This is a genomic window from Amycolatopsis azurea DSM 43854 (assembly GCF_001995215.1).
Lineage (GTDB): Bacteria > Actinomycetota > Actinomycetes > Mycobacteriales > Pseudonocardiaceae > Amycolatopsis > Amycolatopsis azurea.
In genome coordinates this window covers 169,551-227,221 of the sequence record NZ_MUXN01000013.1, presented here as the reverse complement: position 1 = coordinate 227,221, position 57,671 = coordinate 169,551, and the positions used below count along the sequence as shown (strand labels likewise).

General features: G+C 69.2%; 41 protein-coding genes (2 of these 41 cut by a window edge). 19 read left to right on the top strand and 22 right to left on the bottom strand.

The features are described from left to right. Positions 1 to 566 carry the end of an ROK family transcriptional regulator gene (locus B0293_RS18370; protein WP_005154333.1) on the top strand. It extends 625 nt beyond the left edge of the window, so the window shows 566 of its 1,191 coding nt (coding positions 626–1,191); its start codon lies off the left edge, out of view; the stop codon is at positions 564 to 566. A 450-nt stretch (positions 567 to 1,016) separates the two neighbouring features. On the opposite strand, the gene B0293_RS18365 is transcribed toward B0293_RS18370, so the two are convergent. Together B0293_RS18365 and B0293_RS18360 are read right to left on the bottom strand one after the other, a co-directional pair. After that, positions 1,017 to 4,265 (bottom strand): beta strand repeat-containing protein, encoded by a 3,249-nt coding sequence (locus B0293_RS18365; protein ID WP_052014369.1) that lies wholly within the window; start codon positions 4,263 to 4,265, stop codon positions 1,017 to 1,019. Between the two features lie 193 nt (positions 4,266 to 4,458). After that, positions 4,459 to 5,469 (bottom strand): hypothetical protein, encoded by a 1,011-nt coding sequence (locus B0293_RS18360; RefSeq protein ID WP_005154336.1) that lies wholly within the window; start codon positions 5,467 to 5,469, stop codon positions 4,459 to 4,461. A gap of 279 nt (positions 5,470 to 5,748) precedes the next feature. On the opposite strand from B0293_RS18360, the gene B0293_RS18355 reads away from it, so the two are divergent. From B0293_RS18355 to B0293_RS18345, 3 genes are read left to right on the top strand one after another with little or no spacing between them, the layout of a single operon-like run. Further along, a complete protein-coding gene (locus B0293_RS18355; protein WP_005154337.1) occupies positions 5,749 to 6,951 on the top strand; it encodes an AI-2E family transporter in 1,203 nt (400 codons plus the stop codon). Next, positions 6,948 to 8,114 carry a MacS family sensor histidine kinase gene (gene macS / locus B0293_RS18350; protein ID WP_005154338.1) on the top strand — a complete coding sequence of 389 codons (1,167 nt, stop codon included), beginning with the start codon at positions 6,948 to 6,950 and terminating at the stop codon, positions 8,112 to 8,114. Before B0293_RS18355 ends, macS begins: the two co-directional genes overlap by 4 nt. Next, the gene (locus tag B0293_RS18345; RefSeq protein ID WP_005154340.1) at positions 8,111 to 8,770 is read left to right on the top strand and encodes a response regulator; all 660 of its coding nucleotides are present in this window, start codon (positions 8,111 to 8,113) and stop codon (positions 8,768 to 8,770) included. The genes macS and B0293_RS18345 overlap by 4 nt, the downstream gene beginning before the upstream one ends. A gap of 1 nt (position 8,771) precedes the next feature. On the opposite strand, the gene B0293_RS18340 is transcribed toward B0293_RS18345, so the two are convergent. After that, complete coding sequence (locus B0293_RS18340) at positions 8,772 to 9,671, bottom strand: hypothetical protein (RefSeq protein ID WP_245191902.1); 900 nt, start codon at positions 9,669 to 9,671, stop codon at positions 8,772 to 8,774. A gap of 216 nt (positions 9,672 to 9,887) precedes the next feature. Here B0293_RS18340 and B0293_RS18335 point away from each other — a divergent pair, with 216 nt between their 5' ends. Continuing rightward, the gene (locus tag B0293_RS18335; protein ID WP_039916590.1) at positions 9,888 to 10,550 is read left to right on the top strand and encodes a DUF1707 SHOCT-like domain-containing protein; all 663 of its coding nucleotides are present in this window, start codon (positions 9,888 to 9,890) and stop codon (positions 10,548 to 10,550) included. Here B0293_RS18335 and B0293_RS18330 read toward each other — a convergent pair. The 13 genes from B0293_RS18330 to B0293_RS18270 all read right to left on the bottom strand — a co-directional run bounded on the left by B0293_RS18330 (position 10,547) and on the right by B0293_RS18270 (position 27,090). Further along, the gene (locus B0293_RS18330; protein WP_005154345.1) at positions 10,547 to 11,965 is read right to left on the bottom strand and encodes an MFS transporter; all 1,419 of its coding nucleotides are present in this window, start codon (positions 11,963 to 11,965) and stop codon (positions 10,547 to 10,549) included. The two genes, B0293_RS18335 and B0293_RS18330, sit on opposite strands and share 4 nt — an antisense overlap. A gap of 67 nt (positions 11,966 to 12,032) precedes the next feature. Beyond that, on the bottom strand, positions 12,033 to 12,599 hold the full coding sequence (locus B0293_RS18325) for a cadmium resistance transporter (RefSeq protein WP_039916655.1): 567 nt from the start codon (positions 12,597 to 12,599) through the stop codon (positions 12,033 to 12,035). A 24-nt stretch (positions 12,600 to 12,623) separates the two neighbouring features. Then, positions 12,624 to 14,258: a phosphoenolpyruvate--protein phosphotransferase gene (gene ptsP, locus B0293_RS18320; RefSeq protein WP_005154360.1), complete on the bottom strand. Its 1,635-nt coding sequence runs from the start codon at positions 14,256 to 14,258 to the stop codon at positions 12,624 to 12,626. A gap of 68 nt (positions 14,259 to 14,326) precedes the next feature. After that, on the bottom strand, positions 14,327 to 15,187 hold the full coding sequence (locus B0293_RS18315; RefSeq protein ID WP_005154363.1) for a ribokinase: 861 nt from the start codon (positions 15,185 to 15,187) through the stop codon (positions 14,327 to 14,329). Positions 15,188 to 15,506: 319 nt separating this feature from the next. Then, the gene (locus tag B0293_RS18310; protein WP_143254592.1) at positions 15,507 to 16,655 is read right to left on the bottom strand and encodes a hypothetical protein; all 1,149 of its coding nucleotides are present in this window, start codon (positions 16,653 to 16,655) and stop codon (positions 15,507 to 15,509) included. Then, the gene (locus B0293_RS18305; RefSeq protein WP_005154372.1) at positions 16,652 to 18,949 is read right to left on the bottom strand and encodes a hypothetical protein; all 2,298 of its coding nucleotides are present in this window, start codon (positions 18,947 to 18,949) and stop codon (positions 16,652 to 16,654) included. Before B0293_RS18305 ends, B0293_RS18310 begins: the two co-directional genes overlap by 4 nt. An 8-nt stretch (positions 18,950 to 18,957) precedes the next feature. After that, a complete protein-coding gene (locus tag B0293_RS18300) occupies positions 18,958 to 21,759 on the bottom strand; it encodes a DUF6346 domain-containing protein (RefSeq protein WP_143254591.1) in 2,802 nt (933 codons plus the stop codon). Between the two features lie 5 nt (positions 21,760 to 21,764). After that, positions 21,765 to 22,208, bottom strand: a complete 444-nt coding sequence (locus B0293_RS18295; RefSeq protein ID WP_005154375.1) for a hypothetical protein — start codon at positions 22,206 to 22,208, stop codon at positions 21,765 to 21,767. A gap of 114 nt (positions 22,209 to 22,322) precedes the next feature. Further along, on the bottom strand, positions 22,323 to 23,921 hold the full coding sequence (locus tag B0293_RS18290; protein WP_005154376.1) for a DUF6346 domain-containing protein: 1,599 nt from the start codon (positions 23,919 to 23,921) through the stop codon (positions 22,323 to 22,325). Positions 23,922 to 23,927: 6 nt separating this feature from the next. Beyond that, a complete protein-coding gene (locus tag B0293_RS18285; protein WP_005154381.1) occupies positions 23,928 to 25,043 on the bottom strand; it encodes a DUF6346 domain-containing protein in 1,116 nt (371 codons plus the stop codon). 36 nt (positions 25,044 to 25,079) lie between these two features. Next, entirely contained in the window at positions 25,080 to 26,180 is a 1,101-nt protein-coding gene (locus tag B0293_RS18280) for a WXG100 family type VII secretion target (protein WP_005154383.1), read from the bottom strand. Beyond that, positions 26,173 to 26,514 (bottom strand): hypothetical protein, encoded by a 342-nt coding sequence (locus B0293_RS18275; RefSeq protein WP_005154385.1) that lies wholly within the window; start codon positions 26,512 to 26,514, stop codon positions 26,173 to 26,175. Before B0293_RS18275 ends, B0293_RS18280 begins: the two co-directional genes overlap by 8 nt. Positions 26,515 to 26,541: 27 nt before the next feature. Then, positions 26,542 to 27,090: a YbaB/EbfC family nucleoid-associated protein gene (locus B0293_RS18270; RefSeq protein ID WP_005154387.1), complete on the bottom strand. Its 549-nt coding sequence runs from the start codon at positions 27,088 to 27,090 to the stop codon at positions 26,542 to 26,544. 190 nt (positions 27,091 to 27,280) lie between these two features. Here B0293_RS18270 and B0293_RS18265 point away from each other — a divergent pair, with 190 nt between their 5' ends. Both B0293_RS18265 and B0293_RS18260 read left to right on the top strand, forming a co-directional pair. Continuing rightward, entirely contained in the window at positions 27,281 to 27,673 is a 393-nt protein-coding gene (locus B0293_RS18265) for a hypothetical protein (protein WP_052014363.1), read from the top strand. 17 nt (positions 27,674 to 27,690) lie between these two features. Then, on the top strand, positions 27,691 to 28,410 hold the full coding sequence (locus B0293_RS18260) for a TetR/AcrR family transcriptional regulator (RefSeq protein ID WP_005154393.1): 720 nt from the start codon (positions 27,691 to 27,693) through the stop codon (positions 28,408 to 28,410). On the opposite strand, the gene B0293_RS18255 is transcribed toward B0293_RS18260, so the two are convergent. The 3 genes from B0293_RS18255 to B0293_RS18245 form a co-directional block, all read right to left on the bottom strand. After that, positions 28,407 to 29,144: a 3-oxoacyl-ACP reductase family protein gene (locus B0293_RS18255; protein WP_005154405.1), complete on the bottom strand. Its 738-nt coding sequence runs from the start codon at positions 29,142 to 29,144 to the stop codon at positions 28,407 to 28,409. The genes B0293_RS18260 and B0293_RS18255 overlap by 4 nt on opposite strands. Before the next feature lie 89 nt (positions 29,145 to 29,233). After that, positions 29,234 to 32,080, bottom strand: coding sequence for a leucine--tRNA ligase (gene leuS, locus B0293_RS18250; protein WP_005154411.1), 2,847 nt, complete (start codon positions 32,078 to 32,080; stop codon positions 29,234 to 29,236). 170 nt (positions 32,081 to 32,250) lie between these two features. Continuing rightward, entirely contained in the window at positions 32,251 to 33,399 is a 1,149-nt protein-coding gene (locus tag B0293_RS18245) for an esterase-like activity of phytase family protein (RefSeq protein ID WP_039916600.1), read from the bottom strand. Between the two features lie 65 nt (positions 33,400 to 33,464). Here B0293_RS18245 and B0293_RS18240 point away from each other — a divergent pair, with 65 nt between their 5' ends. Beyond that, positions 33,465 to 33,887 carry an SdpI family protein gene (locus B0293_RS18240; RefSeq protein ID WP_005154416.1) on the top strand — a complete coding sequence of 141 codons (423 nt, stop codon included), beginning with the start codon at positions 33,465 to 33,467 and terminating at the stop codon, positions 33,885 to 33,887. Here B0293_RS18240 and B0293_RS18235 read toward each other — a convergent pair. Further along, complete coding sequence (locus B0293_RS18235) at positions 33,884 to 34,465, bottom strand: YqgE/AlgH family protein (protein ID WP_039916602.1); 582 nt, start codon at positions 34,463 to 34,465, stop codon at positions 33,884 to 33,886. The genes B0293_RS18240 and B0293_RS18235 overlap by 4 nt on opposite strands. A 209-nt stretch (positions 34,466 to 34,674) precedes the next feature. On the opposite strand from B0293_RS18235, the gene B0293_RS18230 reads away from it, so the two are divergent. The 10 genes from B0293_RS18230 to B0293_RS18185 all read left to right on the top strand — a co-directional run bounded on the left by B0293_RS18230 (position 34,675) and on the right by B0293_RS18185 (position 54,282). Beyond that, a complete protein-coding gene (locus B0293_RS18230) occupies positions 34,675 to 35,946 on the top strand; it encodes an MFS transporter (protein WP_005154419.1) in 1,272 nt (423 codons plus the stop codon). A 106-nt stretch (positions 35,947 to 36,052) separates the two neighbouring features. Next, positions 36,053 to 36,628 carry a YbaB/EbfC family nucleoid-associated protein gene (locus B0293_RS18225; RefSeq protein ID WP_005154420.1) on the top strand — a complete coding sequence of 192 codons (576 nt, stop codon included), beginning with the start codon at positions 36,053 to 36,055 and terminating at the stop codon, positions 36,626 to 36,628. Then, positions 36,628 to 36,957 carry a WXG100 family type VII secretion target gene (locus B0293_RS18220; protein ID WP_005154422.1) on the top strand — a complete coding sequence of 110 codons (330 nt, stop codon included), beginning with the start codon at positions 36,628 to 36,630 and terminating at the stop codon, positions 36,955 to 36,957. The genes B0293_RS18225 and B0293_RS18220 overlap by 1 nt, the downstream gene beginning before the upstream one ends. Before the next feature lie 10 nt (positions 36,958 to 36,967). Then, positions 36,968 to 44,512: a WXG100-like domain-containing protein gene (locus tag B0293_RS18215; protein WP_052014365.1), complete on the top strand. Its 7,545-nt coding sequence runs from the start codon at positions 36,968 to 36,970 to the stop codon at positions 44,510 to 44,512. After that, a complete protein-coding gene (locus tag B0293_RS18210) occupies positions 44,509 to 44,964 on the top strand; it encodes a hypothetical protein (protein WP_005154427.1) in 456 nt (151 codons plus the stop codon). Before B0293_RS18215 ends, B0293_RS18210 begins: the two co-directional genes overlap by 4 nt. Further along, on the top strand, positions 44,961 to 45,377 hold the full coding sequence (locus B0293_RS18205) for a hypothetical protein (RefSeq protein WP_005154429.1): 417 nt from the start codon (positions 44,961 to 44,963) through the stop codon (positions 45,375 to 45,377). Before B0293_RS18210 ends, B0293_RS18205 begins: the two co-directional genes overlap by 4 nt. A gap of 5 nt (positions 45,378 to 45,382) precedes the next feature. Beyond that, the gene (locus tag B0293_RS18200) at positions 45,383 to 46,852 is read left to right on the top strand and encodes a TNT domain-containing protein (protein WP_005154430.1); all 1,470 of its coding nucleotides are present in this window, start codon (positions 45,383 to 45,385) and stop codon (positions 46,850 to 46,852) included. Further along, a complete protein-coding gene (locus B0293_RS18195; RefSeq protein WP_005154432.1) occupies positions 46,853 to 49,111 on the top strand; it encodes an ADP-ribosylglycohydrolase family protein in 2,259 nt (752 codons plus the stop codon). A gap of 28 nt (positions 49,112 to 49,139) precedes the next feature. Next, positions 49,140 to 52,316 (top strand): ADP-ribosylglycohydrolase family protein, encoded by a 3,177-nt coding sequence (locus B0293_RS18190; protein WP_005154433.1) that lies wholly within the window; start codon positions 49,140 to 49,142, stop codon positions 52,314 to 52,316. Between the two features lie 40 nt (positions 52,317 to 52,356). Continuing rightward, entirely contained in the window at positions 52,357 to 54,282 is a 1,926-nt protein-coding gene (locus B0293_RS18185) for a TNT domain-containing protein (protein WP_005154434.1), read from the top strand. 17 nt (positions 54,283 to 54,299) lie between these two features. Here B0293_RS18185 and B0293_RS18180 read toward each other — a convergent pair whose 3' ends face one another. Both B0293_RS18180 and B0293_RS18175 read right to left on the bottom strand, forming a co-directional pair. Further along, positions 54,300 to 55,151 (bottom strand): class I SAM-dependent methyltransferase, encoded by an 852-nt coding sequence (locus tag B0293_RS18180; RefSeq protein WP_005154436.1) that lies wholly within the window; start codon positions 55,149 to 55,151, stop codon positions 54,300 to 54,302. A gap of 16 nt (positions 55,152 to 55,167) precedes the next feature. Beyond that, complete coding sequence (locus tag B0293_RS18175; RefSeq protein ID WP_005154454.1) at positions 55,168 to 56,475, bottom strand: sensor histidine kinase; 1,308 nt, start codon at positions 56,473 to 56,475, stop codon at positions 55,168 to 55,170. Positions 56,476 to 56,668: 193 nt separating this feature from the next. On the opposite strand from B0293_RS18175, the gene B0293_RS18170 reads away from it, so the two are divergent. Further along, positions 56,669 to 57,671, top strand: the 5' portion of a protein-coding gene (locus B0293_RS18170) for an AAA family ATPase (RefSeq protein WP_005154455.1). Its footprint extends 425 nt past the window's final position; the window shows 1,003 of its 1,428 coding nt (coding positions 1–1,003); its start codon is at positions 56,669 to 56,671; its stop codon lies beyond the right edge, outside the window.

Here is a 57,671-nt window from a genome sequence, read left to right as displayed (position 1 = left end):
GCGACCGAGACACCTTCGTCCTGCTGTGGCTCGGCTTCGGTGTCGGCGCGGCCGTCGTCCTCGACGGTTCGCTGCGACGGGGCGCGTCGGGCGGCGCGGGCGAGATCGGGTTCCTGCCGATGCTGGGACCGGGCCGGCTCCCGACTGCGACCGACTGCGACGGCGGCTTCCACACCTTGGCGGGCAGCGCCGCGATCTGCGAACTCGCCCGCGCGCACGGCGTTCCCGCATCGACGGCCGACAACGCGGAAGCGGCCGCGGCGGCCATCGGGTACGCGATCGACGCGGCCGCCGAAGAGTTCCTGGAGATCGTCGCGGAGCGGATCGCGATCGGCGCGGCCGCGGTCACCGCGGTGCTCGACCCGGGCTGTCTCGTGCTCGGCGGCGAGATCGGCCGTGCGGGCGGCGACGCGCTGGCGGCCAGGGTCAGCGGCAGGCTCGCGGAGATCTCGCCGCTGCGGACCGAGGTGCGGGCGGGGACCGTCGGCGGGAGCGGGGTGCTGGAAGGCGCGGTGCTGACCGCGATGGGCGCGGCCCAGGACGCGCTGTTCACCCCGGGAAGCTGAACTCTGTCGTGTGTGGCGATTCGGGTTCTAGCGGACTCGTATCTACCTACCCATTGGTGTGGCCGGCGGTCGTGTGTGGAGGATTTGGGACGTTGAACGTCCGGAATCTTCCCCCGTGACGTCGTCTGTCACCGGTCGTGACCGGCACGACCGCCACCCTCGCGCAGGTCAGGCGTGGGTAGGTAAATACCGGTCCGCCCTAACCCGAATCGCCACTCACGACCACTGTGCCAAGCCGGGGCTTTCGTGTGACTGAGTGGACGGCACGTGTGATCAGACGGACGACACGCGTGACTGAGTGGACGACACGCTTGGCTCTAAATCGAATCGCCACTCACGACCACCCGGACCGGCCCGTTCGCCGAGCCGGTGGACGCGACACAAAGCGGGCCCGGGAGTGACTCCCGGGCCCGCTTCGGTTCATTCAGTGGCGCTAGCCGACTGGCAGGTTCACATGGTGTGGAACTTCTTGCCGGTCAGGGTGCCGATGAAACGCTGGAACATGCTCAGCGGCGACGAGTCGACGTTCGCCAGAGCCGGGACCTGCGCGGTCGGCATCGCCGGGGTGTTGTTCACGACCGGCAGCGTGCCCGCGGTGGGCAGCTGCACCGGCAGCGAGCCGGCCGTCGGGAGCGCACCCGCGGTCGGCAGGGTGCCGGCCGTCGGGAGGGCCACCGGCAGGGCGCCGGCGGTCGGCAGGGCGCCGGCCGTCGGGAGCTGCACCGGCAGGGTGCCCGGGGTGGGCAGGCCGTTCAGCGCCGGAAGGGTCGGCAGCTGCGCGACCTTGGGGGCGTCCGCACGAGCGGCGTCACCGGGCAGGGCCGGGGCCTTCGGCAGGGCCGGGACACCGGGCAGCGCCGGGGTGCCGGGCAGCTCGGGCAGGTCCGCCTTCGGCATCTGCGTCGGGAGAGCCGTCAGCCCCTTCAGGGCGGACAGACCGGCCTGCAGGCCACCCAGCTGGGGACCGTCGGCGCGGGCGCCACCGATCGCCGGGGTGGACGGCATCGCACCGGCACCGTTCAGCGCGGGAGCGCCGAAGGGCAGCGTGGGCAGCGCGTCGATCGGCATCTCCGAGCCCACCGTGTCGGTGAAGGCGCGGGTGTACTCCTCGTCGTTGATCTCGGTGTCGTCGGTCGAGTTCTCGTCCGCGATGGCCAGCACCGGGATTTCGAGCTCGTTCAGCGGAACCGAGAACACCAGCGGGTGGTGGAGGTTGAAGCCCGACAGGGCCTCTCCACTGCCGTCGGTGATGCTGTCGCCGCCGGCCTGGCCGTCGATCATGCTGTCCGCGTCGGTCTCGGAGACGCCGCCGGCCGCCGCGATGGCGTCGCCGAACACCTCCGGAACGGCCGCGACCGGGATGTCGAGGATGTTGCCCGAGAGCGATCCTTCGGTGCCCGAGGTCTCGACGTCGCCACCCGAGGTGGCGTCGACGGTGTCGGAGCCGACGGCGTCGGCGATGCCGGCGGCCGCGACCGCGTCGTGCGTGACGGGCACGATCGGCAGCGCCTGCGCGCCGATGATGTTGCCCGAGACCGCGCCTTCGTCACCAGTGGTGGTGGCGTCGCCACCGGCCGACGACATGACGTCGTTCACGCTGGTGCCCTTGGCGATGCCCGCGGCAGCGGCGCCGAGGCCGGTCACCGGGACGGTGCCACCGACCGGGGTCTGGACGATGTTGCCCGCCAGGGCGCCTTCGTCACCGTTGGCGGTGGCGTCGCCACCGGCCGACGAGTCGGTCAGGTTCGAGCCCTCGCCCGACGCGATTCCGCCGAGCACCGCGGCGAAGTTGTGCGCCTGGACCGGCAGGGAGACCGGGCCGTAGACCAGGTTGCCCGAGCCGGCGCCGTTGTCACCGGTCGCGTGGACGTCGCCGCCCGCGTTCGAGGTGGTGTCGCCGTCCGCGCCGCCGTGGCCCTGACCGATGAACGCGCCACCGATCCCGAAGGCCTGCACCGGCAGCGAAACCGGCACGGTGCCCAGGTTGGAGCTGAGGAAGCCGTTGTCGTCGGCGGTGTTCCCGCCGCCGCCACCGGAGACGACCTTGGTCTCGTCGGCCGAGCCGGAGCCCTGGCCGATGAACGAGCCGCCCACGCCGAAGACCTCGGCCGGAACCGCGGCCGGGACCTGGACGATGTTGCCCGAGCCGGACGAGTCGTTGCCCGTGGTGCCGTCGTAGCCGCCGGCGGTCACGGTCTTGGTCTCGGTCGCCTCGGCGACGGCCTGGCCGATGTGCGAGCCACCGACGCCGTAGACCTCGGGGGCCAGCGCGGCCTGGGTGTTGACGACGTTGCCCGCGAGAGTGGAGTCGTCACCCGTGGTGTGGCTGCCGTTGCCGGCGTTCGCGTCGACGGTGTTCTCGCACGAGGTGGAGGACACGTTGCCGATGTAGGTGCCCGCGATGCAGGTCACCTCGACCGGGGCCGCCACGGCCGGGTCGACGATGTTGCCGCCGCCCGCGGAGCCTTCGCCCTCGGAGCTGACGAAGCCACCGGCGTCGACGACGCTGGAGTGGCTGGTGCCGCCGTCCTTGCCGGTGTTGGCCAGGCCGACCCAGCTGGCGGCCACGCCGCCGACGTTCGCGACGTCCGCGGTCTGCGGCACGATCGCGTTACCCGCGACGGCCGAGTCCTCGCCGGAGGTCTGCACGTAGCTGGGGACGTTGCTCCAGCCGGGCGTGGTGTCGCCGGCCTGCGCGTCCGCCGCGGAGCTGCTGTTCGAGTTCGCGAGCGAACCGTGCGCGGCGGCCGCGTTGTCGTTCACCTTCACCGGGAGGGCGATCGGCACCGCGCCGACGTTGCCGCCCAGCGCGCTGTCGTCACCGTCGGTCTCGACCCAGCCGCCGGAGGTGGCGTCGGTCTCGGCCTCGTAGCCGGAGCTGTTGGCGTTGCCGATGATCCAGGACGCGGCGTTGCCGGTGACCTGGACCGGGGTGGCGAACTGACCGGCCACCACGTTGCCGGACAGGGCGGAGCCCTCGCCGTCGGTGGTGACGTTGCCGGTCTCGGTGGTGCTCTGGCTGGCGGAACCGCCGACCACGCGGCCGGTGCCGCCGGCGAGCCCACCGGCGTTGCCGGCGATCTGCACGGGCAGCGCCCAGTCGAGGGACACGACGTTCCCGGCGAGGCTGGAGTCCTCACCGGTGGTCTCGACGTCCTGGTTGTGCGACCAGGTCTGGTCGTGGCTGCCGCCCTCGACCTCGGCGTCGCCGATCACGCCGATGGCGTTGTCGACGATCTGGATCGGGACGACGACGTCACCGACGACCTTGTTGCCCTTGAGGATGTCGTCCGTGGTGGTGAACCCACCACCGGTCAGCCCACCGCTGACCTGACGGGCCGAGTCCTTGGCGGCCAGCGGCGCGGGGACGGCGTTCTTGCCGGAGAGGCTGGGGAGCCCTCCGCCGATGCCGTCGGTGCTGCTGCCGGGCGAGGTGACGCCGTCGATCGCGTCGGAAGCCGGCTTGGTGACGGCCTTGGTGCTGACCTCACCCTTGTAGCCGGGGACGTCGAGCTGGCCGAGGGGCGTGCCGACGGCGTTGTTGTCGATCTCGATGGGAACGGTGACGTTCGCGTCGAGCGGGGAGGCAGGGGTGTCGGGGTTGACCTGTTCGTCAGCCGACGCGATGCCGGTGCCCAGCATCAACAACCCACCCGTGACCAACGCGGTCTGGAGTCCGCGCTTTGCCCAGGATTGCATGGGGTAGTTCTCCTTCATTTCGGGTTCCCTTTCGGGTTTGAGGAGGTGCCATCTCGCGGCACCAGAGGGGGGTGGAACTGGCTGCGGGCGCACAAAAGCGCACCGCCGTTTCGCGGGGGATCAGGAGCGGACGCGAAGCCAAGCCCGAATCGGGAGGCGTGAGGCGCGTCGGCTACCCCGCGGAGGGAAGTGTTCAGTCAGGAGTGACGCCGGGCTGGGAGCCCGGGGTGAGCGGCATGTACCGCGTGCCTGCCAGCGTGTAGCCGGTCAGGGAACGCTCGACGGCGGCGACGAGCCAGGCGGGAACGCCGTGGGTCAGGCCGTCGAGGTGACCACCGGGGGCGTTGCCGCCACCGGGGACAGTCGGGATGGACGGCGCGACGGGAAGCGGCGCCGGGGTGAGCGGACGCGGGAAGTCGCGGTGTCCGTCACGGGAAGGAGAGTCCTCGTCCTGGTCGAACGCGCCGTGCTGCTGCACGAGGGCGGGCATCGGGAGGACGGTCTCGGAAGAAGCGGGGAACTGCGTCGTGGCCAGCTGGGCGAAGTCGGTGACCTGGTCACCGGCGCCGATGGTGTCCAGCGGGGACTTCGGGTCGACCGGAGCGCCGCCGACCGGAAGCTCCGGCACGAGGTCGCCGTGGCCGTGCGGGTCGAGGAGGTCCCAGACGTTGCGGCCGAAGTCGGGCGACGGGGCGAAGGTCTCGTCCAGCACCTGGCGGGTGTCCTGCGGCTTGCGCACGATGTGCTCGACGGCGCCGAGGGTCCGCTTGACCGGGGTGACCACGGAGCTGTCCGCGAAGTCGGTGACCGCGTCGCTGACGCGGGTGGAGACCTCGTGCTCGTCGGCGCGGATCTCACCGCCGCAGTGGCGCTTCGCCGGGGACGACTGGGACCCGTCCGGCATCGACCACGTGGTGGCGTCCTGGTGGTGGTCGCCGCACACCGCGCCGGCGACGTCGCCGGTGAACTTCGAGGCGCCACGGGAAACGTCGGACAGACCGGCCGTGGTGGCGTCGGTGACCGGGGTGACGCTCGTGTCGGGAGCGGAGACCACCGGGGCGATGTCCGCGGCGGCGGAAGCGCCGGAAACGGCCCACGCGGCGGCGGATCCGGCGACGGCGCCGCCGAGAACGAACAGCGCACGCGAAGCGAGACGGCCGAAGCGCGCCGCGCCCCGCCCCTCGTTCTTCGCCGCGTTCGTCACTCGGTCTCCTGCCGTGTCGGTATGCCGTTCATCGGTTGCGGGACCGAGGTAAGCAAAGGGCGGAGGGCCAAAGCGAGCCAGGAGTGCCTTGATGGCACGATCGTGTGAAGAACACAGAGTGTGGCCCGAAATCACGATCAGTGATCAAGCCTGGCGAGGCCGGGTTACTCCGGAGTCGACCGGCAGGCAGTGTGTCAAGCGTCGCATCGGGCTAATTCGACGCGTACGCGTCGCCCGGAATGTTCAAGAAACACCGGCTCGGACCGATACGGTGAGCGCGTGAGCGAGCCCCAGCGGAAAAAGCCGGAATTCGACCAGTCGAACCCGTTCCTCTCGGAATCCACCGAAGACGTCACCACCCTCGTGCCCCGCGGCCTGCGGATCGGCGCGGCGCTGTCGTGGCGTTTCATCGTGGTGATCGCCGCGCTCTACGTGATCGTGTTCCTGATCGGCTATCTGTCGGTGGTCGTGATCCCGCTGTCGATCGCGCTGCTGCTCGCCGCGCTGCTCGCGCCCGCGGTGTCCAAGCTGACGATGCTGAAGTTCCCGCGCGGGCTGGCGGCCGGGATAGTGCTGATCGCCGGGCTCGCGGTCCTCGGCGGGCTGCTGACGTTCGTCGTCGCGCAGTTCTCCTCCGGCCTGCCGGAACTGCAGAAGCAGCTGACGGAGAGCCTCAACCAGATCAAGGTCTGGCTCATCGACGGGCCGCTGCACCTGCGTCAGGAGCAGATCCAGGAGTTCATCAACCAGGCGATCAGCTTCCTGCAGAACAACCAGGCGTCGATCACCACCACCGCGCTCACCACGGCGGGCACGGTCGGCGAGATCGTCACCGGCTTCATCCTGACGCTGTTCATCCTCATCTTCTTCCTCTCCGGCGGCGACCAGATCTGGACGTTCCTCTGCCGCGGCGTGCCGGGGCGGGTGCGCAACCGGATCGACGTCGCCGGGCGGCGCGGGTTCGCGTCGCTGGTCAGCTACGTGCGCGCGACGGCGGCGGTGGCCGTGGTCGACGCGGTCGGCATCGGCATCGGGCTGGCGATCGTCGGGGTGCCGCTGGTGATCCCGCTGGCGACGCTGGTCTTCCTCGGCGCCTTCATCCCGATCATCGGCGCCGTGATCGCGGGCGCGGTCGCGGTGCTGATCGCGCTGGTGACGAAGGGCGTCGTCGGCGCGCTGATCGTGCTGGCCATCGTCATCGGCGTCATGCAGCTGGAGAGCCACGTGCTCCAGCCGATCCTGCTGGGCCGCGCGGTCAAGCTGCACCCGCTCGCCGTGGTGCTCGCGATCACCGCCGGTCTCGTCGCGGCCGGGATCGCCGGCGCGCTGCTGTCGGTGCCGCTGCTCGCCGTGCTCAACGCGGGCATCCGGTCGCTGCTGCACGAACACGATCCCGACCCGGCGGACATCGACGTCCTGCGCGATCAGGCGGCGCAGCCGAACGATCGCGGTGAAGAGAAAGAGTCCGAAGCCAAGTCATGACGGACACCCCGCTCTGGCGAGCGGTCTCGGCGCTCGGCACGCGGGACCCCGCCACCCCGCTGTGGCGCGGGGTGATCGTGCTTCGCGTGACGACGCTGCTCTTCGCGCTGGGCTCGTTCGTCGTCCACTACGACGGCTACGCGAACAAGTGGCTCGCGTGGACATCGTTCGGCGTGATGACGGCGTGGACGGTGCTCAGCAGCTTGTTCTACGCGCGGCCGTCGACCCGCTGGCCCTGGCTGGTCGGCGTCGATCTCGCGCTGACCGTCGTCCTCATGTTCACGTCGGCGTGGATCCTGACCACCGCGCAGTTCGACGCCAACACCCCGCTCATCACGACGGTGTGGGCGGCGGTCCCGCCCGCGGCGGCCGGGACCCGGTTCGGCGCGGTCGGCGGGGTGCTCGCCGGGCTGGTGGTCTCGGTGGTCACCGGGCTGGTGCGCTGGCGGTTCGACGTCGACGTCGCGCGGGACGGCTTCCTGCTGACCGCGAGCGGGTTCGTGATCGGGCTGGCCGCGACCATGGCCCGCCGCTCCGCGGACGCGCTGACCAGGGCGTTGCGCATGGAGGCCGCGACGGCCGAGCGGGAGCGGCTCGCCCGCTCGATCCACGACAGCGTCCTCCAGGTGCTCGCGCGGGTGCGCAAACGCGGCGCCGAATTCGGCGGGGAGGCCGCCGAGCTGGCGAAACTGGCCGGTGAGCAAGAGATCGCGCTGCGGGCGCTGGTCACCACCGAGCCGACGCATCCGAGCGAGAACGGGACCACCGACCTGCGGGCCGCGCTGCAGCTGCTCGCGACGCCGTCGGTGCAGGTCTCGACGCCCGCGGGCGAGGTGCAGCTGCCCGAGCACGTGACCGCGGAACTGGTGGCGGTGGCGCGCGAGGCGCTGTTGAACGTCGAGAAGCACGCGGGCGACGAGGCGCGCGCCTGGGTGCTGCTGGAGGACCTCGGCACCGAGGTCGTGGTCAGCGTCCGCGACGACGGCCCGGGAATCGAGCGGGGCGTGTTGGAACGAGCGGCGGCCGAGGGACATCTAGGTATCGCGGAGTCCATCAAGGGGCGCGTGCGGGATCTGGGCGGAAGCGTCGCCCTGGACACCGCGCCGGGCCAGGGCACGGAATGGGAAGTCAAGGTTCCAGTGGCGGCGAGGGGAAAGCGATGACCGACGCGCCTCAGATCTCGGTGATGGTGGTCGACGACCACCCGATGTGGCGGGACGGGGTCGCCCGCGACCTGGCCGAGCACGGGTTCGACGTGCGGGCCACCGCGCCGGACGCGCCCGCCGCGGTGCGGATCGCGCGCACGGTCGCCCCGGACGTCGTGCTGATGGATCTCAACCTCGGCGAGACGTCCGGCGTCGACGCCACCCGAGAGATCACCTCGGAGCTGCCGTCGACCAAGGTGCTGGTGCTGTCCGCGAGCGGCGAGCACAGCGACGTCCTGGAAGCGGTCAAGGCCGGAGCGTCCGGATACCTGGTCAAATCGGCTTCGGCGAGCGAACTGGTGGACGCGGTCAAGCGGACGGCCGCCGGGGATCCGGTGTTCACCGCCGGGCTCGCCGGGCTCGTCCTCGGCGAATACCGCCGCATGGCCGACGCCCCGGACGACGGGCCCGCGCCGCCGCGGCTGACCGAACGCGAGACCGACGTCCTGCGCCTGGTCGCGAAGGGGATGACGGCGCGGCAGATCGCCGAGAAGCTCGTGCTCTCGCATCGCACGGTGGAGAACCACGTCCAGTCGACGCTGCGGAAACTCCAGCTCCACAACCGGGTCGAACTCGCTCGTTACGCCATCGAACACGGGCTGGACGCCGAGTAGCTCAGCCCTGGGCGACAGTGACCGCCGACGGGTTCCGCTCGGCGGGCAGCGGTGTCTTGACGATGGTCCACTGTGGCCGGTCGAGACGCCAGCTCGCGACCACGTCGGTGACGAGCACCAGGTCGCCGTCCTCGCTCCACTCGACCGCGACCTGGTTGAGCGCGGTCGCGATGGGCATCGAGGGCGCGCGCGTCCAGGTCAGCGTGTCGAGGGCGAGCACCCACAGGTCGGCGGTCTGCGTGCTCGTCCCGGCCCAGGCGGGGTCGCCGAACAGGACGGCCACCTTGTACCCGTCGCGGCTCGGCACCACCTGCCCCGGCTTGCCGTTGGCCACCGGCCACCGGACCGGGGCGCGCCGGCCGTTCCGCAGGTCGAACACGGAGAACTCGGTCAGTTCGGCGAGCAGCATCCGCTCCTTGGTGATCGCGAGGATGCGGGGGAACTGATGCACGGCGCGGCCGGTGGCGGGGTCGATCAGCACGTCCTCGGCGGTCGCCGTCCCGGCGTTCACCGTGATCAGCAGGCCTTGCGGCACCTCCTGGCGCACCGCCGTCGTGCAGCTCGCCGGGCGGCCGCGGTCGCGTTCGGCGCCGAGCAGGGAGACGAACTGGAGGCGGCAGAGGTCGTTGCCGTCGTCGCGGATCAGCCAGACGCCGGTCTCGTCGGCCGACGGGGCGACGCTGCGGGCCTTGCCCAGCTTCCACGGCTGGTTCTTGGGGTCCCCGTAGGCGAGCACCTCGGACGGCTCCACGCAGGACGGCCCGCAGCGGCCGGCCGACAGCACGACCGGGAACTTGCCGACCCGGACGACATCGTTGACGCGGTCACCGGCCGGGGCGCCGGGAAGCGGGGTGGTGACGCCGGTGGCGGGATCGAGCATCGACGGCGGTGTCGTCGACATGACGAGGCGGAAACCGATGTAGTCGACCGGGATGCCCTCGAGTTTCGACGGCGGCGGGCTCGTCGATTCCGGAGCGGAGGGCGCGGGTCGCGGGGTCGCGGTGCAGCCGGCCAGCGTCAGGACAGCCGCCAGTGCGGCGGCACAGGGGAGAAATGCGGGTCTGTTCAGGGTTTTTCCCCGATCTCGCGCGTGAGATCCGGTTCTACCATTCATGGCATGGGCGAGGAAGAGCAACCGGCGACCGAAACCAAGCCGTTGACCGGACGGGACATCCGGGTCTCCGACGCGGAACGCGAACACGTCGTCGAAGTGCTGCAGAAGGCGATCGGCCTCGGGATGTTGAACCTCGACGAGTTCACCGAGCGGACCGACCGCGCCCTCGCCTCGAAGACCCGCGGTGAGCTGAACGCGGTGCTCACGGATCTGCCCGGCCTCGTGCATCCCGCGGCGGGAATGGTGCCGCGGCAGCAGCAGAACCCGTGGGCGCCGCCGAGCCAGCACGCCTACGCGCATCCGTCCGGGCAGGTCATGGAGCTCAACGGCAAGTACTCGGCGTTGCAGCGCAACGGGAACTGGCTGGTCCCGGAGTCGATGGTGGTCCGGAACAAGTACGGCGCCACGAAACTGGACTTCTCCCAGGCCGAGATCCGGCACCCGGTGGTGCACATCGAACTCCAGGCCAAATGGGGCCCGGTGGAGATCACCATCCCCGAGAGCGCCGCCGTCGACACCAACTCGATCACCGACATCAAGTTCGGCAACCTCGACGACCGGACCCGGTCGAACGGCCGCCCCGGCACGCCCCGGTTCGTCATCTCCGGGCGCGTGCACGGGGGAGCGCTGATCATCAAGTACCCGCGGCGGGGCTTCTTCGGTTAAGCGCCTACCGGGCGCACGTGCCGGAGGTGCCGGAGCACGAAGTACGCGATCCCGGCCAGCACCAGCGCGGCCAGCCCGGACACCACGTGCATCCCGCTGGCGAAGGCCTCGTGCGCGGGAACCGCGTCGGCGAGCCGGGACCGGGTGACGGCGTTGCCCAGCGTCCCGACCGTCGCGATGCCCAGCGCGTAGCCGAACTCGTTGCCGGTCTGCGAAAGCGAGGCCGCCGAACCGGCCTTCTCCGGCGGCACGGAGCCGACGACCAGATCCGTGCCCAGGGTGACCAGCGGGCCGCCGCACAGGCAGGTGACGGCGAACGCGATCGACGGGAGCACCGGACCGGCTCCGGGCTCGACCTGCGTCAGCAGCAGGAATCCGGCGATCGCGCCGGCCAGCCCGGTGGCGATGAGGGCGGCGGGCCGGAAGCGGCGGGCGAGGATCGGGGCGGCCAGGAAGCTGACGGTCGCCGCGAGCATGCCCGGCAGCAGCGCCAGCGCCGCGCCGACCGGTGAAAGCTCCAGGACGATCTGGAAGAACTGCGCGACGAAGAGCATGGTCGTCCCGCCCAGCATCGAGAACGCGCACATCCCGCCCAGCGCCGTCGAGAACGCGGGGACCCGGAACAGCTTCAGGTCGATCAGCGGGTCGGCGAGGGTTCGCTGGCGCCGCACGAACACCGTGCCGAAGCCGAGCCCGATCAGGAGCGAGGCCAGCGGGACCGGGTGGAGGCCTTCTCGGGCGAGTTCCTTGATGCCGTAGACCGCGGGCAGGATCGTGACCAGCGAAAGCGCGACACTCGCCAGGTCGAGGCGGCCGGCGTTCTCGTTGCGGTACTCGGGCAGGAGCTTCGGGCCGACGATGAGCAGCAGGACCATCGCGGGAACGCCGAGCAGGAACACCGAACCCCACCAGAAGTGCTCCAGCAGCACGCCGCCGACCATCGGGCCGACGATCGCGCCGACGGTGAAACAGCCCGCCCAGATGCCGATCGCTAGGGAACGCTGACGGCTGTCGGGGAACAGGTTGCTGATCAGGGCGAGCGTCGACGGCGCCAGCGTCGCCCCGGCGATGCCGAGGATCGCGCGGGCGGCGATGAGCATCAGCGCGCTGGTCGAGAACGCCGCCAGCACCGAGGCGAGGCCGAACGCCGTGGCGCCGACGAGCAGCAGTTTCCGGCGGCCGACGCGGTCGCCGACGGTACCCATGGTGACCATGAACCCGGCGATCATGAAGCCGTAGACGTCCATGATCCACAGCTGCTGGGTGCTGTCGGCGCCGAGGCTCTGGCTGAGCTTCGGCAGCGCGAGGATCAGCACGAACACGTCGAGGGAGACCAGGAAGGTGGGGAGGGCCAGTACGGCCAGCCCGACCCACTCCCGGGTGCCCGCCCGCGCCGGGGTCTCGGTGGTCGTCATGGTCGGAATCCCTTCGTCGCTTCGGTGTCTTCACCAAGGCGTCGAAGTGGCGGACCGGATTTCGACATCAGACGCGCAGAAGAATCAAGAGACCGATGACGACGAGGACGACAGGCAGCAGCAGATGGCCCCAGCGCACCAGGGCGCGGGCGATCACCGGCCGGGTCGCGAAGTAGCGGCCCGCCGCGCACCAGACCGCGACGAGTGCGAGGAACACGGCCGCGTACACGAGCAGCCCGCCGGTCCCGGTGGTGGCGAACACCGGGACGTAGACGCCGATGTTGTCGCCGCCGTTGGCGAAGGTCACCCCCGCCACGGCGAGGACGCCAGGACCGGCTTCGGGCTCTTCGTCCACGTCGGCCTTACGCCAGACGCGCCACGCCGCCCGGAGGCCGAGCAGGAGCGGCACCAGCCCGAGCCAGGGCAGGACGGAGTCCGGCAACAGGCCGGCTCCGAGCGCCCCGACGATCGAGACGGCGAGGATCCCGGCGAACCCGAGGTACTGCCCGGCCACCACACTCGCCGCGCCACCGCGGCCGGTCGCGCGGCCGAAGAAGAGCGCGAGCAGCACGATGTCGTCGACGTTGGTCACCACGAACATCGCCGTGGCCTGGCCGACCAGCCCGAAGTTCACCACCGGGGGAGCAAGGGACCTTTGCTATCGCTTGGCTGTGGCGGCCCGCGCCTCGACCGGGTCCGACGTGGCCAGTGCGGCCTCGGCCAGCGCCTCGCATTCGGCCAGCGTCGTGGCGGCCAGGCTCGCGCCGACCGCGCGCACCGCGGGCGCGTTCATCGAGAGACTGGTCAGGCCGAGCCCGGCGAGGACGAGCGCGAGCCTCGGGTCGGCGGCGGCCTCACCACAGACGCCGGCGGGTTTGCCGGTGTCCTTCGCGGCCTGGCCGATGACCTTGAGCAGGCGCAGCAGCCCGGGCTGCCACGGGTCGTTGAGCTTGGCGACCGCGCCGAGCTGGCGATCCGCGGCGAAGGTGTACTGCGCGAGGTCGTTGGTGCCGACGGAGACGAAGTCGACCGCGTCGAGGATCTCGCGGGCGGTCAGCGCGGCGGCCGGGATCTCGATCATCACGCCCGCGCGGGCGATTCCGGCGGCGCGGGCGCGCTCGGCGAACCAGGCGGCTTCGGCGGCGGTGGCGACCATCGGCGCCATCACCGAAACCTCGGCGCCGGAGTCCTGCGCGGCGCCTGCGATGGCCTCCAGCTGGCGGTCGAGGATCTCGGGCCGGTCGAAGGCGACCCGGAGGCCGCGGACACCGAGCGCCGGGTTGGGCTCGTCGTCGGGCTCCAGGAAGGCGAGGGGCTTGTCGGCGCCCGCGTCGAGGGTACGGACGATGACCGGCTTGCCGCGGAACGGCGTGAGCACGGCGGTGTACGCCTTGCGCTGCTCTTCGACGGTCGGCTCGGCGGAGGCGTCGAGGTAGCAGAACTCGGTGCGGAAGAGGCCCACCCCTTCGGCGCCCGCTTCGGCGGCGGCCTGGGCGTCGGTGGCGGAACCGACGTTGCCGAGCACCTTCACGCGGTGGCCGTCGGCGGTCGCACCGGTGCCGTCCCACTCGATCGCGCCGGTCGTGGCGGCCGCGACGACCTCGGCATTCGGGTCCGCGACCTCGACGACGCCGGTGTCACCGTCCACCGCAAGCGCTTGCGCGTCGAGCGCGAGGATCCCGCGGACCGCGACGACGGCGGGGATGCCGAGCGCGCGGGCGAGGATCGCGGTGTGACTGGTGGGTCCGCCCTCTTCGGTGACGAGCGCGAGGACCTTGTCCGGGTCGAGCCCGGCGGTGTCGGCGGGCGCGAGGTCGCGCGCGACGAGCACGCTCGGCGAGCCGAGGTCGGGAACGCCCGGGGGCGCGATGCCGAGCAGTTCGGCGACGAGCCGGTCACGGACGTCGAGGACGTCGCGGGCGCGCTCGGCCATGTAGCCGCCGGCGGCCGCGAGCGCGTCGGCGAACTTGCCCGCCGCCTGGTGCACCGCGCGCGGCGCGGGCAGGTTCCGGTCCTTGACCAGTTGCTCCGCCGAAGACACGAGCGCCGGGTCGGCCGCCATCGCCGCGGTGGTGATGAGGATCGTCGCGGCCTCGCCGGTGGCGGTCTCGGCCAGCTTCTCGAGCCGGGCCGCCACGATCTGCGCGGCCGGGCCGATGCGGGCGGCCTCGGCGGCGGGATCGGCCGGTGCCGGTGTGCTCGCGGGTTCGCCGAGGGGTTCGGCGACTCGGACGACAGGACCGCTCGCGCGGCCGGGACTGACGGCGACCCCGGTCAGTGACTCAGACGGCATGGTCTAGACCATATCTCATAGGGGGCGTGACCTGACTCATAGCCGACAGCACAACACAGAAGTAGACATCATTCCAGTTCGGATGCCGTGGGGTACGAAGGCTGCGCACCCTGGCGGGTCACGGTGATCGCCGCCACCTTCACCGCCTTTCGCGCGGCGTCGGCCAGCTCCTCGCCCTTCGCGAGCGCCGTGGCGAGCGCGCCCGCGAAGGCGTCACCCGCGCCCGTGGTGTCGACGGCCTCGACCTTCGGCGACGGCACCTCCGTCACGCCGTCCGCGGTCACCACCGCGGCCCCCTTCGCGCCGAGCGTCACGACAGCGGCCTTCGGACCGAGGTCGAGCAGCTTCGGGAAATCGGCCTCGCCGCCGAGCAGGAAGGCCGCCTCGTGCTCGTTGACCAACAGGACGTCGAGCCCCTGGAGCGTCTTCGCGGAAAGTTCGGCCGCGGGCGAAAGGTTCAGCAGCGTCTTCACGCCCTTTTCGACGGCTTTCGCGACGGCCCGCTCGACGGTTTCGAGCGGGATCTCCAGCGACAGCACCACGATCTCGGCGCCGTCGAGATCGACGTCCTCGGGCCGCAGAGCGGAGTTGGCGCCGGGCGAGACGAGAATCGAATTCTCGCCGTCGGGCGTGACAGTGATGTACGCGATCCCGGTCGGACGGTCGCTCGTCCGCACCGAATCCGTGTTCACCCCGGACTCGGCCAGCGAACGTTTGAGCAGCTCGCCGTACGGATCGTCGCCGACCGCGCCGAGCAACGCGACGTCGGCGCCGAGCCTGGCCGCGGCGACGGCGGTGTTGGCGCCTTTGCCACCCGGCGACAAGATCGTGTCGCCACCGAGTACGGTTTCGCCACCACCAGGTCGCCTGTCGACCGGAACGACGAGATCGGCATTGGCGGACCCGATGACCAGCACCTGAGAAGTCATGGAGAAGACCCTGCCATGACCAGGAGTTGTCCGGTCATGACCCTTCTCCGGGCAAAGATGTGAAGAACTTTGTAACTTTCTCGGCGCGTAATGCGACAATCAGGCGAGCAGCGGAACGCCGTCACTCTTTCGGGGGATAACCTTCCCCCGGGCGTCACTTCGGCGATCACGCCCGCTCTTGAGATGCGTTGCCGCGGTTGAGCGGTGACGTTGCCCCGGTCCCGATCTGAGTTCGGGAGCAGGGCATCGGGTCGCCGGCGTCGATCACGTAGCCCCCCGAGTGATCGGCGCCGGCGGCGCCCCGTTTCGACGGGGCGCCTCAGCCCGCTACGGCCGTTTCCCGGAACTCCACGCCTCGCGCTATCCGCATGGCAGTCTCGAATTCACGCCGGGCGTTGGCCGTGAACGGCTCCGCCAACCGGTACCAACCACCCTTGAGGACTTCGGACTCATCGTCGTACCGGTCACGTCTGATCAGGCTCGCCAGGTTCGGATGACGGATCCGGAATGCCTCCGAGGCGGGAAGAAACTCCAAATACCTGCGCTGGTCGTCGATACCCCACCGCACCGCATCGATCTCATGCCACCACACACCTACGACAGAGCCATAGGTTCGCAAGAAGAACCCGCGCGGTCCGAGTTCGAGTACCGCCTTCCGTTCCTTCTTGTGCGTCTCGCTCTCGAGCCCATCGACCACCAACGTCACCACGAACAGAGCGAAGAGGATCACGAACGCGCCAACCCGCACGACAGTGAGATCGGTGGAAGCTGCGACCACGAGACAGCACACCTCGATCATCAACGAGCAGAGGTTGAACGCCTTCAACTTCCCCTTGTCCCAGCCATTGACATGAATCTTCACCACGTCGTCCTCGACGACCAGCTCCTCGTCGCGGGCCGCGTCGACGATCGCTTCGTCAGGCCTCACGACCACGGCACTGTTGTCGTCCTCGATCTCGACTTCGACATGGCGAACGAGCACGGGCAGCAACTCCTCGGCCTCACGCGGATTGAGATCGACGTCCGAGATCTGGAGGTCACCATCCGGCTCACGGGTGAGACCTATCGACCGAGCGTCAAAATCCGGGCCAGGTCGCAGAACGAGCGTGAACTGATCGGCTTTTGGTCTGCGATGTGTGTACTCGCGGAACTTGAGACTCAGGAACGCCTTCTCGATGTCACTCCAAGGGGCGGTCCAGCTGATCAGCCCGTTGACGATCCGGGTGATACCGGCGGGCTCGATGATCAGCTCATCGGCAGGGGGCGGCGTCCGGTAGTTGCGGAACTCGATGGACCCGCAGTAGATGAACACGGCACACAGGACACCGGCGACGATGCGCACCGCGAGCTTGTAGTCCCCGAGCACCGCGAACGCCATGACGACGGTCAGCGTGCCGAAGAGAAAGACCAGCACCAGATGACCAAAGACTCCGGGCGTTCGCGAGATCACCAACCGATCGTCAGTCACTTCATGGCTCCCGGGGTGTCGAAGGCGACTTCCGTGTTCCTTTCGAGAACCGGCCAGATCTGCTTGACGTCCTCCGACGTCAGTTCGGTTTCCGCGATCAGGATGTCGCCGCTGTCCTCGCGCTTCAGTCCCAACGGCATCGCCAAGCGCTCGCGCGGGTAGTAGGCATCGACGCGGTCCGACGGGCGAAGAACCACGTGGAACGTGTCGGTGCCGGAGGTGCGACGCAGCATGACCTTCTCGATGTCGCTCCAGCGCATGGACCAGTTCCACGTCCGGGACGTCAGCGTCGTCACCGTGATCCACCGTGACTTGAGCGCCAATTCCCGGACGACCTGACTCTGGTCGCGCCGCAGCGACACGACCGCCATCCAGAACATCAGCAGGCCCAGCAAGGCGGCGACGACACGAACCGCCACGCCGGTGTCCGAGATGACCCCGAAGCCGAGAACCACCGCGGCGACAAGGGCGATGACGCCCGCGCGTCGTTGCTTGTCCGCGTCGGCGACCTTCGAGATCGACAAGCCATCTTGCGGCGCCGGGCGCGGCGTCGTGCCGTCCTTCCAGCGCAAGATGACGCGCCGCGCCACACCGACGACTCCGAGACCGCCCCTGGTGACCTCCCGCGCGGGCCGGCGCACCAGGCCGGGTCGCCGGGATTCGACCAAGGCCGCGAATCGGTCCGCTTCGGCGGCGGTCATGGTCGGCGTCAACTGGTGGCCGAACCTCGACTCCTTCCGGAGTTCGTGCCGGAGAAGGACCTCGGCCTCCACGTCCACCAGGGCGACGTGAGCGGAGAAGTGCCCACCGGCGAGGTGTTCGTCCAGGACCACTTCCTTGATTTCGTCCCAGGACAGGACCAGGGTTCGGTCTCCGCCGACAGGTTGTTCCAACCCGTCGTCCGTCACGGACACAGGCAACGACTTCGTGGTCTCGCGGTGCCGAAACGCGAGGGACCCGAGAAGGAAGAGCCCGATCGTGAAGACCACCGATCCGAGAACCATCGGCAAGCCATCGTCGATCTCGGCGTGCTCGGCGACGACGAACAGACCGCCGCCGAAGACGATCCACCCGATGCCGTTGAGACCGGAGGACAGGATCCGGGCGAAGAACTTGCCATTGTCAGGAATCCCGAACCCGACCGTCTCCGCCGCGAGCGGCTTTGGCGCAAGGATCTCGTGCCGCCGCAACGCGAATCTGGCCAGAACCGCGCGCCGACCGGTCACGGCGACCGTCAAGACTCCGGCCAAGACCGCCACGATACCGGCGACGACGAGAAACCGAAGGCCGTCGACCAGTTCATCGGCATGCCGGATCACCGTCAGCAGGGTCAGGGCGAAAACCGCGGCCACCGACCACGCGGCGAGTCCTTTGACAGATGCCGCGAGGCGAGATTCCCGGGCGACGACCGTCTGTTCCTCTTGCGGAGCGGACCCCGGAGCATCCGGGCGATCCCGCTCCGGCCAGCGCACGATGACGCCTCCATCGCGCTTCTCGAGCCCGAACCCGCCACGACGAACCCGCTGATCCCGCCATTCCACCAACCCGGGCCGAAATCGCTCGATGGCCGCTGCCGCCCGTTCGGCTTCGGCAGGATCCATCGCGGTGGTCATCAGGAATCCATGGGCGGACTCCTTCGCGAACACCGGCAGCAATTGCTGTCGTCCTCGCTCGTCCGAGATCGCGATGTGCGCGTCCACCCGGCGACCGCCCCGGTGCCGATCGAAGACGAAACCGGCGATGCTCGGCCACGCCACGGTCTTCTGCCCGTCGTCGACAGGCTGGCTCATGCCGACGGGTGTGAACGTGATCTCGATCGGCCGGGTGTAGCCGCCGTCCAACGCCCACCTGACACCGGCGGGGATGGTGGGAAAGACCGCCAGCCCGGCGACGAGAAAGGTGACGGTGGACAGGAGGGAGAACGCTTCTCCGTTGATCATCGCCAAACCAGTGGTGGCGCCGACGACGGTGAAACCCAGACCGATCAGAAAGAGCCCGATGGCGACGAGGTTCGCCATCAACCGGTTCCCGTCCTCCTTCTCAGGGATATCGAACCTGATCACGCGGGGGTTCGCGGTCGGCTTGGGGAGTTCTACGCGGCCGAAAGTGAAGGCTCGGACGATTCCTCGTTTGCCAAGGCACGTAAGCACGATGAAGCCGCTGAGGAGCAGACCGAACAACACGAGCCTGACGAAGCCGTCCGCTGGGGACCAGCCGGCTTCATACGGCTCTCGTTGGATCTGGACCAACGTCACGATCGCGATCACCGCGACCGCGAACGCCAGCCACGCCATCAATCCCCTCAACGTTGGCCTCGATACTCGCTCAGCTTGTCCGGCCGGATCATGGTCATCGCGGTCCGGATCTCGGCGAACGCGGCGTCACTGAATGCCTCCGGAATCCGGTAGCCGTTCACGACCGGCGGAAGCGGACGGCCGTCAAGGTTCGCCCCGATTTCCCATAGCCCTTTCAGCGTTCGATGACGCTTCGCGAAGTTATTGTCGATGGGGAAGAAGTCGATCATCCGCAAGGTGCGCTTGCCGTCGGTGACAGCGGTCAGCCGAAGCTCCCGAAGCTCGTCCCAGCTCACCTCGAAGGTCGCCTTATCGCGGCGGAACCAGCGAATTCCTTCGACCGACACTGTGAACGTGGTGCACCAGGCCGCCTTTTTCCATCGCGCTGGAGTGCAGAACCAAAGCAATCCGGGCGAGAGGAGTCCGATCGCCGCGATCGTCAGGGTCGCTTCGCGAAGCTCCGTTCCTCGGTCCGCGGCGAAACCCACGATCCCGGAGATGACGGCGACCACGGAGATCACCCCGCAAATGCGCCAGAACTTGGCGGACGACCAGTCGTCGGGGGTGACTGTTCTCGATGCCGCCGCGGGGAGTCCGGCAGGCGCCGTCACACCACCCAGCGGGCGAACTGACGAGAGAGAAAGCGAGGTGGTCGCGGGTGCTTCGGTGACAGGTTTCCGGAAACGCTTGTTCCGTCGCCAGTGGGCGAACAGCCCCAGCCCCACGACCCCGCCGACCGCAGGCGCGATGCTCCACCACGGAACATCGCTCTTGAAATCCCGCGCGTAGTACCTGCCGACCTCTTTGACTCGGACCGGTTTACCTATGTCGGCCGGTGTCAACTCGTCCGGGAACGACCGTGCCGCCACCGCTTTTTCACTGTACCGGGATGAATACGGGCGAACCTCGATGTCGCAAACCCAGTAGTAGCCGATCCCGGCGATGCTCAGCGGCCCTACCTCCTCGCAAGTCTTCGCCGTCGCCATATCGGCCAGCCCGCCCGTTCCCTCCTCACCGTCGGACACGATCCCGCGGCCGATCAGGGTCCAGCAGATCAGCGCGTAGAGGAGCACGCCGATGGCGACGCCGGCCACCTTCCAAGGAGATCTGCGCGTGACCGTGGGAACTGCTTCGTACCCAGTCGCCGGAAGACCGTCACTCACCGGATCGTGCTCCCAACGTTTCAGCCAGCCGTGACGCGGCGGCAGCCGTGACGCGGCGGCAGCCGTGATCTTCTCCGCGAGAACCGACTGGACACTGTCGTGGCGCACCGAAACCCGTACGTACCTTCTTCCGTGCTCCGGCGGAAGCTGATCGAACCGGATCTGTCGGAGCCGCGTGAGCGGCACATCGACCGGCGGTATCTCGCGCGGCACGACGTGCCTTGCGGGCCTGTCCCGCTCGAACCAGGTCAACGAGTCCTCGTCGACCTCGAAGAAGCCAGGAGTTCCGCGGAATCGCGTCTTGTGGAGCACGACTCCCCAAGTGACGGTGACGAGTACCACGACCGGCGACAACCACAAAGGCACGGAATCCGCGAACTGCCGGAGAGCGAACAGCAGGACGATCAAGGCATAGAGTCCGACGAAGCCGAGGATTCGCACCCCTGGCATGCGGCTCGCGCGAACCCTGACCAGGTCGTCCATCGACGTGGCACCGTCGTCTGCCCTGTCCGCGTCCTTCCAGCGCACCAGGCGTGGCCCGGAATCCTTGCCCGGCCCGAAACCACTGCGCGTGAGTTCGCGTGAACGCCAATGCACCAAACCAGGGCGGAAGCCGTCGATGGCTTCTGCCGCCGACTCCGCCTGGTCCAATGCGATTTCGGGAGTCAGAAGGACTCCGTGCTTCGAGGGACGCCTGTACTCCTCACGAAGCTTCGCCCTCGACGTTTCGTCGACCAAGGTCATGTGGGCGCTGATCCGGCCGGGTCTGCCGCGTTCGTCGAAGACGACGGAGCGAAGGTCTTCCCACGGCAACAACAACGCTTCCGACGAATCGTCCTCTTGCCTGATTCCCTCTTCGGTGAGCTCGATCGTCCGGGTATCACCGGGTTTCTCCGGCGCGAAGGCCCACCATGCCGCAGCGGCCGACAACGCCACTCCGAGCAGGATGATCGACGCCGCCGCGGCGATTCCCCAGAGATCCCCGCTCAGCCGACCGTGGAGATAGATCATCCACACGCCGATCACCATCGAGAACAGGCCGCCGAAGCCGAGCACCGTGACACCGGTCGGCGACCGCCGCTTCGGCTTCGCGGGCGCCTTGAGCCGGATCGCGACCCGGTGCTCGTCTCGCGGTGTGACAACGTTCTCCGGATCCTCCCGTCGCCGAAGCCGGGTGAACAGCCACAAGACGGATGCCAGTAATGGGACCAGGGCGGCCAGCACGGCGAAGAAGTCGACCGCCAGAACCACGAGGCCCGCCACATGCAGCAGCCGATAGGGATGTGCGACGTCGCGCTGCCAATGATCACCGCTTCGGTGGACACCGACGACATCCGTCCCGTCGGCCGGTGTCAGTTCGTCGGGATCGAACCTGACGGTGCCGAGTGAGTGGCCGTGCAAGGTGACCTCGGCATCACACTCCCAGAAGTAGCCGAGACCTTCGGAGGAGACCGGGCCGCGGCGATCGCAGGCCTTGATCACGGCCGAGGCGTCGCCGACCACGGTCTGTCCGGTGTTGACCTCCGGTGTCCCCGCCAGGCGGAACATCGTCAGGCAGACGAAGAAAAGAAACGGCCCGATCACCAGCGCGACCGTCACCGCCGCGGCAAGCACCCCCGCACCGGCCGCCTTACCCTTGCCCTGCATGCTCGTCACCGCCGTTTACCCGGGCGGAATCGGTCCACGAGGCCGAACAGGCCGAAGCCCCGGCGCCGGACCTCGCGCCGTGGCCAGCGGGTGAGGCCAGGGCGATATTGCTCGATCAGGTGTGAAAACTTCGCCGCCGCCGGCCGGCGCATCCCCGGGGACAGCTCATACCCGAGGCTTGTTCCCACCGCACGAAAGTAGGTCCGGATCCAGGTGTGAAGCCCATCGCGCTTCGACGGAACCGGCACGAGCAGGACCGAAACGTCATCGCGTAGTCGCACTGTCCGGGGCTTGTCGAAGGTGATCCGCTCCAGCGTCGACCAGGCCAGCAGGATTCCCGGGCCCTCGCTGGTCGCCACCCTCAGTCCCTCGGGCTCCACGAAGAAGGTCGCTTCCTTCAGCGCCTCTCTTCTCCTCATGCGGGAGAACACGATCGTCGTGCCGACCAAGAAGCCGCCGCGAGCCGGTGGATCGTGAGTGCCGGGAGCGCCGCCAGCCCCAAAGCCAGGATGAGCACGGCCAGTGAGGCGGACAACCCCTTGATGTAGGAACTCAAAATCGCCTCACGAATGGTTCTCCAGCGACGCAGTCGTCGCAGGTCGCGGCTGGACAAGATCCACGACGCGCCTCGCGGCGGCCGCGCCCACCCGCTCTACCAGCACGTACTCGTCCTCGTCACTCGGCACGACATGAAGGCTGTAGTACCACCGGCCGTTGCCGGGCGGAGCCGGCTTCACCACGACGTTGTCGATGTCCGCGTAGAGGACCTTCACCTCGCGGTGATCCCTTTCCCTCCAGCTCAAGGAGTCTTTCCGGAGCACGAAGATCCCGCGGCGTCCTCGGTACAGGGACGCGGCGAGGTAGACGAGCACGACAGCGGTGATGACGAATCGATCCATCGCCACCTGGCCGGACGCCGCTGTCACCAAGGACCAGGTAAGCAGAGTCGCCCCCAGCAGCATCACCGTCATCCGGACGAGCGAGGGCCGACTCGCCGAGATCCGCTTCTCCGTCGAAACCCCCGAAGAGGCGTCCTTCAGCCTGACGACGGTGCTCTTGGCCGGCCGAATCAAGCCGAGCCCGCCCCGGGCCACTTCCCTCGTGGGCCAGCGCGTCAAACCCGGCTTGAAGTTCTCGACCACAGCCGACAAGTGTTCGGCTTCTCGAAGCCGCAGAAAAGGGGTGAGGAGATATCCGTGGTCGGAACGAACGCAGAAGGCAGCTGCCAGGTCTTCGTCCTTCTTTTCGCCCACGATCGTGAGATGGACCTCGACCAGGTCGCCAGGCCGTTCGACGAAGACGAAGCGCTTGATCCTCGACCAGTGGATCCGGCGTGGCGAACCGTCACGCGCGGTCTGCTCGAACCCTCGCGAGGTCAACCGCGCGGGTACCAGCGATGCTCCTGACGTGACGCGAAGTCGGCGCCGAGCCGAGGGAATCACCGCGAGCAAGCCGACACCTGGTAGCAAGAAAGGAAGCGTGACCAGGTAGGTCGCGATGTCATCGGGCCTCAGCCGTGCCGTCGCTACGATCATGGTTCCGGCCACCACCAGGAACCCGATCCCCGTCGCGGCGAAGAAGACGAAAGCCGCGATGGATCCGGTTCGATCTCCTCCGTCGGGTACCGGCAGTTTCAGATCGACCGGCAAGTCCAGCGATTCCGGTTCGGCCGGAGCTCGTGCCGCTCCGGCATCGCGCCGCACGGTCGGCACCAGCCACTTGAGGATGCCCTCGGGGCCGACGCCGTATCCGATGAAACCCAGGCCTCCGACGGCGACCAGGCCGATCACCGCGAGGAAGTCGTAGGGGTGTGGGACATTCCGTTGCCAGTCATGGGCGTCGTAGTCGACGAATACTTGCTGTCCCAGGTCAGCCGGTGTCAGCTCATCGGGTCCGAACTCGACCTCGACCGGTGCTCGATCCGGACCTGTCCGCACCTCGGCGGCACACTTCCAGTAATAGCCCGCGCCCCGAGCCGAAAGCGGACCGAACTCGGCACACTCGACCACAGTCGCGGTGCCGTCCGCCCCGGTGAGATCGGAGCCGGAAACGGTCTCCGGCAGACCGGCGATCCGGAGGAACGTGAGCACACCGAGGACGAACAAGGCCAATAGAGTCCACGCCGCGACACAGGTGATCACGGACTTCACGACCGATTTCATGACTTCCTAACGCCGACCGGTTCGGCGGAACCGGTCGACCAGGCCGAACAACCCGAAGCCCCAGCGCCGGACCTCACGCCGAGGCCACCGGGTGAGTCCAGGAGACTGCCGCTCGATCAGCTTCGAAAACTTGGTAGCCGCCGGCAACTGCGCTCCCGGCGACAGCTCGTACCCATACGTCGCCCGCACCCCGCGAAAGTAACCGCGGATCCAGGCATGGAGGCCGTCACCTTCCCGAGGGGAGGGAACGAGCTGCACCGAAGCGGTCTTCCGGATCCCCAAGGTGTGAGTCGGCTCGAAGACGACGCGCTCAAGCAGCGACCAGCGCAGCAAAGTTCCTCGTCCGTCGCTGAGCTGCACTCTCAGCCCCTCGGGCTCCACGAAGAAAGTGGCCACGTCCGGCACGGTCTTCTCTCGCAGGCCGTAGATCGTGATGACGACACCGAGCAAGAAGAAGACACCGCTGACCAGGTAAGCCGGATCCCAGAAGGCGGTGATCCGCAATTCGAAGACCAACCAGCCGATGAAGCCGGCGAACACCACCAGGCTCAGTCCCAAACCCGTGGTCAGTTTCCCGCTGTCCCGGTTGCTTTTGAGTTCCTCGTGATGCCGGACCGGCATGGTGACCGCGTTCGCCACGAATTCCGCCTTGGCTGTTTCGTCCGGCTCCTCTTCTTTCAAGACCTGATGCGTGGCGAGATGCATTGCCACGGCACACAACGCGAAGATCGCCAGGTAGATGCCGATCACATAGTCAAGGGACCAGTACGGGTGACTGATGTTTCGCAGCCACTCACCTTCGTCGTTCTCGACCGCGACGGGCTTTCCGGCGTCGTCGGGTGTCAGTTCACCCAGGAACTGGACACCGGCCAGCGTTCCGGCCGGCGTGGTGACGTCGGCCGTACAGGCCCAGTAATAGCCGACTCCTCCTGGACCGATCGGCCCACGGACATCGCATCCGGTGACCGAGGCGGTCCCGTCCTTGCCTTCGTCGGACCAGCTGGTCAGGCTCTCAGGTGCCGCCGCGAGCCGGTGGATCGTCAGCGCCGCGATTCCGAGAAGGCCGACGACCGCCGTGAGCGAGGCGATCCACAAGGCCATTCCCTTGGCGTAGGAACTCAAGACGGCCTCACGCGTGGTCCTGTTGCGAAGTCGTCCTCATAGCGAGCCCGAGATCCTTTGACCACCTCGCTGCTCGAAGATTGGATCTTCCCCTTGACGAACCCCGGATGACGCAGGAGCAGCGCCCTGACCGACGACCTCGGATTTCTTCGGGTCGATCGTGGTCTTCTCGCGATCTTCCTCTTCATCGTTCGCGCTCTCGCTGTTTTCAGTCGACGCGCCATAGTCCAGTACGCCCTTGGTCACTTCTTTGACAGCGGCCTTGCCCAATCCGCCCAGCGTGTCCAGGCCGGCGTGCATCGCGACGCCGCCGACGTGGCTGACGACGTCGGCCACGTACTTGCCGCCGTCTTTGGCCCACTTCTTCGCCAGGTCGAGAAGAGCCAAGCCCACCGCCTCGAGAAGTTCTTTCGCCCGTAGAAAGCACCTCTGGAGTTTTGAGACATGAGTCAGCGACTTCTCTGACTGCCCGATGGCGAAGGGGATGCCCTCCGCGGCCAGCGCTGCCGGATATGCGGGCGGCGGGTACCGCATGAGAATAAAGACGATCTTCGCCAGGGTGTCGGTGATGAGATCCCGGATCAGGGTCCTCACGACATCGAGGATGACCTTGCAGACCTCGACGACGGCACCGGCATCGCGTGCGGCGTCGGACAGCGCCCTGTACGAATGCAGCTGTTCCTGGACGTATTCGAGATAACGGTCGGCAACCGCTCCCGTCCAGTCACCGGTGTTCTTCTTGACCTCGGCCGTGAGCTGCTCGGCCGTTTCCTGAACCTTCTTGCTGATCGTGGTCCATTTCTGGACCTCGAGATCGAGGGCGTCCTGATTTCCGGTGAGCCAGTCGAGAGGTTCCTTGAGAAAGTCGACGTGCTCGATGACCCAACCGAAACCCCAGCTCATCAGCGTCTCAAGGGGATTCCCGCCGCTCGCGATCATCGAGGCCGTGTCGAACCCGGCGCTGCCCAGGCTGAGGAGACCTTCCGTCCAGTCACCTTGGGTCAGCTTCTCGATGCCGCCGTAGTAATCCTGGATCGCACCCGCGCCTTCGAGCGCGCTGTCGACTGGCCTCTTCTCGGAGTCGGTTTCCTTCTTCGCCTCGTCCAGGACCTTGTTGCCGCCCCCACCGTCAGCCATGCTTCACCTGCCCCGCACGGTTGATCAGCTCGGTCGCCGACTCCTCGTCGACCCGACGGGCCTGAGCCCACTTCCGCACTGTCGAAACGTGGTGCTCACCTGCGTCGACAGCACTTTTTAGCGCTTCCGCGGCCTTGTCGGCGGTACTGCTGCACCAAACGTCCAGAGCCACGAGCTGCCCGATCAATCCGAAGTCACCGGCCTGGATCCGGCTCTGCTGGTCTGCGGCCAGCGCCGTCTGAATGGTTTCCAGCGTTGTCGCGACCTGCTTGGCGTGTTCGTCGATCTGCACCGGATCGACGTTGAAGCCCTGATCGCCTTGTGGCTGCACCATGATTTCCCCTCCCTCGAGTACCCACGCTCAGCGCAGGAAGTCGCCGCCGGTGAAGTAGTCGTCCTCGTGGTCGGCCTGCTGCCTGCGCGCGGCACGCGGCGGCGCGGGCGGGGCCTGAGGAGCGGGCGGCTTCGGAGCGGGCGGAGGCGGCGGAGCGTCGAGTTCGTCTTCGCTGACGAAGCGGTCGTCCTCGTCCACCTCCTGGTGGCCGCCTTCGACGTAGCCCGTCGGTTCCGGCTCCGGGTACTCGTTGTGCAGCTGGCTGACCAGCTCGTTCATGGTCTCGGTGCCCGCGATGGACGGGACGCCGGCCTGCATCGCACCAGCCAGTTTGCTCTGGGCGGTCTGGACGACGCGGAGGATCTCCTGCGCGAGCGCGGGGTTTTCCCGCACGGAAGGGCCGATCTCCAGACCCACCAGGTTCCCCGCGTGGTTGACCTTGACCGAGATCTGGCCGTCCTTGCTGCGTTCGGACACCGAGACGCCCTCGATCTCGGTGCGCATCTGATTCGCCTTCCGCTGGGCGTCGGCCAGCTTGGCCTCGAAATCAGCGAAAAGCCGCTCAGGGTTCGACACGCGAACCTCCCCTGTTCACGTCGTAGCCGTTCGGCGACCGAGTGTGGCATACGCGTCTGACATCGGGGAACGTTTCGCGCGCATCCACACCCCGGTCGTGTGGATCACCACAGCGACCTCCGGTTTTCCTCACCCGATGCGGCGGCTTTCCCGGTGTTCGCGCTGGTCAGCGGCCCATATCGTGCTGAGCATGACGATTTCGGACTGGAAACGCGCGATCTACGCGCTTCTCGCACTCCCGGGGTATCTCGGGGGCGCGAAGGTCCAGCGCGGGCTCGCCCGGCGGTGGCTTGGCCACGAGGGCGGCGGACGGCCGCGATCAGTGGCGGCGTTCGGGCCGAGCGCGGTCGCGTTCCTGCTCGCGCTGCTGCTCTTCTATCTCGTCGGGCGCATCGCGACCTACGGCCTCTTCTGGTCCGGCAGCGATCCCGAAGGCACGTGGGGCGGACCGACGCTGGCGGGCGCGTGGGTGGTGCACTTCTTCGTCGCGGTGGGGATGGCCGTACCGATTTTCCTGGCGCTCCGGGCACTCACGGGGCTCCAGGCTCGCCTGCTGGGCGGTTCCCCGGTAAGGGCGCACTGACCACCTAGAATGCCTGGATGAACAACACCGGCCGCAGGGGTCGCGAGCGGGCCGCGACCGATCAGGACATCCGGCGGACGGCGCGGGCGCTCCTGGTCGAGCAGGGGCCGGAGGCCGTGACCCTGCGGGCGATCGCGCGCGAGCTCGGCATCACGGCGCCGGCGTTGTACCGCTACTACGGCTCACGCGACGATCTGGTCGAGCACCTTCGCGCGGACGTCGTCGCGGATCTCGCGGCCGGGCTGGCCGAGGACATCGCGCAGCTGCCGGACGAGGGCGCGCTGCAGCTTTTCGCCATCTGCAAGGGATTCCGGCGCTGGGCGTTGACCCACACCAAGGAGTTCACGCTGGTCTTCGCCTCGCCCGCGGGCGACGACACGTTGAGCAGGCTGGGCGAGCCGTTCGGGCGGATCTTCCTCGCGGCGGCGGGCCGGGTGCTCGCGATGCACGATCTGGTGACGCCGTCGAACGACGTGGTGCCCGCCGAGCTGCGCGACGATCTCACGTCGTTCCAAGGGGAACTGCTGGCCGTACTCGGAGAATCCGGCGAGACGTTCCCGCTCGAGAAGCTCGACCTCGGCGTGACGTACCTGATGATCCAGTTCTGGGCCCGGCTCTACGGGCACGTCACGCTCGAGGTCTTCGGCAACTATCCGATCCCGTTCTCGAAACCGGACGTCCTCTTCGACGCGATGCTGGCGGATCTCGCGAGCGAGATCGGCCTGTCGATCGACTAGGCCGCGTGGCCGCCGTCGACCGAAACGGTCGTCGCGGTGACGTAGGCGCTTTCCGGCCGTGCCAGGAACGACACGGTGGCGGCGACCTCCGACGGCGAGCCGTAGCGGTCGGACACCGTCAGGCTGCGCTGGTCGGCGGCGTACGGGCCGTCGGCCGGGTTCATGTCGGTGTCGGTCGGGCCGGGGTGGACGATGTTCACGGTGATCCCGCGCGGGCCGAGTTCCCTGGCGAGGCCCTTGGTCAGGCCCAGCAGCGCGGTCTTGCTCACCGCGTACAGCGACATCCCGGGGCCTGGCACGCGGTCCGAAACGCAGCTGCCGATGCTGATCACGCGCCCGCCTTCGCCGAGGTGCCGGGCCGCGGCTTGCGTGGCCACGTAGACACCGCGGACGTTGACCGCGAGCACGCGGTCGATGTCCTCCAGGCTCGTCTGGTCGAGCGGGCCGACGAAGCCGACGCCCGCGTTGTTGACCAGCACGTCGAGCCTGCCGAACTCGGCGACCGTCGTTTCGACCGCGGACACCAGAGCGGCGGCGTCGGCGCTGTCGGCCTGGACCGCCAGCGCGCGGCGGCCGAGCGCCTTGATCTTGTCCACGACACCGGCCGCGAGTTCTGCGTTGTTCTGGTAGGTGAGGGCGATGTCAGCGCCGTCCTCGGCGAGCCGGATCGCCGTGGCGGCACCGATCCCGCGGCTGCCGCCGGTCACCAAAGCCACCTTGCCGTCGAGGGTCATGCGGTGTTCTCCGTTCGATTTCGTTGTCCTTGAACAACTCCATCGAATCGCCTCATGACCCTCGACGCTGGCGCCTTTCGGCCACCTAGCTACAGCACGATGTTGACCAGTCGCCCCGGCACGACGATCACCTTGCGCGGGGTGCCGTCGCCGACCAGGGCGGCGACCTTCTCGTCGGCCAGCGCGGCCGCCTGCACGGCGTCCTTGCCCGCGTCGGCGGGCACGGTGATCCGGGAGCGCACCTTGCCGTTGACCTGGATCGGGTACTCCACGGAGTCCTCGACCAGGTACTTCTCGTCGACGACCGGGAACGGCCCGTGCACCAGGGAATCCGCGTGGCCCAGGCGCTTCCACAGCTCCTCGGTCAGGTGCGGGGCCAGCGGCGCCAGCATCAGCACCAGCGGCTCCACCAGTTCCCGCGGCGTGGCGTCGGCCGCGCCGTAGGCCTTGGTGACGTGGTTGTTCAGCTCGATCAGCTTCGCGCCGGCCGTGTTGAACCGCAGTTCCGCGTAATCCTCGCGGACACCGGCGATCGCCTTGTGCAGCTGCTTGCGATCCGCGTCCGTGGCGTCCACAGTGGACACTCGCAGCTCGCCGGTCTCCTCGTCGACGACCAGGCGCCACAGCCGCTGCAGGAACCGCTGCGCGCCGACGACGTCCTTCGTCGCCCACGGCCGCGAAACGTCCAGCGGGCCCATCGACATCTCGTAGAAGCGGAAGGTGTCCGCGCCGTAATCGGCGGCCATCTGGTCAGGGGTCACGACATTCTTCAGGCTCTTGCCCATCTTGCCGTATTCCTGCTTGACCTCTTCTTCGCCGAAGAAGAACTTGCCGTCACGTTCCTCGACCTGGTCGGCCTGGACGTAGACGCCGCGGGAATCGGTGTAGGCGTAGGCCTGGACGTACCCCTGGTTGAACAGCTTCCGGTACGGCTCCTTGGACGACACGTGGCCCAGGTCGAACAGCACCTTGTGCCAGAACCGCGAGTACAGCAGGTGCAGCACCGCGTGCTCGACACCGCCGACGTACAGATCCGTGCCACCCGGGTCGTCGACGCCGTGCTCGGCCGGACGCGGGCCGACCCAGTACTCCTCGTTCTCCGGCGCGACGAACACGTCCGGGTTGGTGGGGTCCAGATACCGCAGCTGGTACCAGCAGGAACCCGCCCAGTTCGGCATCGTGTTGATGTCGCGGCGGTAGGTCTTCTTGCCCTGCCCCAGATCCAGCTCTACCTCGACCCAGTCGGTGGCGCGCGCCAGCGGCGAGGACGGGGTGCTGTCCTTGTCCTCCGGGTCGAAGGTCACCGGCGAGTAGTCGGCGACCTCGGGCAGCTCGATCGGCAGCATGCTGTCCGGCAGCGCGTGGACCTGACCGTCCTCGTCGTAGACCACCGGGAACGGCTCGCCCCAGTAGCGCTGGCGCGAGAACAGCCAGTCGCGCAGCTTGTACTGGACGGTGCCGCGACCGTGGTCGTGCTCCTCCAGCCAGCCGATCATCGTCTTCTTGGCCTCGTCGACGGCCATGCCGTCCAAGAAGCCCGAGTTGATCGCGGGGCCGTCGCCGGTGAACGCCTTGCCGTCGAAGCCTTCCGTCGGCTGCACCGTGCGGATGATCTCCAGGCCGAACTTCTCGGCGAACTCCCAGTCGCGGGTGTCCTGGCCGGGGACGGCCATGATCGCGCCGGTGCCGTAGCCCATCAGGACGTAGTCGGCGACGAAGATCGGGACTTCCTTGCCGTCGGCGGGATTCACCGCGTAGGAGCCGGTGAAGACGCCGGTCTTCTCCTTGTTCTCCTGACGGTCCAATTCGGACTTCCGCGAGGCGGCGGCACGATACTCGGCGATGGCTTCGGCGGGGGTCGCCGCGTCGCCGGTCCACCGGGCGTCGACGCCTTCCGGCCAGGTGGCGGCGGTCAGCTCGTCGACCAGCGGGTGCTCGGGCGCGACCACCAGGTAGGTGGCGCCGAACAGCGTGTCCGGGCGAGTCGTGAAGACCTCGATCTTCTTGTCGCCGGAATCGAACGACACCCGCGCGCCGTGCGAGCGGCCGATCCAGTTGCGCTGCATGGACTTGACCTTCTCCGGCCAGTCCAGCAGGTCCAGGTCGTCGACCAGGCGGTCGGCGTAGGAGGTGATGCGCATCATCCACTGACGCAGGTTGCGCCGGAACACCGGGAAGTTCCCGCGTTCACTGCGGCCGTCGGAGGTGACCTCTTCGTTCGACAGCACCGTGCCCAGCCCGGGGCACCAGTTCACCGGCGCCTCGGAGATGTAGACCAGCCGGTGCGAGTCGATGATCTCCAGCTGCTCGGCGCGGGTCAGCTCGCACCAGTTGCGGCCGTCGGGCGTACGGCGCTTGTCCTGCGCGTACTCGGTCTCCAGCTCGACGATCGGGCGCGCCTTGCCCGCCTTCTCGTCGTACCAGGAGTTGAAGATCTGCAGGAAGATCCACTGGGTCCACTTGTAGTAGTCCGGGTCGATCGTCGAAATCCGGCGACGCTCGTCGTGCCCCAGGCCCAGGCGCCGGATCTGGCGCAGATAGGTCTCCATGTTCTCTTCGGTCGTCTTGCGGGGGTGCTGCCCCGTCTGGACCGCGTACTGCTCGGCGGGCAGGCCGAAGGCGTCGAAGCCCATCGTGTGCAGCACGTTCCGGCCGATCATGCGGTGGTACCGCGCGAAGACGTCGGTCGCGATGAAGCCCAGCGGATGCCCGACGTGCAGACCGGCGCCCGACGGGTACGGGAACATGTCCTGGACGAACAGCTTGTCCGAGGGGACCTCGCCGCTCTCGTCCGCGAGCGGACCGACCGGGTTCGGCGCGTGGTAGGTGCCGTGGTCGGACCAGTAGTCCTGCCAGTGCTGCTCGATCCGGCCCGCCAGCTCCGCGGTGTAACGGTGCTGAGGGGCCGAGTCGGCGCCTTCGCTCGCCTGGTTCATCGCCGAAATCCTCCGTGCTCATCCACGTCAAGCCACTCCAGAAACAACTCGACCCCTCAGCCCGGAGGGCATGAGGGGTCGCCGCGCTGGTCCCGGCCGATCTGCCGAGTTCAGCGCGGCAGGCTAAGGAGCAGCCGAGCCGTGTTCATGAGTCCAGTTTAACGCCCTGGTCAAAGCCGTTCCGCGGGGACCGCCAGTGCGATGAACTGGGTCACCTGGGTCGCGGAGAAGTTGTTGTCGCTGACCAGGACCAGGCTGCGCTCGCCGTTGGGCAGGCGAGGGCCCCAGGTCATGCCCTCGACGTTGTCCACAGTGGACAGCTTGAAGTCCGAGAGGTCCGCGAGCAGGCGCTTCTTGACCGGTTTGACCTTGGCGTCGCCGAGCGAAGGGACCTTCGCGACGTTCGTGGCGCCCTTGGTGTCGATCGCGTAGATGCGGATCTTGTTGCCGACGCCGGTGACGAACGAACGCTCCATCACCAGGTAGCGCGTCGGATCGGCCTGGTCGACGGCCAGCAGCGACGAGACGCCCGTGGTCGCGAAACCGCCGGGCGGGTTCGGGGCCGCGAAGACCTTCTCCTGCGGGTACGCGTACTGCGCGAGGACCGGCCCGAACCGCGACTGCACGGTGATGCGCGAAAGGGACCCTGACGTCGTGGTCGACTCCGGACCGTCCTGCAGCAGCGGGCCCTCGACCGAGCTGACGACGAGCGAACCGAATCCGGCGAACGTGACGCCTTCGAGGGCGAGGTTCTGCCGCGGCCCCGTCGTCTCGGTCATCTTTTCGTTGGCGGGGATCGGCAGGTCGCGGACGTAGGAGCCGTCGCGCTCCGCCTCACGGATCGACGGGTCGATCCGCGCCGCCGCCGATCGCTCGCCCTCCTGCGACCAGACGTACTGGCCGGTCCAGGGGTCGACACGCAGCTCTTCGGGGTCGATGGTCTGCATGTTCGGCGGCCGCGTGGGGTCGTTCTTCGCGAGCGGCGGGTACGGCGTGCCGTCGGGACGCAGGAGCGGCTTCGTGCCGGTGAAGGTGACCGGGCCGAGCCCCTTGGCGTCGAGGGTGAACTTCGCGGTGTAGAACCGCGCCGGGTTGATGGCGGACCGGTCGTCGCAGATCAGCGCGTACTCGCCGGTGCGGTGGTCGTAGTCGATACTGGACAGGCCGCCGACGATCGTGCCCTCGTAGGGCAGGAAGTTCGGGACGATCTGTTCCCCGATGAGACGAAGCGGACGGTGGCCCGCTTCGGCGGCCGGTGCCGCCATCAGGGTGAGCGGAAGGGCCCCGATCAGGGCGGCTGCTATGACTCGGCGTGACATGGCCTGTAGCACAGTCGACCAGGGTATCCGGCAGGTTGCCGGGACGTCACGCTTATCCTCGTGGAGTGTTCGTCATAGCGCTGGTCCCGATCGTGCTGGGTGTCCTCGTCGCCTGGGGTGGTTTCCTCGGTCTGCGCGAGAAGCTGCCGCGTGACCGCGGCGCGGGCGTGCGCACCGCCGCCACCATGCGCAGCGACGACGCCTTCCGCCTCGGCAACAAGGTCGCGGGGCTCCCGACGCTGGCGGGCGGCTCGATCGCCGTGCTCGCGGGGATCGCCGCGCTGGTCATGCCGACGACGTTCGGGCTGCTGCTCGCCTCGTTCGTGGGCGTGATCGGGATGGTCGCGCTGGTCGCGGGCGGGGGAGTGCTCGGCAACCGCGCCGCCGCGACGGTGCCCGAGCCCGAGCCGGAGCGGCCCGCCGGATGCAGTGGCTGCGCCTGCGGAACCTGCGGCGTCTTCAAGAAAGCCGACACGGCCACCGCCTAGTTGCGCTGGAGGTCTCCCGGGTGGGTGGCCAGCAGCGCCAGCGGGATGCCCTGACGCCGCAGCACCTGTCCCCAGAGGTCGTGGTGCGGCGAAGCGAGGACGTCGCTGGGCAGCGCCGGGACGATCACCCAGTCGTCGCGTTCGATCTCGTTCGCCAGCTGGCCGGAGTCCCAGCCCGCGTAGCCGGCGAAGACCCGCACGCCACGGACCTTCGGGACCAGCATCTCGGGGTCGGTGTCGAGGTCGACCAGCGCGACCGGACCGCGGACGGCGATCACGCCGGGCACGCTGGACGCCGTCTCGCCGGTCCGTAACGCGGCCAGGCACAACGCCGTCTTCTTCTCGACCGGACCGCCGACGAACACCGACTGCGGTTCCGCGACATGGCCGCCCCAGTTGGGCAGCACGTCGTACACCGGGACGTCGCTCGGCCGGTTGAGCACCACGCCGAGCGTTCCCTCGTCCCGGTGATCGATGACGAACACGACGGTCCGCCGGAAGTTGGGATCGACCATCGTGGGGGCGGCGACCAGGAGCGTTCCCGGTTCGACCTCGGCGTCCGCTGGCACGTCCGCCATGATCCCACTTCGAGTGGAGACAAATCGTCCGGCCAGGGAACAACAGCATCACGAGCACCGTTGGACACATCAGGTCGGTGTGCTTTCCGTGTCCCCCGGGCTCACTGAAGAACCGCCTTTGTGGAATACCGTCCGGCTGGAGCCACACTGCGCATAGCCGCCGAGAGGCGACCCTAAAGCACACCGACCGCCTTCTTTAGGCTTCCCGCGTGACAACCAGGGCGTTCGTCCGCGACCGTGACTTCCGCCGTCTGCTGTACACGCGGTTCTCCGCGCACTGGGGCAACGGCATGTACCAGGCCGGGCTGGCCGGGGCCGTCCTCTTCAATCCCGAGCGCGCCGCCGACGCGCTCGCCATGGCGGGCGGGTTCGCGGCGTTGCTGCTGCCCTACTCGGTCGTCGGGCCGTTCGCGGGCGCGCTGCTCGACCGCTGGGACCGCCGGAAGGTCCTGATCTTCGCGAGCCTCCTGCGGTCCTTCACCATCCTCGCGACGGCCGTCGCCGTGGGCACGGGGGCGGCGGGGATCGGGCTGTTCTCCCTGGCACTGGCGTCCGAAGGCGTCTCCCGGTTCATCGGCTCCGGCCTGTCCGCGTCGCTGCCGCACGTCGTCGAGGAGGAATCGGTAGTCGCCGCGAACGCCTTCGCGGCGACGTGGGGTTCGGTGCTCGCGGTGGTCGGCGGCGGGTGCGCGATCGGCCTCCGGGAGCTCACCGGCGCCGACGACGCCGGTTCCGCGTGGGTCACCGCCGTCGCCGCGCTGGGCGGGATCGGCGCCGCGATCCTCGCCGCGGGGTTCCGGCGCGGGCTGCTCGGGCCGTCGACGGTCGACGAGCCGCCGAACCCGGTCCTCGCCGTCGTCCGCGGCCTGTCCGACGGCGCGAAGGCCGCCTGGCGCACGCCCAGTGTCACGGCCGGGTTCGTCGCGCTGTTCGCCCATCGCGCGTCGTACGGGATCTCGCTGCTGGTGACCGTGCTGCTGATGCGCAACCACTTCGCCGCCGGGATGACGGGGCTCGGGCAGATGGCCGGGTTCGCCGGGGCGGGGATCCTGGTCGCCGGGCTGCTGACCGCCTGGCTGATCCGGCTGTTCGGCAGGCTCCGCGTCGTGCTGGGCGCACTGGTGGTGGCGGCGGTCGCGCAATCCGCGCTCGGGCTGCCGATGGTGATCCCGACGGCGTTGCTCGCGGCGTTCGTGGTGACCGGCGCCGGACAGGTGCTCAAGCTCTGTGTCGATTCGTCGGTCCAGCTCGACGTCGCCGACGAGGCGCGGGGGCGGGTCTTCGCGCTCTACGACACGCTGTTCAACATCACCCAGGTCGCCGCCGTCTCGCTGGCCGCGACGGTGGTCCCGGCCGACGGCGTCTCGCCGGGACTGCTGATCGCGGCCACCGTCCTCTACCTGGCCGGGGCCGCCGGTCACCTGCTCGCGGTGCGAAAACGGAGAACGAGTGATACCGCGCCGCCGTTGGCATTAGGGTGACGCTTACCGACACCGGGTGGCGTATGCCCGGGATCCAGTACTCGCGGGGGCACAAGTGACGACGGCCGGCGATGACAGCGCGCGCCTCGAAGCGCGCAATGCCGCCATGAAGGACCAGGTCGACACGCTGCTCGAACAGTTCGAGCGCCAGACGGCCCAGCTCCGGGACGCGCAGGAAGCCGCTTCCCAGACGTCCGCGACGGTGGTCTCGCAGGACGGTCTCGTCCGCGCCACCATCGACGCGACCGGCACGCTCGCGAAACTCGAGATCCAGCCGAACGCCTTCGAGCGCACCAATCCCGCGCAGCTGGCCAACACCGTTCTGACCCTGGTGCGGCAGGGATCGCTGCAGGTCAAGCAGCAGGTCGCCGATCTGATGGCCCCGATCACCGAAGGCCTGCCGGACCTCTCGGACCTGATCGAAGGTGCCCCTTCGCTGCAAGGGCTGATGCCGTCGATCCCCGACTTCCTCGCGGAAGAGGAGGAGCCGGCCGCGCCCGCGAAGTCCGACGACGACTTCGAAGACCCGTTGCTCCGCAAGGACGACGCCCCGCTGCCGCCGCCCGCGCCCGCGGCCCCGCCCGCGCCGCCGGCACCGAAACCGATTCCCAAGCGGGTGCGTCAGACGCAGGACGATGACGAGGAAGAGCCGCCTTCGAGCTGGCTGACCAGGGGAGTCTGATGCCGAACGGTGGGGGCGGAGGCGGGTTCACCGCCGATCCGGATGCGGTCAAGACGGCCGCGGCCAAACTGGGGATCGCCGCGGATCAGCTGGACGACGCGGGCAAGGAACTGATGGCCGCGATCAACTCGCTCGGCCAGTGTTGGGGCAACGACGACGCCGGCAAGGAGTTCGCGAAGGACTACGAGCCGGGCGCGAAGGGCTCGTCCGAGGGGTTCGCGAACATCGTCGAGGCGCTGCGCGGCATGCAGCACAACGTCGAACGCTCGATGACCGCGTTCACGAACGCCGAGGAAGAGATCAAGACGACGCTGGACAAGAAGGTCTGACGCCGTGGGTATGGAGATGCCCGACGCGGTCAAGTGGCTCTTGCCGATCGTCGTAGGGGAAAGCTGGCCGGAAGGCGACGAGGACAAGCTCCGCGAACTGCGCGACGCGTGGCACAACGCCTCGAAGGCCGTGCAGCCGATCGCCGACACCGCGACCAAGGGCGCCACCGAAGTCCTCGGCGGCTGGACCGGCGAGGGCGCGGAGAAGTTCGCCGAGGCCTGGAAGAAGTTCGTCGAGGGCGACGAGGCGTACTTCAAGTCGCTCGCCGATTCTTCGAAGGCGCTCGGTGACTCGTGCAACGCGACCGCGCTGGACGTCGAGTACACGAAGTACATGATCATCATCTCGCTGGTGATCCTGGCCGCGCAGATCGTCGCGATGATCGCGGCCGCCGCGGTGACGTTCGGTGGTTCGACGGCCGGGATCGCGCCGGCGCAGATCGCCACCCGCATGACCGTCCAGATGATCTTCCGCCAGCTGATGCAGAAGCTCGCGCAGGAAGGCTTCAAGAAGGTCGCGAAGGAACTCCTGGAGAAGCTTCTCAAGGAGGGCCTGAAGAAGATCGGCAAGGAGGTCCTGCAGAACACGGCGATGAACCTCGCCATGGACGCGGGCATCCAGGGCCTCCAGATGGCCAAGGGCGACCGCGACAGCTGGGACTTCAGCAAGACCAAGGATTCCGCGATCAGCGGTGCCGTCGACGGGGTCGTCGGCGCGGGCAGCAGCAGTATCGGCAAGGGCGCCACCAAGGGACTTTCCGACAGCGTCGGCGGCCAGATCGTCGACAGCGCGGCGCGGGGTGCCGTGCGCGGCGCGGCCGAGGGCGTCGCCAGCACGGTCGGGCAGGCCGCCGTCACCGGTGACCTGGACAAGCTTTCGGCCAAGGACCTTCTGATGGGCGCCTCCGGCGGGGCCGTGGGCGGCGGTGTCGACGGGGCGAAGAGCCAGATCGGCGACATCCGCACCGCGAACACGCCGAGCGCCACGCCGGACGTCGATGGTCCTTCGACGCCGGATGGGGATTCCGGGGATTCCGGGACGCCTTCGCGTTCGTCGAGTTCTTCGGACTCGGGCTCTTCCTCGGACACTTCGTCGAGCCGCAATTCGTCCTCTAATGGCGATTCCTCTGGTGGCGATTCTTCCGCTGGCGACGCGTCCCAACCTCGCAATTCGTCCTCTAATGGCGATTCCTCTGGTGGCGATTCTTCCGCTGGCGACGCGTCCCAACCTCACAATTCGTCCTCTAATGGCGATTCCTCTGGTGGCGATTCTTCCGCTGGCGACGCGTCCCAAGCTCGCAATTCGTCCTCTGATGGCGATTCCTCACCGCGTTCGGACGGCGGGAGCCAGGCACCTCAGCAGGCTTCGCAGCAGCATCACGCGCCGAGTTCCGACGACGGCCCGCAGCGGGCGGCGGACGGCGACAGGGTCAGCCAGTCGTCGACGCAGGCTCCGGAACGTCCGGCGGACGCCCCGGCGAGCACCGGCGACGGTCAGCGCGCGGCGCAGACCCACCACAACGCTCCAGCGACGGCCGCGGACAACGGCGCCGGTTCCGGCCAGCAGCAGGCCGCGGCGGCGAACCAGCAGCAGGCACCAGCGGCGGCGCAGGCACCGGCGCAGACACCCGCGGCGAGCCCCGCCCAGACGCCGACGGCGAGTCCGTCGCCGAGTCCTGCTTCCGGTCCGTCACAGTCCGGCGGGATGCCGCCCGCCGCTTCCTCCGGAGCGCCTTCCTCGGCCGGAGGCGCGCCCGCTTCGACGGGTGCGCCGTCGAGTTCGAGTGGGTCGTCGTCCGGCGGGTACGGCATGGCGTCGAACCCGAGTCCGAGCACGTCAGGGCCGTCGAGCTCGTCGGGCGGCTACGGCATGGCGCCCGGGGGCAACGGCCCGACGCCCGGTGGTTTCCCTCCGCCCGGGCACGATCCGTCGCGACCTGGCAGGCCGAACGACAGCGTCCAGGCCGCCGGTCTGGCCGGCAACGGCGGACCGCAGCAGCCGCGCTTCGACCAGCAGCAGCCCGGTCCGGCGCCCTTCCAGGGCCAGCCGATGCAGCAAGGCCCGCAGGGCGGTTTCGCGCCTCCTCCGCCGCCGCCTCCTGGTGGTGGCGGTGGACCGATGCCGTCTCGGGGATCGCAGGGTCAGCCGGGTCCGATGGGTCCGCGTCCCCATGGACAGCAGCCGCCGCCCCCGCATCCGGGTCAGGGCGGACATCCGCAGGACCGCGGGCCGCGGCAGCGTCCCCAGCAACCGCCGCAGGCCCCGCCGCCGAGGCAGGGACCGCCGCAGCAGGGTCCGCACGGCCAGCCGCGGCCTCAGCAGGGACCGCCGCCCCAGGGGTACCAGGGGAGGCCGGGTCCCGGCCCGAACGGTGGTGTCCCGCCGCGTCCGCAGACGCCTCCGCCGCCCGGGCAGCACCCGGGTCAGCACCCCGGCCAGCGCGGTCCGGCGGGCTATCCGCCGCCTCCGCCGCGGCCCCCGCAGCCGGGCAACGGCCCGTTCCCCGGCAACCGCGGTCCCGTGCCGCCGCCTCCGCCCGGCCACCACCCGGGTCAGCCGCCGCAGCAAGGTGGCGGACCGCGTCCGGACGGACGACCGCAGGTCCCGGCACCTCGTCAGGACCCGCGGAGCAATCCGGTGCACCCGGACCAGCGCGGACAGCAGCCGCCTGCCCAGCAGCCGCCCGCCCAGCGTTCGCACGACCAGCGGCCGCAGGACCAGCGGCCCGCCGAGCAGCGCGCGCCGCAGCAGCAGCGGCCGGCTCAGGAGCACCTGCCGCAGGATCGGCCCGCCCAGGATCAGGCGCCACAGGAGCGTCCGCAGCACGACGCCCCAGAGCCCGCCGAGCGTCCGCGGCACGAATCGAACGACGCGCCCGATCGCGCCCAGGATCAGCCGGGCGAGCACGTCCCGGCACAGGACCGCGGCGAAACGCCGCCTCCGCGGTTCGACGAAAGCCACCTGCACGACCAGAAGTTCCACACGACCGATCCCGCGGACCACCGCGCGATCACGGACACGATGATCGACAGTCATCGGTACAACCAAGAGACCGGCGAGATGCGCCACGAGCAGGTGCGGCGCGAGGCACTCGCCAAACGCGACGCCACGCCGTCTCTGCGGGGCATGTCCGATGACGGCGCCATGGCCGTCCAGAGCTACACCCGCAGCGAATTCGCGGAGAAGCTCACCAAGGCACAGCGGATGGGCGGCGACGCGCTCGACGGCGGCTATCACGAAATGTCGCGCGCGCTCGACTCCGGCCTCAAGGAAATGCCGCCGTACGTGGGGCATGTGTCGCGTCGCATCAACTTCTACGGCGACGTCGACGCGATGCACTCGTTCCTCGGGCAGCACAAGCAGGGCGACACGGTCGTCGACCCGCAGGTCCTGAGCACCTCGAAGGTCACGGACAAGCACCCTCGAAGCACCTTCCCCGGCGAGGTCGAGCTCCGGATCCACTCCAAGACCGGCCGCGACCTGGAGCCGCTGGCCGCGAAGCCGGAAGAGCGCGAAGCCGCGATGCGCTCGGCGACCCAGCTGAAGATCACGGGTATCGAGAAGACCCCGTGGCACCGCGACTTCTGGCCCCAGGACGAGCACGGCAAGCCGGTCCAGCCCAAGGACGCCGACGGCAACACGCTGCCCGAGTTCACGGTCCACGCGGAAGAGATCCCGCCCGGGCACGACGACTATCTGCCGCAGGACAAAGCCGAACAGAAAATGGAGGAGCGGCGCGCCTTCAACCACGCCGAAAGCGCGCGCATCGAGGCGGCCAAGGCCGCGCACGAAGCCGAACTGGCCCGGTTCAAGGAAGAGAACAAGCACCTCTTCGGCAGCGGGAACTTCGCCGCGCTGGACGGTGGATCACCGAAGGCCGAGCCGGACACGACACCGGAGCCGGCCCATTCCGACTCCCCGGACGCGGCGGAGGCCCGCAAGCCGGACGTGGCTGGATCGGCGACGCCGCTCGCCGACGGCGGCCCGCCGGTCGTCCACGCGGACACCGCGAAGTCGGACCGGCCGGGCGAACACCGGAACGACAGCGACTACGAGATGGAGCGGCGCCGCGAACAGGTGCGGCTCCTCGAAGAGGTCGCGCCGGGCTTCGGCGAGGTCAACACGCGTGGCTACTACGACCCGAAGGGGCTGGAGAACGGCCACCGCACCAACGCCGCGGAATCGCTCGTCGCCTTCGAAGAGCGGATGAACGGCGAGACGGCCGATGGCAAGGGCGTCGCCAAACCCAGTGGTCACGGCGGCGGGCTCGCCGATCTCGGCGGGCCTTGGCAGGGCAAGGACAGCATCGCCGACGTCGCGCGTGACGTGGGCCAGCGGCCCATCGGCGCGCGGGCGGCGGTCATGGCCGACGGCAGGCTGTTCGCGGCGATCAACACCTCGCACGGTGTCGTGTTCGCCGACCCGATGACGGGACGGCTGGCTTCGCTGCCCGACGCGTCGACGCCGGTCCGGACGTTGCCGCTCGGTGGCGGCGACGCCCCCGCGCACGTGCGGACCGAGGCGCCGGAAACCAAGGCGCCGGAGACCAAAGCCCCCGAAACCAAGGCCCCGGAGGCCGAGACACCGAAGGCCGACGAGACACCGAAAGCGGACGAAGCGCCGAAGGCCGACACACCGGAGCAGCCCGCCAAGACCCCGATGGAACGCCTGCGGGGCGACGACACCCCGGAGCCCGCCCCCGAGCGGGCCCCCGACCAGGCACAGCCGGAACAGAGCATCGCGAACCGGCTGGAAGCCGAACCCGAGCCGAAGCGGTTCGACGAGGACTACCTCTTCGACGACGACTACCGGGCGACGTCGAAGGAACACCAGAGCGTCCGCGATTCGGTGCGGAGCCAGGAGATCTACGACGGCATCGCGGAGACCGTCCGGCAGCGCCAGGAGCAGCACCCGCACCTGCGGGACATCTCCACGGAAGGCGCGATCGCGGTCCACGGGTACAGCACGGGCGAGTTCGCGTACGAGACCAACGAAGCCAACCGCCGCGGCGAGGACCACCCCGGTTTCGAACGCGCGCAGGCGAACACGAAGGCGGTCGTCAGCGGGCTCAACGAGTTCCCCGACTTCACCGGTGAAAGCGTCCGCGCGATCAGCTACCAGGGCAACGCCCGGATGTCGGATCTGACGGCGGCGCACTACGAAAAGGGCCAGATCACCGTCGAGCCGACGATGACCAGCGCCTCGATCAAGACGCCGGAGTTCCAGTCGTCGAAGTTCGGCGACGACGTCGAGATCCACATCCAGTCGAAGACCGCCAAGGACATCTCCGCGCTGGCGATGAACCCCGGCGAGCGCGAGGCGCTGTCGAGGCCGGGCACGCAGTTGCTGGTGCACGACAAGCAGCTGGTCACCGATCCCCGGACCGGCAAGCGCAAATGGGTCATCCACGCCGAAGAGATCGCCCCGGGCGACCCCCGCTACCTCGACCCCGAGGCGACGAAGCAGAAGCTCGCCGAACGCCGGGCCCGGCACGACGCCGAGGCACCGGAATTCGAGCGCGCCCGGCATGAGCAGCGGATGGCCGCGCTCGGCGGGCCGGTCGAGCCGGCGACGCCGCCGATCAAACCCGACGAGCCCGTCGAGAGCGGGATCTCCAGCGTCCTCGACGACGACGGCCCGGAGCCGCCCTACGGTCGTCAGGACGAGCTTTCCGCCGACGACACCCAGCCGATCCCGATGCCTTCGCCGGAGAACGGCTGGTCGGGTCTCGCGCACGCGACGAACCCGCCGAGCGAGGCGGCGATCCACGCCGGGACGGCGACGCCGGACCAGCAGGCCGCCTACGTCCGCGACCGGCATCCGGAGCTGACGGGGGTCAACCCGCACTTCCACGACCCCGACGCGATGGCGAACGGGTACCACTCGAACTGCACGCGCGGTCCCGAGGCGTACTGGGACCGGCTGCACGGCCGCGACGCCACGGCCGAGCCGATCCTGATGCACGAGATGGACTCTCGCGGCACCTTGGAGCACATCGAAGGCCGCTTCGGCGGCGAGTTCTCTTCGCGCGCGGACTACGACACGGTGATCCGCGAGATGCGCACGCAGGCCGTCGACCACCACGCCGTGGTCGCCGTGAAGTACCTCGACGCGGAAGGGATCGAGCGCGGCCACGTGGCGATGGTGGTGAACACCCGTGACGGCGTCGCGTTCATCGACCCGCAGTCCGGGGCGCTGATGAACCTGCCGCAGCCGCCGACGAGCATGAAGCTGATGCACATCGGCGTGCCGGAGACGCAGCCGTCGCGGACGCCGGACGCGCCGTCGGCGCACCCCGACAAGCCGGTGGACCCGCGGATCGCCTTCGCGAAGCAGGATCCGCCGGTGGATCCGCGGATCGCGTTCGCCAAGGACCACGAGCTGCCGCCGTCGCAGATCGGTCCCGACGGCCGTCCGGTGCTCGGCCGCGAAGACGGCGGTTACGGCATCGCTCCCGACCGTGCCCCGGACCTCGACACCGCCGATCCCGACACGCGGCAGCGGGCCGAAGAGTTCCTCGCTCGCGACGACGTCGAAGCGGCCCTCCGAGGCATCGACGACGACGCGAAGGTCAAGTACACCGACGCCGACGGGGTCGAGCACGACCTCGGCCCGACGGAAGCGTTCATCCGGGAGCGGCTGCCGCATCACCCCGAACTGCTCGACCTGATGCTGGACGAGCGGAACGGCTACCTGCGGGAATCGCTGATCCACACTCCGCAGACCATCGCGAGCCTGATGCTGCACGACGAAGCGATCCCGATCCTGCACGAAGCCGTGGACGAGGTGAACACCCGCGGCTACGAGATCCTGAACGACTTCGAGGACAACGGGGGCCCGGACGCGACCCCGCTGACCGACGAGCAGCGGGAGATCTCGAAGGACCTCGCCGACGAGGTCCGGCGGATCCCGGAGGACGACCGGCTCCAGCCCGACTGGAAGAAAGCCTGGGAGAACGACGAAGTCAAGCAACGCGAGTTCCTGGACGCCTTGAACGCCATCTGGGAGCCGACCCAGAACGAGCTGAACGACCTCGCCCGGCAGGTCGCCGGGGAAGACGGCAAACCGGGCTGGCGGACCGAACAGAAGAACGTGGACCGGGCGCTCGCCAAGATCGCCGAATACAACGGGAACGTCTCCAAGCTCACCGACCTGGTCGGCGCGAAGGTCGAGTTCAAGACGGTCGCCGAGGCCTACGAGGCGCTCCGGCAGGTGCACGCCGCGGAGGGCATCGAGATCGTCAAGTTCAAGGACCGGTTCGCGAAACCGCAGGACAGCGGGTATCGCGACCTGCAGATGAACCTGCGGATGAGCAACGGCCACATCGCCGAGTTCCGGCTGCACCTGGCGGAGATGGACAAGGTCGCCGCCTACGAGCACGCGCTCTACGAGGTGCGCCGGGACTTCGAGACGATCGCGCGCGACGACGGCAAGCGGCCGATGTCGCCCGAGGAGCGCCTGCTGGAGGCCGCGCTGCTCACGCGCGAGCGGAAGTTCTTCTGGGACGCCCTGCAAAAGGGGCTGCCGGAGGACCTCCGGGAGGACCCGTCGTGACCCGCTTCTACGAGTACTACTCCTGGCCGTACCGGATCGACGAAACCCCGGACGGCGGGCTGACCGGCAGCATCCTGGACACCAGGACGGGCCGGTTCACCGAGAAGAACGAGCCTCTCCGGAAGGTCATGCACGCCACGTCCACCTCGGACATCAGCGCGCTCGACGAGGACGAGTTCGTCCAGCTGACCGAACGTGAGCGGGCGGAGAACCTCACCGGGGACGGGCCGATCTTCGCGTTGTACGACACCGTCCGCGCCACTTGGGACACGGCGCGTGACGAAGGCCGCCGGATCACCGGAGAGGAACTGGCCCTGGTCGAGGAGCTGTACCGGCGCACCTTCAAGATGTGGGAAGAGGAGTTCGCGCGGCAGGACGCCGGCGAGCCGCCCTCGTTCCAGTACCGCTCGAAGCACGCGCTGAAGGACCAACGCGAAGGGGAGTCGCGATGACCATCAGGACGCCACTGTTCTACAGCTACTACGCGCGGACCTACCGGATCGACACCACGCCGGACGGCGGGTTGACCGGCCACATCCTGAATCTGGACACGGGCGAGTTCGACGAGGACAACACTCGGCTGCACGAAGTGCTGCACGCCGGGGGTACCTCGGACATCGACGCGATCGGCGAGGCCGAGTTCGTCCAGGAGACCGAAGCCGCGCGTGCCGACAACCTGTCCGGCGGCGGGCCGATCTTCGCCCTGTACGACACCATCCGCGCGCTGGGCCGGTCGCCGCAGGAGCTCGCGCTGGTGCACAGCCTGCGCACCAGGACCTACGGCCTGTGGGAGGCGGAGCTGGCCAGACGGGCGTCGGGGCAGCCGCCGTCCTTCACCGTGGCGAGCCGGACAGCAGAGCGATGATTCACGTGGAACAACCGTCTCTCGAAACTCAGCGCGCGCTGCTGGTGCGGATCGGCAAACTCGTCCGCGCGAACGTCACCGACGAAAAGGCACCGGCCGAGGTCGCCTTCCGGCAGGCGGGCGACCACACCGAACTCCGCGGCCGGAACACCGCGACCCCCGCCGAACTGGGCGGGCTGCTCACCGAACTGCGGGCCGGGATGTACGAACCCGGCCGCGGCACCTGGCTGCACGCGCGCTACACGCTCCGCCCGGACGACACGTTCGACTTCGACTTCCAGCTCGACACCGAACCGCACTGGACCGAGCAGCCCGCGCCGAACCACTACCCGGACGAACTGGGCAGGTTCCCGCGCGACGACGAGCGCATCCCGGACTGGTGGCGGCTGCGCGCGCAACTCCCGCTGGGGATCGTGTTCCGGCACGCGCGGATCGTCGACGCCTACGTCGAGGGCAAACCGCCGGTGGTGGACCGGCCGCCGCTGGGCGAGGCCGAGGTCCCGCTGATTCTGCAGTACCTGGAACGCGAACCGTGTGTGCTCTCGGGCGCCGAGCTCGGCAAGGACATCTTCGCCCCGGACGCCGAGCCGGAGGTCCCGGAGACCTACCAGACCGACGGCCGGTGGATCTGGCACGCATCGGTGCCGCACTACCTGCGGAAATACGGGATCCCGCCGGAGCCCGACCTCGTCGCCCGGATCCGCGCGCAGCAGTACCAGCCGCCCTACGTCGAGCACCTGGTGCGGCGCACCGCCGAAGCCGAGCTGCTCGGGACGCCCCGGCCGAAGCCCGGCCGTTCGGACGTGAAGGTCACCGAAGGCGACATCGCGGCGAAGCTGGAATCAGCGCCGAGCCCGGATCTGACCGACGAAGAGCTTCTCGTCGTACTGGTGCGCCGTCTCGGCGAGCACGGTGTCTGGCCGGAGGCGTACCGGATCGGCAACCGCGCCGACGGCGCCTGGTGCCTCAACTTCACCGCTTCGGGGTGGGAGGTCGCGGCGCACGCCGACGGCGGCCCGGTGACGCCGAAGTACTTCGATCGCCTGGAGGACGCCGCCCAGCAGCTGCTCGGGGCGCTCCTCCTGCACCCGGCGAGGATGACGGCCGGACACGAGACGCCGTTGGAGACGGCGAAGGAACTGGGCGACTGGCCCATCCAGGCCGCCGCCGGTGAGCCTCCCCTCACCTTGCTGCGGAACAAGCGCGTCAGCCGGTTGGCGGCCGGTACGGTCGTACTGCGGTTCGGTGCGGAAACCGGCAATCTGGTGCATCACAGCGGGGTACGGTTCGCCACGACGTCCCTGCCGTTGGAACGGGAGAACACGGAACGGTCCTACCGGCTCCGGCGCCCGCTCCACGTGATCACCGGCATCACCGTGCCCTGGGCGAACCTGCCCGGCGGCGCGGTGGCCCACGTGCTCGCGAAGACCATCGCCGAACACGTGTCCGACGGCAGCCTGGAGAGGATCGAGTAGGTGGAATCGGCGGAAGCGGTTGCCAAGGTCGAGGAATGGCTGCGTGCGGTGCACGGTCCGGACTTCTCGGCCCCGGACGGCGCCGGCCTGCGGGTCGACCACGACAAGGTCCTGCGGATCCCCGAGGGCTGGCTGGTCCCGTACAACACGATCGCCTACCTCGACGAGGGTCACGCGGAGAAGGAGATCTTCCCGCCGCCGTCGGTGATCGTCCGCGAACCGGACGGCGAGCTGCGCCAGGCGCATCCGCAGCCGGGCGGGCTGAGCGTCCCGGTGGCGTTCCCCGGCCAGGAGAACTGGCGCGAGGTCGTCGATCCCGAGTACGCGAAATCGGGTCTCGGTCACCTCGGGGTGCCGCTGCAGGCCGTCGCGGGCTGGGTCAAGGTCGGCCCGGAAGGCCAGCAGACCGGTGAGGAGCGGGAGAACCCCGAATACCGGGCCGGGCCGATCCGGCGCGGCTACCCGAAACCGCAGAACAAACTCGAGACGCTGCTCTCGTTCGCCAGCGTCGGCTGGCTGACCAGGGAACTGTTCCTGATCGGGCTGCTCCGCTGCGAGGTCTACGTCCCGGCGGACGCGGAGACCGGCAAGACCAGCCGGTTCTATTTCAACGCCGACCGCGGCGAGCTCAAGGTGTTCAGCTCGACCCGCAACCTGCCCTCGCGCGAGCACGGGTACTGGCAGGTCGACATCGCCACGCTCGCCGGTTACGAGGCCCCGCCGAACCTGGTGATCAACGGGGGCCCGGCGACGTTCGAGGACGTCGGGGGCGCCGAACTCGCGGAGATCGCGCAGCGCTTCCCGCGCCGGGAGCCGTCCGTCGACGTCACCGACCGCTGCCCGGAGGCGCAGGAGGACCTGGCGCGGATCGCGGAGGACACCGCGACGCGGATGGGGCTTCCGGAGCCGGTCGCCCTGCCGCTGGGCGCGGCCGAAAAGGCCCGCAAACGCGGTTTCGAACTGACCGTCGAGGAATGCCAGAAGACCGTGCTCGGCCAGTCGTGGCTGCGACGGCTGAAGCTGCCCGAGCCGCCGCCGGGACGACCGAACGACCTCCGCGCGAACGGTCTCGCGCCGTCGTACGACGACGAGGGCCAGATCGTGCCGAGGCTGGACACCTTCGGCAAGTACTTCGAGCGCGACACGTCCGGCTCGAAGTTCGGCTGGCAGCGGGTCACCGGCGCGTACGTCGGCTTCGCGATCGGTGAGGCGCTCGGCGCCGCCGTCGACCGGATGCGGCTCGACGAGATCCACGCCGCCTACGGCCCGGACGGCGTCACCGATCTCCAGGTCGCCTACGACCTGCCGGGGCGGATCGGGCCGCTCACCCAGCGGCTGCTGTTCGCCACCGAGGCCGTCATCCGCAGCCCACACCGCGAGCAGCCGGAGTCGCGGGAGGCCGAACAGGCGCTCGGCACGGTCGCCCGCAACGCGCTCCTGCGGTGGCTCTACACGCAGGGCGCGCCGCTGGAGAACCCGGACGGCTGGCTGGTCAAGGTCCCCGAGCTGAAGGTCCGGCGCGAGGCGGACGGCACCTCCGACGCGGCGCTCAACGCCATGTACGCCCTGGCCACGGTCGCGCCGAACGCGGTGCCGATGTCCGGTCCGGAGGCGTTGGTCTCGGCGCTGCCCGCGGCGATGACGGGCGCGGGCCACGGCAGCGGACTCAGCGGCGGTTCGCGCCAGGCGGTGCGGAGCCTGGTCGGCATCACCCATCCGAACGAGGTCGACCTCGAAGCGTCGACCTATCTGACCTGGTTGTTCGAACCGGCGCTGACGTCGGAGGCGTTCAGCTACCCGATCTGGAACCTGACCCGCGAGATCTTCTCCGACGCGAACCCGGACCAGCGGGGACCGGTGTGGGCCGAGCTGAAGAAGGTGGTCGCCGACGCGGTGCCGTTCTTCGGCAAGCACGGGCTGCCCGACCTGCGCATCCCCGAGCTCGTCGGCGACGGCAAGACCACGCTCTCCGTGCTGGGCCGCGCGTTCGCCGCGCTGTCCGGCTTCGAGAACTACCCGGAGCAGGCGCTGCTGCGCTCGGTGAACCACGGCGGCCGGAGCGCGCTGACCGGCGCGATCGCCGGTGCCCTGCTGGGGGCGCGGACCGGGATCCCCGGCCTGCCGCAGAAGTGGGTCGAGCAGCTGGAGCTGCGGTACCTGATCGAGAACATCGCCACCGACGCGTTCTGGCACTTCGACCGGCATTCGGCGTTCGGCGTGCTGGGCGACCAGTGGGCGAAGCGGTACCCGCGCTGGTGAACGGGGTGTATTGGCGAGGATGGGGAGCATGAACGCAGAGGAAGCCGCCGGCCGCGTCGAGGAGTGGCTGCGGACCCTGCCGGGGGACCGGAGCGGCGCCGCGGAACTGCGCGTCCGCGCCGACCACGTCGTGAGCGCCACCGGCGGCTGGAACGTCACGTACAACACCGTCGGGTGGATCGACGGCTCCGACCCGAGCACCGGGCTGTTCCCCAGCCCGGTCGCGTTCGTCCCTGAGGACGGCGGCGAGATCCGGCTCGACCTGGCGGCCATGGCGTCGTCCACCGGCAACGGGACGGTGACCGACGGACCGGTCGAGGACGGCTTCACCGAATGGGCCGAGGTCACCGACCCGGAGTACGACCGTGAAGCGTTCGCGGCCGTCCCGGTGCCGAAGGGCGCGGTGCTCCGCTGGGAGCAGCGCACGCTCTACGGCCACCCGACCGGCGCGGTCCGCGAGAACCCCGACCACCGCCCCGGTCCCGGTTACCACGGCCTCCCGGTTCCGGCTTCGGTCGCCGAGAAGGCGTTCCAGTACCACTACAACGGCTGGTTCGACCTGGACGAGCTCTACGCCGCGGTCCTCGACCTCGACTTCCTGATGGCCTACGAAGACGACAAGCCGGCGCAGTACGTCTCCCAAGACCGCACGATGCTGATCCTCTTCGTGGTCACCTCCCTGCCGAAGAGGAACCCGAAGCACGTCCGGTTCCTGCGGACTCAGCCGCGGGACATCATCGCCTTCATCGTCGGGCAGCTGGGCAAGACGGACGGCGTCGCCCTCTCGATCGACAAAGGGCACGAGGCGGGCCGGATGCTCGCCTTGCAGAAGCTGGAAGAGCTCGCGAAGGAGACGCCCAGGCCTCAGCCGGCGAAGTCGCCTGCGCGGGTGACGGTCAGCGAAGAACAGATGGTGAAGAGGGCGCTGAAGAACGGCTTCGAACTCACCGTCGAAGAGATCGAGTCCTACCGTCGCGCGTTCGAGCTCGCGGTCGCCACGGCGCGCGCCCGCTTCGAACACCGTCAGGCCCCCGAGCTCCCGGCCGACCTCTGGGCGCACGGACTGGTCACGAAGTACACCTCCGACGGCGACGAAAGGCCGTCGGCCTGGGACTTCGGCAAGTTCTTCAGCTGGGACATGGACGACCAGTCCCAGGCCTGGTTCCGGATCGTCGGTGCCTACATCGGCTTCGCGCTCGGCGACTCGCTCGGTTCCGGCGCGGCGCTCGGCGGGCTGACCCGCCAGCTGCTGTTCCACACCGAATCGGTCATCCGCGCGCTGCCCGGGGTCGCCGGTGAGCGCGAGTTCCCCGCGTCGATGCCGCCCGGCGGCCGACCCGACAGCTGGATCACGAAGGTGACCGCGCACGCGGGCTCCGCACCGGCCGAGTTCTCGTCGATGCTGGCGATGGCGCTCGCCGCTTCGGTGACCGTCGGCGCCTCCGGTCATTTGAACGGGCACTACGTCATCAAGGTGGTCCGCGAACTGGTCGGTTCGGGCGCGCCCGCCGACGTCATGACGAGCACCGAGTTCCTCGCGATCCTCTTCCGGCGGCTGAACGCCACCGGCGACCTGAACCGCACGCTGCACGCGTACCTCGAAGCGCTCGTCGAAGACCCGGACGTCTACTTCGAAGACTGCGGTGAGCGGCTCGACGCCGCGGTGCTCGAAGCGGCGAAGACCGTCGTGGCGCTGCACAAGGACTTCGGCGGCGAAGACGCCGAACAGTTCGACGGCATCGGCGATGGTCGCGGCGCGGTGTCCGTGCTGGCCAGGGCGTTGTTCGCGGCCATGAAGCGCGGACACGAGCCGGAAGCGGCCCTCACCCTCGCAGCCCGCGGCGGTCCGGTGATCGCCGCGCTCACCGGAGCGCTCACCGGAGCCCGCACCGGCGTTCCCGGACTGCCCGGCGAACGGGTCGCGGCGCTGACCGACCTCGGGCTCGTCGAGGACATCGCGACCGACGCCTACTTCTACTTCCATCGCTTCGGCCTCGAACGCGAGCCGGGAGAGCGGCAGATCTGGGACACCAGGCGCTACCCGCGCGAGGCGCGACCGGAGCCGGAACCGGACCGCGCGCCGCCGGAGCCGGACCACACGACGTGGCTGAAGGACCCGGCCGTCCGCTCCCGCTGGCGCGGCAGCCTGCTCGCCGGGGCGATCGGTGACGCGCTCGGCGCGAAGACCGAATTCGACTCCATCGACAAAATCCGGGAGATCGCCGGACCGGACGGGATCACCGATCTCATCCCGGCGTACGGCGGCGTCGGCAAGTTCACCGACGACACCCAGATGACGCTGTTCACGCTGGAGGCGATGATCCGGGCACACGCCCAGGAGCGCCGGACCGGCGAAGAAGTCCACTTCGCGCGGTCGGTGCAGATGGCCTACCAGCGCTGGCTCCACACGCAGGGTGTCGACTGGGCCCGCGCCCGCGGCCCGAAGTCGGAGCTGGCCGAGCCGGACGGCTGGCTGATCGGCCACCGTGACCTCTTCAGCCGTCGCGCTCCCGGCCTGACCTGCTTCAGCGAGCTGGAGGCCTACGGGAAGTCCGGCGTGATGGGCAGCATCGACCGGCCGGTCAACAACTCCAAGGGCAGCGGCGGGGTCATGCGGGCCGCCCCGCTCGCCCTGTGGTCGAGCGAGCGGCACAAGGTGTTCTTCGCCGGCATGGTCAGCGGCGCGCTCACCCACGGTCACCCGAGCGGCTATCTCTCGGCGGCCGCGCTCGCGGTGATCGTGCACGAGCTCCTCAAGGGGAGTTCGCTGCTCGAAGGGGTGAAGGTCGCCCAGGACCAGCTGGAGTGGTGCAGGGGTGCCGAGGAGCAGCGCGAAGCACTCGATCAGGCACTGGCGCTGGCCGGACAGGGCGGTCCGCCCACTCCCGAGAAGATCGAGACGCTCGGCCAGGGCAACGTGGGCGAGACGGCGCTGTCGATCGCCGTCTACGTCGCCCTGACCACGACGGACGCCAACGCCGCGCTGCTCGCGTCGGTGAACCACAGCGGCGACAGCGACTCGACCGGCTCGGTCTGCGGAAACCTCGTGGGCGCGATGTACGGCGAAGAGGCCTTGCGGACGGACTGGCTGGAGAAGCTGGAACTGGCCGAAGTGATCGGACAGCTGGCGGACGACGCGCTCGCGGAGTTCGGCGGGACCGCCCCGGGTGACGACCGGTGGTACACCCGCTATCCGGCCCACTAGATTGACCTCCGGTTTGGGGATCTTGGGGAGGGGACACGAAGTGCGTTACCGGGTTCAAGCGGCAGAGCGGCCGGATGGCCTGTACGCCGTATGGGGGGACACCGTCTTCGCGGCCCAGCGGTCGACCGAAGACGGCACGTTGCTGCTCATCGCGCCGCCGGGGGAAGCGGCGCCCGAGGGCTTCGACCGCGACTGGAACGGGCGGCCCGCGCGGGTCGTGCTGAACGGCGAGGTCGGCGTGACCTTCAGCCTCCAGTCGTACGGGCGGTTCGACGACGAGCACTTCCAGGTCGCGCCGCAGACCGGCGGTGGCGACCTGACCTTGCGCTGGGCGGGCGAGGACGCGGCCCGCGCGGCCGAACTGGGCCTCACGGACTTCTCGACCACGGCCGCGCCGTCGCGGCTGACGGCGTTGTGGCAGACCAGGCACGACTTCGTCGAGTCGCCGGAGGCCCGGCCCGAGATCGGCACGGGCGACCAGCCGCCGCTGCTGCGCGCGATCGGACGCACGCTGCTGCGGGTGCTGCCGCCGGGCTGGCAGCGGGTCGGCGCCCAGTTCCGGCAGGTCGGCGACTACTCCGAGCTGGAGGTCCGCTCGGTCGGCGACGAGGGCAACGGCCCGGTGTCGGTGTCCCTCGCGGCCCCGCCGGAGCTCGGCTCGCTGTTCGCGCGGCTGCGCGCGGCGATGCACCAGCCCGAGACCGGCACCTGGTTCCAGGGCACCTTCACGCTGGACTCGGAGTCGCACTTCGACTTCGACTTCGACGCCGAACAGGAACCGACCTGGCGGATCGCGCCGAACGAGGGCGGGAAGCCGTCGCCGCGCACGTACGCGACCGAACTCGCGATCTTCCCGCGCGACCCGAAGCACGTCCCGGCCTGGCTGTCGGCCAAGGCCGGGCTGCCGCTGGACACCGTGTTCCGGCACGCGAAGGTCGCCGACGCGCACAACGAGGGCGAACGTCCCGTCGTCAACCGGCCGCCGGTGCCGCCGGACATGATGCGCGGCGTCCTGGACTACCTCTTCCGCTCGCCGGTGGCGGTGTCCCGGCCGGGTCCGCAGCCCGACATCTTCACCCCGAACGGCCCGCCGGACGTGCCGAACGCCTTCCACACCGACGGCGTCTGGATCTGGCCCGCGGCCGTGCCGCACTACCTGCGGAAGTACGGGGTGCCGCCGGAGCCGGAGCTGGTCGAGCACATCCGGGCCGCCGGGTTCCGGCCGCCGCCGGTCGGCGAACTGGTGCGGGCGACCGCCGAGGCGGAGATCGCCGGCAAGCCGCGGCCGCCGCAGACCGCCGCCGACCTGCCGGACGAAAGCGTCCGCGCCCGGGTCGAACGCGACGGCGAACCGGTCCGCGACATCCGGGCCGCCGAGGTGCTGGAAGTCCTCCACCAGCGGCTGGCCGAACACGGGGTGGCGCCGACGTCCTACCGGATCGGCGCGAACGCGGTGCCGGAGCCGGGTCTCTGGACGCTGCGCCGCGCGGAGAACGGCTGGGAGGTCTCACGGCCGCCGACGGACGAGCCGGTGGCGTTCGCGACCCTCGAAGAGGCGGCGCGGTTCTTCCTCGGCACCCTGCTGCTGTACCCGGCACGGGCCGCGGTGGGCGCGAACGAGGAGGCCGACAACCCGGCCGACTGGCCGATCCTGCCGCTGCGGGGCGAGCCGCCGCTGAACTTCTTCCGCCGCAAGCGGATCGTCGTCCTGCCCGCGGGCACCACGGTGCAGCGGTTCGGGAACGAGACCGGCAACCTCGTGCACACCGAGACGGCGAGGTTCGCCGAGACGTCGCTCGCGGCGGAACGCGAACGGGAGCGGCGGCTGTACCGCGTCCTGCGTCCGCTGCGCGTGGTCACCGGCATCACCGCGCCGTGGAACGGGGCGCCGGGCGGGGCCGTGGCCTACGTGCTGCCCCGGCCGCTCGCCCAGCACCTCGAATCCGGCGCGCTGTCCCGCGTTTAGTGCGGTAATGGCCAAACTCAGGAAGCGGTGATGAGCACCGCGGGAGACCACCAGTAGTCCGCCAGCGGCTCGATCCGGATGCCGGTGAAGCCCGCCTCCTTCAGCTGCGAGGCCCAGTCGGTGGCGGGCTGCTCCCAGTTCGTCCGGCCCGCCCCCGGTTCGACCAGGCCGAGCAGGACCGGCAGCAGGAACCCCTGCGCGACCAGCGACGCTTCCTTGCCGTACTCCGAGATCCCGCGTTCATAGCGCTTGACCAGGGAGATCAGGTACTCGTCGGAGTCTTCGTCGTACTCGGGAACGTCGAACTCGGCGAGCACCAGGCACGAGGTCCGGGGCCGGAGCGTCCGCAGGACCTCGGTGCGCTCGGCGGTCTGGATCGACTGGAGCGCGAAGGTCGACTGCGTCAGCTGCCATTGCCTGTCGTCGTCACGGGCGAGGAACTCCTGCGCGGTGGCCTCCCAGGTGTGGAGGCCGTGGGTGCCGTCGAGGTGCTTGCGCGTTTCGGCGAGCAGCGCGCTCGACGGTTCGACCAGGTCGATCCGGCCGGGCTGCCGGTCCGCCTGTTCGAGGGCGGGGACGACGGCGAGCCCGTCGCCGCAGCCGAGGTCGAGCAGGGAACCGACGCTCCCGTAGCGCCGCGCGAGCATGGCGCTGAGCTGCCGGTAGAGCTTGACGTTCCCGCCGCCGCGGATGAACGCGGTGAACGCGGCGGGCTGGTCGTAGACACCTCCTCCGCCGCCTTCGGTCAGATACCGGTGCAGTTCGACGCCGAGCGTGGATCCGGCACTTCCGGCGAGGTCCGCTGCCTTGGCCTGGTCACCGCCGCGGTACGCGATGAGCGCTTTGACCAGGACGTCCGTTTTCTTCATGTTCTCCTGTTTACCGTCAGAACGGCACCCAGAGGGTGACTCTGGTGCCATTGCCCGGAGCCGACTCCACCCTGGCCGTCCCGCCGACCTCGTTCAGCCGGGCGGTGATGGACTCGCTGATCCCGAAACCGGCGGGCCGGGAGTCGAGGCTGAACCCGGCGCCGTGATCGCGGGTGATCACCGCGACGCCGCCTTCCTGCTCCTCGACGCGCACGACGACCTTGTCCGTCCCGGCGTGCTTGAGGGTGTTGCGCAGGGACTCGCGGACGGCGTCGCGGATGGCGATCTGCCGGACCTCCGAGAGCGTGTCGTCGTCGAGTTCGGCGATCACGAGCTGGGCGCGCAAACCGTCGCGCGCCATCTCCGCCGCCAGCGACGCGAGCTTCTCGCCCAGCGGCCGCGAGCCGGCCTCGGACCGTTCCGAAGCCTCGTTCTCGATCGTCTGCCGCAGCTCCATCGACTGCGCCCTGGCCAGCCGTTGCACCTCGGCGAGCCGGGTGGCCGGGTCGCCCTTGTTGGCCAGCGCGATCGCTTCGAGGGTCTGCAGCACGGAGTCGTGCAGGATCCGGTGCTGGCGGGCGCGTTCGGCGATCCGGCCGTTGCGGATGCCGTACGCGAGGGCGAGCCGGGTGCCGAGCCCGATCAGGACGAGGGCGCCGCTCGCGGTGAAGAGGACGCCGAGCATCGCCGGGAAGCCGGTCATCGCGTCGCCGGGCGCGGCGTGGCCGGTGCCGAACAGGGACGCGAGCATCCGCACCGGGAAGCTGACGACGGCCAGCGCCGCGGCGGCGGGCATCCCCAGCGCCAGTGCCAGCAGCGCGACCTCGCCGAGCAGGTGCTTGCCCGGCACCGCCATCGCCTCGGTGAACACCGAAGCCGGCACGAGCGCGCCGACGGCCAGGGGCGCGAGCAGCGTGAACGCGAGGTCGACGGCCAGCAACCGGACGGCGTGCTGCGGGCGGAACGGCGCCGAACGCAGCATCCACCGGATCCCGTACAGCGAGAGCGCGACCGAACCGAGGGCCACCAGCCCGACCGGGCCGATCCCGACTATGCCGTGCGTGGAGACGTAGACGCCGAACGTGCCCGGCACCGCGAACAGCCGGTAGACCAGGGGGACGAGGGCGACATAGCGGGCGGCCCTGAGCAGCAGGTTGTCGCGATAAGCCGTGTCGACGGGACCGGACATCTGCTGGATCCGCCGCAGCGCCCGCATCGGTGTCGGGTCGCCGACTTCGTCGGACAGTTCGCTCGTCGCCGTGGCCAGCGCGGGCGCGCCACGACGCAGCAGCGTCACCAGAAAACTGGACGGCCGCTTCGCCATGGAATTTCCCCCTGCCCGGAGCACCGGCAGGAGTATCTCCGCTTACGCCGTATGGATCCAGAGACCAACGGGGTTTATCTCAGCTGATGACCAAGAAATCCATGACGAACCGGGCATCTGGAGTAGGTCGAAGTCACCTCTCCTGACCCCGCGCTCCGCAGATACGTCGCCCCCTCGCGCTAGCCTGACTTGCATGCTCACCAGGCTGGAGGTGCAGGGGTTCAAGAACCTGCTGGACGTACAGGTCGACTTCGGCCCGTTCACCTGTATCGCGGGTGCGAACGGGATCGGCAAGTCCAACGTGTTCGACGTCATCGACTTTCTCTCGCACCTGGCGTCCGGCACCTTGATGGAGGCAGCCCAGCAGGTACGCGGCCCTGCCGACGGACGGAGCGGCGATCCGCGAGACCTGTTCTGGGATGGCTACGGCGACCACGATCGTGAGATCCACATCGCGGTGGAGATGCTCGTCCCGGCCACGGTCGAAGACGATCTCGGCTCGCCCGCACTCGCGACCACGACGTTCCTTCGGTACGAACTCGGACTCGGTTACACACGTCCGGACGGTGAAGCCAGTGTCGGAAGGCTTGCCTTGCTGTCCGAAAGACTGGTTCACATCAACCGCGGTGAAGCAGCCGAGCATCTGAAGTTCGCTCACAGCGCCAAGAAGTTCCGAAACGCCGTGGTAGTGGGGCGACGAAGCGGTGGACCGTATCTCTCGACGGGCACTCACGAGAGCGGCCTGGTGATCAATGTGCACGGCGACGGCGGGAGCTCCGGCAGGCCCCAGCCACGCGCTGCGGCACGAGCGGGCCGAACGGTCTTGAGCAGCATCACGACGAACGACCACCCGACGATTCTCGCCGCACGCCGCGAAATGCAGAGCTGGCGGAGGCTCGCACTCGAGCCCTCCGCGCTTCGAACCCCGGACGGATTCACCGACCCTCGTTCGCTCGGTTCCGACGGTCGTCATCTCGCGGCCGCGCTCTTCCGGATCGCCCAGGACAACGTGAACAGCGGAGTCGCGCCGGACGCGGACGCCGTCTACGCGCGGGTCGCCGGTCGGCTCGCCGACCTCGGTGACCTCGGTGTCGAAAGCCTCTCCGTGGAACCCGACCAGGTTCGTGAGGTGCTCACGCTCTTCCTGGAGGAACGCGGCGGGCTCAGGCTTCCGGCGCGCGCTCTCTCAGAGGGAA

Bases quoted from the DNA above. Each gene is read 5' to 3' on its own strand.
- macS (WP_005154338.1), top strand. From the start codon at position 6,948: ATGACGGACACCCCGCTCTGGCGAGCGGTCTCGGCGCTCGGCACGCGG.
- B0293_RS18345 (WP_005154340.1), top strand. From the start codon at position 8,111: ATGACCGACGCGCCTCAGATCTCGGTGATGGTGGTCGACGACCACCCG.
- B0293_RS18300 (WP_143254591.1), bottom strand. From the start codon at position 21,759: ATGCAGGGCAAGGGTAAGGCGGCCGGTGCGGGGGTGCTTGCCGCGGCG.
- B0293_RS18260 (WP_005154393.1), top strand. From the start codon at position 27,691: ATGAACAACACCGGCCGCAGGGGTCGCGAGCGGGCCGCGACCGATCAG.
- B0293_RS18280 (WP_005154383.1), bottom strand. From the start codon at position 26,180: ATGGCTGACGGTGGGGGCGGCAACAAGGTCCTGGACGAGGCGAAGAAG.
- B0293_RS18235 (WP_039916602.1), bottom strand. From the start codon at position 34,465: ATGGCGGACGTGCCAGCGGACGCCGAGGTCGAACCGGGAACGCTCCTG.
- leuS (WP_005154411.1), bottom strand. From the start codon at position 32,080: ATGAACCAGGCGAGCGAAGGCGCCGACTCGGCCCCTCAGCACCGTTAC.
- B0293_RS18290 (WP_005154376.1), bottom strand. From the start codon at position 23,921: ATGAAATCGGTCGTGAAGTCCGTGATCACCTGTGTCGCGGCGTGGACT.
- B0293_RS18180 (WP_005154436.1), bottom strand. From the start codon at position 55,151: ATGAAGAAAACGGACGTCCTGGTCAAAGCGCTCATCGCGTACCGCGGC.
- ptsP (WP_005154360.1), bottom strand. From the start codon at position 14,258: ATGCCGTCTGAGTCACTGACCGGGGTCGCCGTCAGTCCCGGCCGCGCG.
- B0293_RS18330 (WP_005154345.1), bottom strand. From the start codon at position 11,965: ATGACGACCACCGAGACCCCGGCGCGGGCGGGCACCCGGGAGTGGGTC.
- B0293_RS18215 (WP_052014365.1), top strand. From the start codon at position 36,968: ATGGAGATGCCCGACGCGGTCAAGTGGCTCTTGCCGATCGTCGTAGGG.
- B0293_RS18205 (WP_005154429.1), top strand. From the start codon at position 44,961: ATGACCATCAGGACGCCACTGTTCTACAGCTACTACGCGCGGACCTAC.
- B0293_RS18365 (WP_052014369.1), bottom strand. From the start codon at position 4,265: ATGCAATCCTGGGCAAAGCGCGGACTCCAGACCGCGTTGGTCACGGGT.
- B0293_RS18245 (WP_039916600.1), bottom strand. From the start codon at position 33,399: ATGTCACGCCGAGTCATAGCAGCCGCCCTGATCGGGGCCCTTCCGCTC.
- B0293_RS18175 (WP_005154454.1), bottom strand. From the start codon at position 56,475: ATGGCGAAGCGGCCGTCCAGTTTTCTGGTGACGCTGCTGCGTCGTGGC.
- B0293_RS18275 (WP_005154385.1), bottom strand. From the start codon at position 26,514: ATGGTGCAGCCACAAGGCGATCAGGGCTTCAACGTCGATCCGGTGCAG.
- B0293_RS18255 (WP_005154405.1), bottom strand. From the start codon at position 29,144: ATGACCCTCGACGGCAAGGTGGCTTTGGTGACCGGCGGCAGCCGCGGG.
- B0293_RS18315 (WP_005154363.1), bottom strand. From the start codon at position 15,187: ATGACTTCTCAGGTGCTGGTCATCGGGTCCGCCAATGCCGATCTCGTC.
- B0293_RS18335 (WP_039916590.1), top strand. From the start codon at position 9,888: ATGGGCGAGGAAGAGCAACCGGCGACCGAAACCAAGCCGTTGACCGGA.
- B0293_RS18220 (WP_005154422.1), top strand. From the start codon at position 36,628: ATGCCGAACGGTGGGGGCGGAGGCGGGTTCACCGCCGATCCGGATGCG.
- B0293_RS18340 (WP_245191902.1), bottom strand. From the start codon at position 9,671: ATGTCGACGACACCGCCGTCGATGCTCGATCCCGCCACCGGCGTCACC.
- B0293_RS18190 (WP_005154433.1), top strand. From the start codon at position 49,140: ATGAACGCAGAGGAAGCCGCCGGCCGCGTCGAGGAGTGGCTGCGGACC.
- B0293_RS18225 (WP_005154420.1), top strand. From the start codon at position 36,053: ATGAAGGACCAGGTCGACACGCTGCTCGAACAGTTCGAGCGCCAGACG.
- B0293_RS18305 (WP_005154372.1), bottom strand. From the start codon at position 18,949: ATGGCGTGGCTGGCGTTCGCGGTCGCGGTGATCGCGATCGTGACGTTG.
- B0293_RS18265 (WP_052014363.1), top strand. From the start codon at position 27,281: ATGACGATTTCGGACTGGAAACGCGCGATCTACGCGCTTCTCGCACTC.